We start from the raw sequence: 57671 nt of genomic DNA on the forward strand, positions 1-57671 counted from the left end.
CTGCGGGTCGAGCAATTGCAGCGCCCGGAACTGCTGGCGTTCAGTCGCACCCTGACGCTGCACTGGCAGAACATGGCCTACGGGCACCGCGTGCCGGCGGCACATCTGCAACAGGAACTGTGTGACGGCTGGCGTGCCTTGTTCGAGCATGGAGCGCGCGCTTGAACCGGCGCAACGCGTGGCTGCTCGGCGGGCTGATGGTCGCCCTGCTCGCGGCGTTGAGCGTTTATCTGTACCTCAAGGCGCGGCCCTATCAGGAAGTGATCGATCACGGCCCCTCGCCCCAGGCGCAGGCCAATCCTTATCTGGCGGCAGAACTGTTTTTGCGCGAGCGCGGCCTCAACGTCAGCCACGCCGAAACGCTGGCGGTGCTGCCCGACATCGATCCGCGTCGGCACACCCTGCTGTTGTTCGGCGAACGTTCGCGCATGACCCCGCGGCAGGTCGATCAGGTGTTGAAATGGGCCCGCGCCGGTGGGCGCCTGGTGTTCGTGGCCGAAGCGCTGTGGGACAAGCAGGCCAGACAAAGCGATGATCTGTTGCTGGATCGGGTGCAGTTGCACCAGTCCCTGAGCAAGGACCTCAAGGAGCCGCCGGCGGAGCTGGCCGATGATCCGTACCCGAATCTGACCAAGCTCTACCTGGAAGATGAGGACGCGCCGGCCTACGCCGGTTTCGACACCGCGTTCCATCTGGACGATCCGAAAAATCTCGCCCAGGCCTGGGCCAACAGCGCCAAGGCCACGCACATGATGCAACTGCCGTACGGCCTCGGCTCGATCACCGTGGTCACCGATGCCGAACTGTGGAAAACCCCGGCCATCAGCAAGCACGACAACGCCTGGCTGCTCTGGTACCTGAGCGCCGACACCGACGTCACGCTGATTTTCAACACCGCACACGACGGTCTGCTGACCTTGCTCTGGCGTTACTTCCCGCAAGCCATCGTCGCTCTGCTGGCACTGATCGGCCTCGGCCTGTGGCACGTTGCTGTGCGCCATGGACCACTGCAGGCACCCGCCCCGAGTGGCCGCCGGCAGTTGCAGGAACACCTGCGCGCCAGTGCCGATTTCATCCTGCGCCACAACGGTCAGCACACGCTGTTGCAAGCTTTGCAACAGGACGTGCTGCGCCGCGCCCGCCGCCGCTATCCCGGCTTCGACCAATTGAACGTGGCCGAGCAATGGCTGGTGCTGTCGCGCCTGACCCGTCAGCCGACCCGCGCCATCAGTCAGGCCCTGAGCCCGGTGCCGAAACAGCGCATGAGCAGCGCTGATTTCAGCCGCCAGGTGGCCCACCTGCAAACCTTGAGGAACACGCTATGAGTGAACAGATCGAGCCCGGCAGCGCCAGCCACGCCGCCCAGCAACGCCAGCGTGCCAGCCAGTTGGCGCAAGCGCTGCGCGGTGAATTGCAGAAGGCCCTGATCGGCCAGAACAGCGTGATCGACGATGTGCTGACCGCGTTGATCGCCGGCGGCCACGTGCTGCTCGAGGGCGTTCCGGGGTTGGGCAAGACCTTGCTGGTGCGGGCGCTGGCGCGTTGTTTCGGCGGCGAATTCGCGCGCATCCAGTTCACTCCGGATCTGATGCCCAGCGATGTGACCGGCCATGCGGTGTACGACTTGCACACCGAACAGTTCAAGCTGCGCAAGGGGCCGTTGTTCACCAACCTGTTGCTGGCCGACGAGATCAATCGGGCACCGGCGAAAACCCAGGCGGCGTTACTCGAAGCGATGCAGGAACGGCAAGTCACTCTCGAAGGCCGGGCGCTGCCGATCGCCCAGCCGTTCATGGTGCTCGCCACCCAGAATCCGATCGAGCAGGAAGGCACTTATCCACTGCCGGAGGCCGAACTTGACCGCTTCATGCTCAAAGTGCGCATGGATTACCCGGAGGCCGAGCAAGAGCTGAACATGGTGCGTCAGGTCAGCCGCTCGACCCGCGCCGACATGCTCGACGTGCAGCCGTTGCGCACGGTCCTGCAAGCCAAGGACGTGCAGGCCTTGCAACGCATCGCCAGCGACTTGCCGATTGACGATCAAGTGCTGGATTACGCGGTGCGGCTGGCGCGCAGCACCCGCTCCTGGCCCGGCCTGACCCTCGGCGCCGGACCGCGTGCCTCGATTGCGCTGGTGCGTTGCGCTCGCGCCCGCGCGTTGCTGCGCGGCGGCGAGTTCGTGATTCCCGATGACATCAAGGGTTGCGCGCTCTCGGTGCTGCGCCATCGGGTGCGAGTGGCGCCGGAGCTGGACATCGAAGGTCTGCAGGTCGATCAGGTGCTGCAGCAACTGCTCGACCAAGTGCCGGCGCCGCGCTTGTGAAACCGTCACGCCTGCTGCTGATCTGGCTCGCGATTCTGCTGGCCGTCGGCACGCTGCTGGGCACGCTACAAGCCCTCGACATCGACGTACCCGCCACGCTGTTGTCGATCAACTGGGGCTTGCTCCTGGCCCTGCTGGTGCTGGCGATCATCGATGCGCTGCGCCTGAACAACCTGCCCTCGCCGCGCATCCAGCGGCAGATGCCCGGCAGCCTGGCACTCGGCCGTTGGAGCGAGGTGCGGCTGCAGCTCAGCCATGACTTCATCGAGCCGGTCGCGGTGGAGATTTTCGACCACGTGCCACAGGGCCTGAGCTTCGAAAACCTGCCGCTGGCGATTGAACTGCAACCCGGGCAATTCAGCGCGGTCGGCTACCGTCTGCGCCCGCTCAAGCGCGGGCACTTCAGCTTCGAGCATTGCGAAATCAACCTGCCCAGCCCGTTCGGTCTGTGGACAGGCAAACGCCTGCTCGCCGTGAGCGGCGAGATCCGCGTCTACCCGGACTTCGCAAAGCTCTACGGTGGGCAGTTGTTGGCGGTGGACAACTGGCTCAGCCAGCTCGGTGTGCGCCAGCGCCAGCGTCGCGGGCAGGGTCAGGAATTTCATCAGTTGCGCGAATTTCGCGAAGGCGACAGCCTGCGCCAGATCGACTGGAAAGCCACAGCCCGCCAGCGCACGCCGATTGCCCGCGAGTATGAAGACGAGCGTGATCAACAGATCATGTTCATGCTCGATTGCGGGCGGCAAATGCGCAGCCAGGATGGCGAGCTGTCGCATTTCGACCATGCGCTGAATGCGTGTCTGCTGCTGAGCCATGTCGCGCTGCGTCAGGGCGATGCCGTGGGGCTGAGCACCTTCGCCGTCGCGCAACCGCGTTTTCTCGCGCCGATCAAGGGTTCCAGTCAGCTCAAGGTCCTGCTCAACGCCGTTTATGATCTGGACAGCAGTCAGCGTCCTGCCGACTATTCAACCGCGACCAGCCAGCTGTTGGCCCGGCAGAAACGCCGGGCGCTGATCGTGCTGCTGACCAACCTGCGTGACGAGGACACCGAAGACCTGCTCGCCAGCGTCAAACGTCTGAGCCTGCAACATCAAGTGCTGGTGGTCAGCCTGCGCGAGGAAGCACTCGACCGCCTGCGCAATGCCCCGGTACAAACGCTGCCCGAAGCACTGGCCTATTGCGGCACGGTGGATTACCTCAATGCCCGGGCCGAGCTGCATGAGCAGTTGAATGCTCATGCAGTTCAGGTGCTGGATGTGCGCCCTGACGAATTGAGCATAAGGCTGGTCAATCGTTACCTGGAATGGAAGCGCGCAGGGGTTATTTAGGGTTGCCGGATTACCAGTACAGATGCAGAGGCCTTTTCAGGTTGACCAACGGGGTTTCGAACTTCCACTTTAAAGCTGACCACACCCGGCTCATGAGCCCAGTACTCCGCGATGATCTCTCCGTTGGCTCTTGTGTAGCTTAGCTTGAAGGCTTCGCCGTTCATGCTGAAATAGAACTCTCGCCCGGACAATGGCTGGCCGGAAACACTTGAAACCACGGTGCCTCTGAACTGCGCAACCGAGCCCGCGTCAATCGGATTTTTCAATTCGCGCAAATCCCTGATCGTGGCATGGTCAGGATGCGAAGCAGGATCCAACACTTTGATGTTCAGATTCAGGCTGCTTTCGACTTCCGCCAGGATGCTGGCCGTAAGCGTTATGTCACCGATTACCATGGGTACAGCCATCAGATACGCTTTGCCATCCACCTGCGTCACGGAAGGTGCAATGATCTGTGAACCAAGGCTCCAGGAAACGGACGCTTGCTCAAACGCCCCCCCGGAATGTCGACCTTTGACAAGGGCCCATATTGGTAAGGTTTCTCCCTGATAGACGCTCAATGCATCCGAGTGTAACTCCACCAGTACCGGCTCATCTTCCATGACTTCGACCCACGACTGAGCAGAATCCCAGCCGCCCAAACCACCACGCACCATGACCTCCAGAACACCACTACGCGATGGCAATTTAAACGTTGTCCGTGCTCTGCCTTGGGCGTCGCTCTGAGCACTGGCAATCGTTGCTCCCGGCAGATTCCACATGACTTCAATGCCTGCGAGAGGCAGGCCGGTCAATGCCGAAATCACTGTAGCCATCGCCTCGACTTCCTCAGTGGGGTATCCCTGCGCAGGCACCACCACGACGTCGACAATTTCGCGGGGGACACTCAGCGAATACGAGATCGAGATGGACTCCGAATAAACCGCATCCCCCACCGTAGCCGTCAATACCGCCACGCCCGGCGTCTGCGGTTTGAAGCGCACAATGGCGACACCATAAAAGTCGGTCAGACTGGTGACCGTCCCCAGATCCTCGTTGCGCCAGGTCACCAATACCCCGGCGATACCTTGACCGGAAACGGACGACACCACTTTTACCTGCTCGACCAGTTCCTGCTCCCATTCCACCACTTGCTGAACGCTACTACTGGTGAGGAGTTTCCACACCTGTGCCCCCGCCCCCAGCGACATCGCATTGGCCGGTGACAGGCTGGCGAGGCGCTCCGCTCCCAGGCGCAGCGCGAAGCCACCGTCCTTGAGGTCGGCGCAACGCAGGGAATAACGCAAACCGATTGCCGAGGGCAGGCGTGATGCGCCGAGCGCAGGTTCGAAACTCAGACCCAGTTCCGCAGGGCCGGTGCCGGTCAAGCCCAAGGTCAGTTCCTGGTCGAACAACGGGCTGCCATCCGGAAGCAGTACTTCGATGGCATGTGAGCCATTGCGGCGCGGAAAGTACGTGTGACTGCCCCATGGATGTTCATCATGCCCATCGAAACGCACCCGTACATCCTCCCAAGGGTTACGGGCAAGCGCCGTAAAGGACAGGGCACGTTGCTCTTCATAGCCATCGAACGGGCTGTGCACATTGGCCACGACGTTCTGCTGACCGTGACTGCTCGGCACCAGGCCAAACCCGGACCAGCCCAGTTCGTCGCTGACGACGCTGTCTGAACTGTCAGCGGATTTCCACTGCACCGCCACCTGCGCCACCGCTTGCCCGGTGAATGCCGAAACCACCCTGACCCAGCTCCAGGCTTTATCCTTGCCGATGACGGCGTCAACCGCTGACTCACGCCAGTCTTCGATTCGCAGCTTGTTGTGAGCGAGCTGCATCGGATTGGTGCTCATGGAGCGATCCAGGGCAGACAAGAAAAGCCCCACACTAAAGGCGCCGGAGACCTTGCTCGAGGTGAAATCCAGACTCCAGCCAACACCACCGTCACTGATTTTTTGAGCTTGATCGAGTGGCGGTTCAATGCTCGCTTCCAGGTCATCAGCCGGGGTGCCTTGCCACACCAGCGTTGCCTGCAAACCCACCAGCGGGCTCAAGGCATTGGGCAGATAGCGCAAGGTGTGCGTGGCCCCGATGCAAGGAAACATTCTCTGACTGGCGTTTGTCGCAGTCACCTGATCCAGCATCAACGTCAGTTCATCCATAAGCTCTGTGGAGATCAGCCGACCGAACAACTCCCGGGGCGCGGTAAGTCCGGGGCTGCTCAAGGTCAGGCTGAACAGGCTGCTGGTACTCGACGCGACCTGCGAACTGAAGCGCCATTCCAGCCCCAATGGCCCAAGCCTCAACGGCTTGTCGATATCCGAGACGATCAAGCCGTTCCCCGGCGGCTCACCACGCCATTGCAGCGTGACCATCTCTCCATTCAGCGGACTGCCGGGCGTGATTTCTATCCGCAAGGTGTGCGGCTCACCGCGCCAGCACAGCAAGCCCAATTCGGTCAGGTCAACCTCATTGCCGTCAAACAGGATCTTGATCTTGCCTTTCCAGGGGCTGCTCTGCAGCGCCTTCACTGCAAACGGTCGCTCCACCGGCACCGCTTCGTCATGCGCCCGCACGCGAGCGGTCACCACCAGCTCACCGTCGCGGCTCGGTTGATACAACACGCTGGCCCAGCCACCGATCCCCGATCGGGTGGCAATCGTGCCTTCGGGAGTCTGCCAGTCCACCCGTGCATTGTTGACCGGATCGCCGTTGCCGCCGGTGACCACATGCACCACCTGCACCCGCAACAGAACACTTTCGCCTTCGTCCACCACGGGAAATTTGTTGGCCTCCTGAACGTCGCCAATGCGCACCAGATTGCGGGCCAGTGACATCGGTTTTCTGTTGGAAGGCAACAGCAGCTTCGAACACAGCAACTGCAAGTGGAAGCGACCGTCGAGTTTGTCCTGGCAGATCAACTCCCAGTTCAGGTCTGTTGTGCCTACAGGTATCGAGGCTTCCAGCTCCGGGCGCAGTTGCACGCCCAACTGTGCGGCGCTGTCGCCATCCCAACGCAGTGCCATCGTGGAACCACGTAACACTTCAGGCACCCGAACGCTCAGTTGATAGGTCGAGCCACGGTTGGGATAGCCGGTCTTCTGCGCCCAGGGCAAGGCGTTGCTGTCTACCACCGCCAGAACGTCCTTCCATGGATCGGTCGCCAGCACCTGAACGTCCAGCGTCGCGGTTTCCACCCCACTGGCATAGTAGGGGCTTGCCACCGAAGCCTGGATAGCACGTTTTCCAGCAGCCGTTGGCAGATACTCGAAATACGCCCAGCCCTCGGCGTCGGTCGGTGTCGTGCTCAGCACCCCCAGCCCTTCGGTGGTCCAGGTCACCGTGCGCCCGGCCAGAAACTGACCGGTGTACCAGGAGGCCACTCGTACCCCCAGACGCACCGATTGCGTCAACTCCAGCACCGGGAAATACGCGGCCTCCAGCACCTCACGGAACACCAGCCGGTGATGCCCCAGCGAGACCTGCATCGAATACGGCTCGGCGGTGTACTGGTTCACCAGTTGCACCGTGAACAGGTAAGGATCCTGAGCACCGATCAGCGGGCACTGCAGCATCCACGGTGAGTCCAGCGGTTGATCGACGCCCCAGTCAGGCGTTGCGAAAACCGCGCCTTGTGGATTGTCATCGCTCACCAATGCAGCTTTGGTGTGCAGCCAGGGGCTGTCGGGGTCGGGTACGAACGCAAGCTGGTGCTGGAAGCTGCCGTCCGCGCCCAGGCAGAGGTGAACCAGCTTGCCAGATGACGATTGCTCCGCGTCCACCTTCACCGTCTGCATCCGCGCGGGCTCAAGTTCCACGCCCAGGCGAATGCGGGTAACCAAAACCAGAGAGTTATAGTCCTCGGGATCAGCATTACCCGGAGCGACCACTGTGACGCGAATCTTGTCCTGGCGCTGCAACGGCAGATCGAGCTCGGCGTTGTACTTGAGCGGTCTGAATTCCAGCGGCAACCCTTGAGTGATCCGTGCCTGGTCCTCTTCAAGGTTACGAGGGCTGCCGGGCGGCAACGGGATTTCTCTAAGGGTGGCTCCACTGTCATCAGTGAATATCATGCGGCCCGCTTCGGTATGCCGCGTTTCATACAGGAAACTCAGCACATACCTGGCTCCGGCGCTCGGCGTTACAGGTACGGTCATTTCCTGAAAGGCAGAGGCAAGGTTTGCTACTGAAAGCATCCTGATCTGTGTGCCTTCGTACGGCTCGCCCACGACCGTAACCCAGCGGCTGTTAACCGGCCCCTTTTCCCAATGGCTCAAGGCCTCACGGAAATCACCATTGAGCACCAGACTGTCATTAGCCTGAATGACGGGTTCAACCATGATGGCCTGCTCCTTTGATATTGCCTGACTGGCGGGACGTGATCGCCCGGGTGACCAGATCTTTGACAGCGAGGGTAAACGTCGGCTCACCGGCCTTGGCCGTGTAGCGGACGCGCAGAATGATGTCGGTGAGTGATTTGAGCATCGGCGCCTGCCGCTCGCTCTGCGGCCAGGGAAAGTGCAATTGCCAGCGCGAGATCGCGCCGGTGTTCTCGAAAGGGTTGAGCAAGCCTTCGTCCGGTTTGCCGGCGTTCATGCCGGTGTCGGCGATCCCCACGGACAAACCGATCTGCTGGCCACTGCGCAGATTGAACAGCACCTCGACCGGCGCCACCTTGCCCGCCGGCTGATGCAGGTACTCGACCGAGCGCGCCGAGCCCTGGGTAGCGGTCATGCTGCCGACCTGCAGCAGCGTCGCCTGTACATCCTGATAAGGTCCGAGCAGTACGGGCAGGTCGACCTCGACCAGATTGAGCAGCCGGCAATACTCGCCCGGGTGATCGCGATCGAATGACAACTGCGTCAGCTGGAACTCCAGCACGCCCTTTTTGATCAACTCGGCCAGCGCCTGGGTCCAGTCGGAGAATCCCGTCTGCGGATCCACCTTGTCATCGAACAGTCGTCGCAGCGAAATGGTCTTGACCCGCTCCAGACGGCGCTCATGGCTTTGCAGGTACAGACGATCCATGCGCAACAGGTACTCGCGCAAGTGTTCACCGGCAGTCAGTCCATGACGGTTGTCCAGCCAGACCTGCGGCAAGGCCTCAGCGGTTTCGTAATCGCCGGTTTCCGCACTCAATGACGACCGGGCACTCAGGCACAGACTGACCACCGCATCGTAAGCCTGATAGTGCAAGGCCTTGAGCTGGCCCAGCAGCCAGCCGAACAATTCTGCGTTGGTCGCGCGTTTCTTCAGGTAGTTGTAGAGCGCCAGTGCCTGACCGTTGGCCCGCAGGGTTTGCTCCAGACTCGTTCTGGCGGCATCGAGGGCGAATGTCTGCGCAGTGATCTGCTCGGCGATTGCCCCGACCTCGGCCAGTGCCTGATCTCGTTGCAACTCCCACTCTCTGCGGCGCAGGCGGTAGCTTTCGGTGATGGCTTGTTTATCCGCGTCGATCTGCAACAGCATCGCGCTGATTTCCAGACCAAAGACCACAGCATCCGCAGCTTTTTCCAAACGATGCCCACCGACAGCCGTGCCGCCAATGTTCGGCGGAGCCGCCAATGCCGCGCCTACAGACTTGATCGCGTGCAGCCCGGTGTTGATCCCTTTGACCATCGCCAGTTTGTCCATGATCTGGTATTCGGCATCGCTGATGTGTTCGTCGTACCAGGCTTTGTATCGATCGGCCCGTTGCTGGGCCATGGCCTGACTCTGACCGAGGGCCGTGAGGCTGGCTTCAAGCTGGGCAATGGATTGCTCTTGAACCGCGCGGGCGTAGTCGCCCAGTTCCTTGAGGTGTTCTTGCTGCAGTTCTTCCTGTTCCGCCCGATCGCGCTGTTCCAGCAGACGCAATACCTGGCTGCCGTACTCCTGCAGTGTCTGCACGGCGCGCAGCGCCGCCTCGTAGCTGACGCGCCAGCGAAAGGCCCCCACCACCAGACGTCCGCCCATCGGCCGTGGCATGCCCACCCCGCCAGCGGCCAGATCGCGCAACAATTGATTGGGATCGGTGGGCGGGCTGAACAGCGGAACGTCCAGTGGCTTGCCGTCCAGGGTCAGGTTGTTGCGCAAGTTGCTCAGGCGCTGCCCCGGCAAGTCGAACAGCTCAAGCAACTGCTCATTGATCGGCAGTTTGAACGACTCGTTCGCCAGCAGGCCCATCAACGGTGACGCTTCGGCGGCTGGAGGAATGTCAGCCAGGGAAAACTGCAGCTCCTGCTCGAACTGCTCAAGCGCCGGGCGGCTCGTGCTCTGGTTAAGCAAGGCCTCTACCGTCTGCGCTTGCCAACGGGTTACTGCCCGGGCGGAAGGCGGCTTGCCCATCAGAAACTGCGCCTGCACGTAACACAGTTTCGCCGCCACCAAGGCATCCCGAGTGAGCTGGCGGTAGTACCAGTCGCCCCACGCCACAAGGTTCTTCACATACTCGGTGAACACCAGAATCTGGTAGTGCTGGGGTGCGGCATAGGCAATCGCGTCCGGATCGGTCGGCAGCAAGGCTTCGACGCCCACATTCCCCACAGCGGCCAAAGGCCGGCAACGCCAGTATTCAGGCCTCGGTGGCGCATTCCCTGGTTTTTCCGGGTCTCGCGAATCTTGCGGATCGAACACGTAATGGGACCAGCTTTGCGCTTCCAGGTAGCGATCCTCGGCCCGCAGTCGAGCCGCCACCAGATGCGGCAGATGAAAAAACAGCTCCCAGAAATACAGACCGTTGGCCCCGTCGAACGCCCCGTTCGGCTCGGCGATCGGGCCCGCGGCTGGAGGCGGCTCCGTCAGGAACTGGGTCTCCCAGTCGAGTACGGCATCCACGGAAATATTGCTCAGTTGCACCAGCTCCGGGCCGAACAGCGAGTTCAAGCGCGCGCGCTGCAACATTCCGGGCTGCCTGAAACCGATGAACTGCGCCGCATCCAACGCGTTCTTTTCCAGAGTCGGTGGTACGAAACGGGTGATCTTGGTGAGTGAGACTGTAAAGGTCTTGCTGCCTTGGCCTGTGCCGCTCAAGGTAAATTCGGCCAGCCCGGTAAATCCGCCTTTCGCGCGTTGCAGTTTCATCCACTCAGTAGCCCAACCACCCGCGACGGGCTGCTGGGCTTTGGTTTCTGTCGGGTCATCCCCGGCCGGATTGTTCAGCTTCAAGGTAAAATCGACCTTCTCATCTCCAACCGGAGACCGCGCCCGGCACAGGCCTCTAACCCACAGAAAGTCGTCTGTTCCTACCTCCGAAAACACCGCCTGCAGCCCGTAATAAGCCGTCAGATCCCCCGATGTCTCACTCTTGATCTCGACCACCGGCTGATTTTTCGGCGTCAGTGCATGCTGCAAGGTCAGGACATCTGTGAAGCGATGACTGGCCAGATATACAAGCCAGCTGCCGTCGTCTTCAGGCAACGGACGAAAGAACACATCACGGGTGGTGCTCACCCTCAGACCCGCCGGGCTGATAAGCAATACGGCCAGGCGACCCTTGGGGTGAATTGCATCGGAAAACGTTGTTGCAATCAGCCGGGAATCAAGGCTCCTGTCGCTGTTGTTGGTGTCCTGATCAGCGCTATACAAGCTCAGCGGTGCCGACCATTCTGCGTTCTGGCTCATGAACGCCAGGTTGATATCCAGTCTGGGGGCCAAGTAGCCCTCGCTCCCCTTGATACCCACCGGGTCGCGCCACTCAGCCCACACCAGACACAAGCGCCCGCCCCAAAACAGCGGCCGCATATCCAGAACCCTGTTCCCCACCGGAATGTCGGCAGGTTGCCATTCACTCCATGCCGCCGGGTTGACCGGATTGCCGGAAGCGGTGAGCTCGATGTCGGCCTTGCGCCAGAAATACTGAAACGGCTGCACCCGCTGCCGGCCGACGAAATAGTAAGTGGCATCGCTTGCCGAGTCGCCATCCAGACAGGCGCTGATGACATCCAGGTTGCAGGTCTGCTCGAATGCCTTGAGGTATTGCTGCGAGGCACGCTGCACCGAATCGCCGGTCAGCCGCGCCTGATTCAAGTCATTTTCCAGTTCCTTGAACAGGCGGGTCTTGCGCTGCCGCACAAAGGGGTTGATGAAGTTTTCCGGGTAGACCGAAATCAAGGACAGCGCCGCCCAGTCGGGGTAATTGCTGTACAGCTCCCAGAGTTTCAGGTCCTGCGCCGGAAAAGCCTTGTTTTTGTAGCCCGGCTCAAGCTTGCGATACGCTGCATGAATGAATTGCTGCGCGCAACTGGTCGCCTCGGCGACCCACGAACTTTGCACCGGGTAGTTGTCCAGCGGGTCCATGCGCAACAGCTCGAACAGATCCTGCGGCGTTTTCACGAAGGCGTAGCGGGTCCTGGCAGCCTGACCGATGCAGTAATCGACCAGTGCTGCGCGGCGTTTTTCCAACAATGGAGCCAGATTGCGTTGAGTCATGGTCTTGTCCTGCATCCTGAGGTGAACGCTGCGTCAACCAACACGGTCATTGGTGAGTCAGTGCTTCGGTGAAGGTGATAGGGTCAAAAAATGTTTCTCTTTCGCTGGCATCGCAATGCGCGCTGAAAATGAACTTGCCGCCGGAGGAACTCGACACGTAAACCCGTGTAACACCCTCGAAGTCGGCGTAATTCTGCCCGGGGCGAATCACCACCGAGCCGCTACTGCCGCTCGCAGGTTCGGCGGACCAGCGCACCAGACGGTTGCGCCCGGGGTTTTGATAGGCGTCGCGCAGCGTGGCGTACAGCTCGACTTCCTGCCCCGCCGGAATCGGCTGCTGCGGCACCTGGGCAGTTAATGGTGCGGGGAAGGACAGCGTCACGGCGTCATCGGAGATATTGATAGTCGGAGCCTGTTGCGCGTCGATCAGGTCAAGCCAGAACAGTGGCGTTTCCTGCCCCATGACCTCGCCCGGCAGATACTCGACCGTCACCGTTCCATTGACTTCAGTGGGCTTGGCCACAATCGTGCCGAGGCTCACTTGCCAGTACACATTGACGCCACTCAGTGGCTTGTCATCGGCGTCCGTCAACGTCACGGTCAACAGGACTTTCTCGCCGGGTTTACCGGCCACCACCTCGGTCTTGTCCACAACACAGGTCATGGTGACCAGTGGTTGCGCCACCTCATCGGCAAAGGCAACCACCGACTCGCGGTTATCTGAAAGGCTCAGCAGCGCGCGCTCTGCGGCAATTCGATAAGCGTCCTTGTCTACGTCCTCCGGCAGATTTCCCACGAGAAAAATCGTCAGGGCGTCCATGCCGCTGTGCCGGGCCAACACGCGGATGCGCATCAGCAAATCGAGCTGGGGCAAAGTCTTGAGGATCTTCAGCGCAGGGTCGATGCGGCTGACGCACTCACGCACTTCTTGCACGCTCCAGTCGAAAAACGCCGCCAGCCGCAACGCTGCCGCTTCCTGTGCCAGCCGCAGCGCATGGCCTGTCAGGGGCGTGGGCAATGCGTTGACCTGACGCAGGTAGTCGAGCAGTTTGCCGGCCGGTTGCTCGCTCAACTCGAAGGCCCGTCCCAGCGCGGTCAGGTAATACAGGGTGCGGATCGACAGCTGGTACCGATCGTCCTGAGCCATCCAGGCCTTGTGGCCGTATTGCAGAAAGTCTTCGAGCAACACCGCAGACAGTTCCAGCTTGCTCGCCACAGCACTGCGACGTCGCACATCCGCCAGCAAGCTCAGCAGCGGGTCGGGTTGCTCTGCGGTGCGTGCAGCGGGACTGAGTGCCTCAGTTGCATCGGCACGCGCGCTGACCTGCGACAACAACTGATAAACCGTGGACTGCGCCCAGGTCAGCATCAGCAACCCGCGTTCGGTATCAAGGCCGGTGTACACCGCCAGACACTCCCGGGCGACCGAGACCTGCGCCTCCCGCGCCTTCAACAGCACGCCGAGCATTCGCTCGACGAGAATGCCCCGCACACTGGCGTCGTTTTCGCCCAGCCCCTCCCTGATTGCCTGGTCGAACTTTAGCCGGGCAAGGCTCAGGTAGTCGGTCTCGGGTATTTGCAGGTCGATGACCAGACCCGTCGGGTCGACCAGTTCGGTCAACAACCGCAGCCAGTCCAGCCCCTCCAGCGAGGGAACGCCAGCCATCGACAGCCCGGCATTGTTGAACAGCGCGGCAGGCAGCAGGTTGCGGATCTGCTCGAACAACTGCTGCTCGGCCTGTGTGGCAACCGCCAGGGCCTGCAGCGGTGCCACTTGCTGCAGCATCCACAGCACAGGGAGTTCGCGATCCTTGCACCAGGACACGCAGGAGTGCAGGGCATACATCAGATTGAGTACGTCCGGTGTGGTTTCGCTATTGAGCCGTGCGTGCACCCGCGGCAAACCTGCCAGCCCGTCGACCCAGCTCTCGCCGCCCAACAGCGTCAGCATCAGCACGCCTTCGACCGGGGTGATCCCCAGCAACCGTGGCAACTTCACCAACCGGTAGAAACTCGATATGACTGCCGTGGTGCGCCTCAGCGTGCCGCTGAACCCGTGCGCCCGTTCGATCGCTACTGCCAGGTAGGCATAAGTCTGCAGATCGATGCCCAATCCGCTGCACAACTGGCTGATTGTCAGCTCCGCGACACCCTGCGCCGGCAGCGTCGCAAACGTTGCGCCGTCCAGCACCAGGGGCTGGCGATAATTGCCCTGGCCGTTGAAGGTGCGATCGAACAGTGACAGGGCATTGGCACGCCCGTAAATCGAGATTTCATCGATAAATGCCGCGAAATCCTCTGCCGAACAGCCATAGCGTTCACGCAGCGACTGAAACAGGCCCAGCGCATGCACCTGATGGGTAGAAATCCACCACGGATTTGCCGGTGTCGCATGACGGGCCTCTGCCCTGATCGCCGCCGTCAACAACGCATCCACCTGCTCGCTGGGCAGCTCCAGCCATCGATCCAGGCGCAACTTGCGATTCATTCGTTCGTAGCGGTCAATGATGGTCGGGTCTTGTGTCAAACGATGCAGAAAGGCTTCGCTGTCTTCCCTGTAATCAATGTCGAGCGCCGGAATGGTCGCGGCGTTTAGATAGACCGAGCCGGATCGCTGGCTCTCGTCAGCACCCGGTTGCTCGCTGTCATACACGCTGACGTTGGCCGAACGCGTCGGGGCGAATTCGCGAATCGACAGCAACGCCTCGATATCCCGGGTGTCCAGCCCCGTCCGCTCGCCAAAGAATTTCACCTGATTGAGATTTAGCCAATCGGTCCCAGGTGCTCCAAAGTTGTATTGGTAATAATCGTCCCTTGCGTCGGTATCGCCAGTTTTTATCGGAGCCTCTGTCAGCAATTCACGCTGATAAGGCCCCAGCCGCGACGCATGGGTAAAGGCGCGCCCGGCATCGTTGTCCCATGCCTCAGGCTGCAGGAAATAGGGATAGGCCAGATCCACCATGTGGGCGATATTACCCACCGACAGGCCATGTTCACGGGCGACAAAATCAAGCGTGACCCAATGCTGGTAGTACGGCAGGCCGTTGGGGTAACGGGTCTGGATCAGTGCCTCTTCGAGGTCTTGCTCACTATCGTTTTCTTCGATAAACGTTTCGAGCACCGGGACGATGATGTCCAGCGCCGACACTGCCTGATGCACGGCATTGAAGTCGACCAGCAGCTTTTTCAGATCCCGACGGCGCTCATGCAAATCGAGTTTTTCGTCGCCGCCAATGGCGTGGATTTTGTCCTGGATCCAGCGCAACAACTCGATCAGGTAAGCCACCGGAGATGCGATTGACTCCAGGGCCTGCGGTGGGCACAACCCATCGAAATTGGTCGAGAACAAACTCTCGTAGCTCGGCCCCGCGACCATCGACAACAGACCGCTGTCGGGGTGCGTGACCGGGGCCTGCGGACCGCGCAACGAATGTTCGATGAACTGGCGCCGGACAAACACCGCCAGACTGTTGGCCCTGCGTAAAAAGGCCCGCGCGTCGTCGGGATTCATCCGGTAGTGGCTGACCAGTCCCCGAACGCCTTGCTCAACCAGCGGAAAAATCGAACCACCATTTTCGAGGTAATTGCAAAAATCGGTATAGGTTTCGCGCTGTTCATCGCTGAACACTTGTCTCAGCAACTGCTGCACTGGACGGATCACAGGCTCGGTCATGGTCTTGCTCCCGGTGGAATCGAAATCACCTCGAAACGCTTGCTTTCGACCCAGTCGGACTTGGTCGAGCCATCCGCAGCGTCGGTGATGGTCTGTTGGAATCGGCACCAGTGGCCGCCTGGACGCAAGGCGTGCGATGCCTCGCCGCGCCAGCCTTGATCGGTGACGGCAATGTCTTCGCTCAAGACTTGATCAGGGTCGTACCAGGTCACCACGCGCCCCACGCCCGTGCGGCCTTTACCGAGGAAGCGAAGCGGATTTTCTTTCCAGCTTCCCGGCGTCGGCTCATCGATAGCGGGCAGGTAAGTGCCGAGCTCCACTGGATGTGCAGCCGAGGGGGCAGACTCGAAGCCATCACACGACGACACCGCCACCAGTTGCGCAGTGCCGTCGGACTGCTCCGTTTCAAGCGTCAGCGACCAGGTACGATCCTCGAGCACCGGAGCGCTTACGCGTACCGAACCCTTGCTGCCCGTCAGCGTCACCAGCACTGTGTCACCGGGGTAGCCGAAGCCGGACACAACAACCCGACGACCGACGTGCACACCTCGCCCGGGGCTTTCGATAACCGGCGCGGCGGGCACCACCTTGAAACTGCGCGCAAGGCTTTCCTTCGACTCATGATCGTCGAAGAATTGCCGGGCCTTCACCTTGTAGTTGCCGACCGGCAACGTTACGTCGGCAAACCAATCGCCCTTGGCGCCTATCGAGATTTTATCGAGCAGGATTTCGCTCGGACTTTCACGCCAGATCGTCACGTGGCCAAGGGGTTCGCCGGTGCCACGAAGCGTCGAGGTGCGCGCCAGCGATTGATGCTCCTGCGGCACCGTGATGACCGGCGGCACCAGCACGACAAAAAAACTGCGCACAGCGCTGGGCAGAGAGGGTCTGCCGGCGATGGTTTGCACGGCATCGATCTGGTATTTGCGGAACTCGAGTTTTTTCAGCTCGATGAACCAGTCGCCATGAGCGGTCAGCCGTTTCGGCTCACCCAGATTCCGCCCGAATTGCGCGTCCCGCAGTTGCAATATGGCATCGTTATAACCGTCGATGCCGTGCACGGTCATGTCGTAGTGGGTGTCTGCGTTTTGCTCCGGCGCGGTGATGACCGGTTTCTCCGGGCTGACCGAGAACGTTTGCGAGGCTGGCGGCGACGGACGCCCGGCGACGGTCTGGATCACCGTCACGGTGTGCTGCTCGTCCGGAGCAAACCCGGCGTCGCGCTTGAAGGTCCATGTGCCACTGCTTCCATCAGGTTTGTGCTCGGTCGCACTGTCGCTGTACTTCAGGCTCAGTGTCGCGCCGGGCCAGCAGGTGCCGGAGATTTTCGGCGAGAGTCCATCGTCTTCGACGGCAGTGATGATGGGTGCCAGCAGCGGCACAGAGATGGTTATTTCCACCGGATCGGAGGCGAAAGCGTCTCTGGACTGCACCACCAGGACGATTCTGCTGGTATTCGGCTGCCAGGGTGTCGATGCCTCTGCCGTCCAGCCCTGGCCCGTCACGGGCGCGGGTGGTGCAATGGCGGCGCCGCTCTGCTTGTCCGTCACTTGCACTGTGGCGCCGGCTATCCCTCTGCCAGTGATACGCGGCTTGTAGTCGACAACGGTAAAAGCCAGCTCGGTCGGCGGTGGGAAACGGTCTATATTGATGACCAGCTCAACAGCGTCCGACACCGCCGCACCGAGCTTCTGCACCACACGCACGGTGCGGGTCGAACCCGGTGCCCACGCCTCGAAGGCACGGGTCAACCAGCCCTGATTCGTGACCTGCGTCGATGGAGCGAGCGCAGCGCCGGTCGCCTTGTCGGTGACCTCGACAGATGCCCCTGCAATACCTTCGCCGATGAATGTCGGAGTGTAGAGGTCATTGGTGTATCTCACAGCAGAGGGCGGTGGAAGTTTCGATGAAGCCTTGAAATGGTATTCCTGCGAGGGAATCGAGCCACCAGCAATGTCGTCAACCTTCTGCACGACCTTCAGATCGTAGTCGCCGATGGGCCAGTACTGTGAAGTCGTTCTCCAACTGCCTGCGGTCACGACAACGGCAGGTGGCGGCGTAGCTCCTGTCGGACCTCGGACAATCGTGATCTCGACCGTGGCGCCGGTAAAACCTGCGCCGGAAAACTCGATGGTGGTGAGGGTTGGATAGGTGACGCTGACGGACGTCAATGTTGGAGGGCGGATTTTGAACGTTCGCGCCAGGCTGCGTCCGGATGGCCGACCTTGAAACGTTTGTTCCGCGGCGATCGTACAACTGCCCGGGAGCAACTGCCGCGACGCGTACGTGAGCCACTTTCGATTAGTACCTACCGTTGCCCTGCCAACGACTTCCGTTGTCCTGTCCAGATAAACGACCACGGCAGCCCCAGCTGTCCCGTCTCCTTCGAATAAAGGTGTACGTGTCTCATAATCGCCTGTAGCAGGAGCCAGAATTATCGGAATACCAAACTCTACAACGGTGATCGGCACCTCATTCGACCATTGCAATGGTTGATTGTAAGCCCTTGACTCGGCTACCAGAACAATTCTGCGAAGCGGAAGTTCTACGTTCAGTTTCACATTGAATCGATTGTTTTCAACAGTGGTGCTGCCGTATAGAATCACCCCGCTGCCGGCTTCGTAAATCCGTATTTCCGTGCCACTGTGCCCCTCTCCAGAAATAATCGGCAGACGTTCATTGACCAGCACATCATCGCTGGCTGGCGAAGTGATTTTCACGGTTTTTGCTACGGTGACGGGTACCAGCGCCGACTCATCCGACCGCAATAAATTGACAATCTGCAGAGCGCCAAACTGATGTAACCCTTCCTCAAGATGATCGACTTGAACCGACCAACTACCGTCCCCCGAAGCAGTTCCTCTCCAGGTTCTATTGTTAGGTACCCGGTATACTTCGATGCTGGCGTCAGAATAGGCACCCCACCCGGAAATAACGGGGTTGGGGCCCACCAGTGCCGGAGGGGCATTGACAGTTATGGGCTTGATAACGCGAAACTTCCCGGAAAAACCCCAATCAGACCACACACCCTGTGCATCGAATTGGGTATGTATTTCGCAGTCCGGCCCTTGTTCGAAATCATCAAGGGTGAACTCATAGTAGTAACCGTTGTGCGTACCCGTGATTTCCCGTTTATAGCCCGGGTTGTAAATATGGACTTTCCATTTGCCATTGCGATTGAATCCGAAATCGCAACGAACTCGTAATGGCATTTTTTGCATGGTTCCAGATAGCGGGACGGAAAACGTTGGGGCAGCCCATCCGGTTACAACGGGATCATCTGGTTCGTCGCTCATGACATGTGAACTCCTGGACTGTTTGACGGGCTGGTCTTGCTCCGTTTTGTATCCCCATTGAGGAGTAAGCCACACCTGTAAAATCTGACAGTCCCGACGAACGGTAGCCTTCCACCACCGTGTATTTCTTGGTGTGTCTCCTGCGTGTCGAGAGGCTACAACGCCTTGCGCCTTTGCCTACAGATCCGCCAGAATCCGCCGGCTTGTGCGCTTTGCCGATGCCCCGTAACGTGGTCCGTGCCGCTGCCAATCAGTGGTCGGGTTTAGTCGCCCGGGGGTTTCACCAATGTGCATAAGCGTCATCAAGTCGGGTATTCCCTATCCCCGCACTCGATGGTGGCTGTTCGCAGGGCGCCTTCGGGCGCGCCGGTTTTTGGTGATGGTTTCCCCCGGTCGACTAACCTGCGTTCAGCCGCCACCCTCTCGTTTAGTCGCGAGATCGTGCTGGCATCACTTAAGGGAAAATCACCATGTTCAAAGCAACCCCTAATCCGCCCGAAACAAATCCTGCCGATACCTCGCCCTACGAATCCCCCGATTCACGAAAGCTCCACGAAGCCGCCGAGCGCGCCCTCGACCACTACCTCAAACCCGAACCGCCCTCGCGCAATTCAGTGGATCGTGGCATGCAGATGTTCCGGGTCGCGCCTGACATCAACCCCGAAGCCATCGCCATCCAGACCTACGAAACCTTCTCGTCGGTGAGCATTCTGCTGCTGGATCTGGCGGACAGCCTGGAAGACAAACCACGGCATCTGGCGATGGCGATCTATCAGTTGAGCGAGATGGGGTTATTGCTGGCGGAGAAGACGCTGGACAGTGAGCGGGCGATTGCTGTGGGTTAGCCTTTGGAGAAGCGTTGTCCGGGCTGATGCCTTCGCGGGCAAGCCCGCTCCCACAGGGATTTGTGGTGTGCACAAATGCTTTGATCAACCCCGGACACTGTGGGAGCGGGCTTGCCCGCGATAGCAATTATGCGAGCGTCGCCGAAGTCAGGCTGAGGCCGGCAATGGCTGGAAGCTGAAGTACTGACGCAGCGCCTCGACCAGTTGCGCATATTCCGGGGGCGGGCGCTGCAGGCTGAACCCGGCGTCGTAATGCAGGGGCGTCGCGTCTTCGTGGCACCACAGGCAGCACGCCGTGAGGTCGATGACCTGCTGGCAGCCGTCGCTGAATGGCAGTTTGAGACGCAGACTGAAATCGACGCCGATCATCATCGGCAACTGGCTGATGAGCATCAGCCCGTCCTCGGACACGTTGCCCAGAAAACCGATGGGTTTGTCGGTGACGCTGTTGTACACCCGCAGGAAGTACGGCAACTGGTGCCGTTCAATTCGACGATCGGTAAACATGCGCAGTACGCCATGCAAGGCTCCATCACAGAGCCGCACCTTTGCTTCGGAACGTGCCTGCCCTGCAGACGCGCTCTCCCCGCTTCCGGTGTGACGGTCGCCAATACGCCATCACCTCAACCTCTACCAGTCGCAGGTGTTGCCCCGGCCCAAAATCAGGCTCTGAACCGGATCACTGGACTATAGCTCAGCTTGTACAGTCGGCCAGCGTTTGTATGACAACCAGCATCAGAAACGTTGCGGACTTGGTACTGCCGCTGCGCTGCGAGTCGGGTAATGTCCCAGGCTCTGCAGGGTTTCCAGGCGGGCGCGCGCGCGGAAGGCGTATTCGCTGTTGGGGTACGAGGCGATGATGAACTGGTAGGTCTGCGCCGCGTCGATGTACATTTTTTGCCGTTCCAGGCACTGGCCGCGCATCATCGACACTTCCGGCCACACATACGGACGGGCCCGGCTGGCGCGTTCGACCTTGGACAGTTCGAGCATCACCTGCTCGCAATTGCCCCGGTCGTAGGCGCTGTAGGCGTTGTTCAAATGATGGTTCATCGACCAACGGGTGCAGCCCGTGACGGCGAGGACGCTGAGGGCAAGGGCGGCAATGGGCAACAATCGCATGGGGAGGTTCTCCTGTCTTGAGGTCTGTATCGACCTTGCGCGAAAAATCTTCAATGCCGCCCTCGACAGCGTGGTATCAGTGCGGGGCGTCCTCGGGAGAGTTGGCATCGCCCTTCGGTGCAGATGGGGTTGACTCCAGATGGATGGTCACTACCGGTGACCTTGGCGAAACCGTGCCGTCCGGGCTTCTTTCAACGACATAAAAACCGAATTTGCTCAGATCCAGGAACGTATTCCATCTCCCGTTGCTACTGATCAATTGGCCAAACAGCGGATTCAAGGGATCCCTGGTGCTGTAGGCGATCGAGAAATTTCCGGGTGTTCCTGTTCCCTCCACTCGAAAACGGACACCTGGCTTGTCGCCATCTTTTGGGCTTTCAATCACTGGCGGTTCCAGCGCCTGGTGTGTTTCTTTTTCAGCTGTCATGTCGTTAGCCTCGCAGCCCCGCCACCATTGGCGGGATTCAATCTGTATATCGATCGAAAAACCGCGTGCCACCTGTTAGAAATACCAGTACCGACCAGCGGTAGCGGTTGCCGGTCACAGTCGTTGAAAAAAAACCACGTTCAATAAAGAAAACAATAAGTAGTGCAAACGAACAATGACTACACCCCAAGAGCATAGTAGCCTCTGCTAGCGCTTGAACTCAGGAGTCTTTGCATGTCCGTCCGTCGTACCAAAATCGTCGCTACCCTTGGCCCGGCCAGTAACTCGCCGGAAGTTCTCGAACAGCTGATTCTGGCTGGTCTGGACGTCGCCCGTCTGAACTTCTCCCACGGCACCCCCGACGAGCACAAGGCTCGCGCGAAGCTGGTGCGTGACCTCGCCGCCAAGCACGGCCGTTTCGTCGCCCTGCTGGGTGACCTGCAAGGCCCGAAAATCCGTATCGCCAAATTCGCCAACAAGCGCATTGAGCTGAAGATCGGTGACAAGTTCACCTTTTCCACCAGCCATCCGCTGACCGAAGGCAACCAGCAAGTGGTCGGCATCGACTACCCGGATCTGGTGAAAGACTGCGGCGTGGGCGACGAGCTGCTGCTCGACGACGGCCGCGTGGTGATGCGCGTCGAAACCGCCACCGCTACCGAGCTGCACTGCGTGGTGACCATCGGCGGTCCGCTGTCCGACCACAAAGGCATCAACCGTCGCGGTGGCGGCCTGACCGCGCCGGCCCTGACCGAAAAAGACAAGGCCGACATCAAGCTCGCCGCCGAAATGGAAGTCGACTACCTCGCCGTGTCCTTCCCGCGTGACGCCGCCGACATGAACTACGCCCGTCAACTGCGTGACGAAGCCGGCGGCACTGCCTGGCTGGTGGCGAAGATCGAACGCGCCGAAGCCGTGGCCGACGATGAAACCCTCGACGGCCTGATCAAGGCTTCCGACGCAGTGATGGTTGCTCGTGGTGACCTCGGTGTGGAAATCGGCGACGCCGAGCTGGTGGGCATTCAGAAGAAGATCATTCTGCACGCACGCCGCCACAACAAAGCGGTGATCGTTGCGACCCAGATGATGGAGTCGATGATCCAGAACCCGATGCCGACCCGCGCCGAAGTGTCCGACGTGGCCAACGCCGTGCTCGACTACACCGACGCCGTGATGCTCTCGGCCGAATCCGCTGCCGGCCTCTACCCGCTGGAAGCCGTTCAGGCGATGGCGCGCATCTGCGTCGGCGCTGAAAAGCACCCGACCAGCAAGACTTCCAGCCACCGTATCGGCAAGGAATTCGAGCGCTGCGACGAAAGTATCGCCCTGGCAACCATGTACACCGCCAACCACTTCCCGGGCGTGAAAGCGATCATCGCACTGACTGAAAGCGGCTACACCCCGCTGATCATGTCGCGTATCCGTTCCTCGGTGCCGATCTACGCGTTCACCCCGCACCGCGAAGCCCAGGCCCGCGCGGCGATGTTCCGTGGCGTGTACACCGTTCCGTTCGACCCGGCTTCGCTGGCCCCGAACGAAGTCAGCCAGAAAGCGATCGACGAGCTGGTCAAGCGCGGCGTTGTGGAAAAAGGCGACTGGGTCATCCTGACCAAGGGCGACAGCTACCACACCACCGGTGGCACCAACGGCATGAAGATCCTGCACGTTGGCGACCCGCAGGTCTGAGTGATTCGCTGAAAACCAAAAGCCCCGGCATGCGAATGCCGGGGCTTTTTTATTACCGTTAACACCTGTCGGGCGAATCTACAACTGTCAGACCTGACAGTTGTGCCACTGACGCTGGAAGCTTTTAATCGAAACTCGTCCGATCATTAATCTTCAGAGTTTTTACGCTTTTCTATCGTGCAATGAACTGACGACCTGTTTTTCCGCAATTGCACGAGGTCGAAAAAATGACGAGTCAAAAAACTTACGGCGGGATGCTCGATACCAATTTCGGCGACAAAGGAATTGTGACGATAGTCAACGGAAATCCGGACTACGGAACTATCCATATCAAACAACTGCTGGTAAAGGATTCCTGGATCTATTTCGGCGGGCATTCCTCCAAAGGCAATTTCAGCTACTTCACCCTGGGCCGCCTGGATCTAAATGGCGATCCTGATCTTGATTATGGCGAGAACGGTTTATTCCAACACCCGCTTCCCGAGTTTTCCGGCCTTTCCTCGTTTGCTTTGCAAGATGGCAGGATTATCGTTAACGCCGAATCCAAATCGTCTATTTCTACCAACTTTTCGTATTTTTACCGATTGGAAGCAAATGGATCACTGGATAAAACCTTTGGCGAAGATGGCCAGGTTTGTCTGGAACTCGGTTCGCTATCCACGCAACCAATTGAAGTTCTGAAAAACTCCGCCGCTGACCAGACGGGTATGGTGATCTTGCGTGACGGCAAGATTCTCACTATTCATTACTATGGATGGATCATACGCCTGACGCCGCAGGGAGCTCCGGACACAACTTTCTCCCTTACAGGCTTCATCCATATCAAAAACCCTCATAATCCAACGAGTCTGTTGCAGAGCTTGCTGGTTGACGATACGCAAGAGAAATATGTGGTTGGAGGCTTGACGCTCGCCGCATCAAGTCACCATGCCATGCTTGCATGCTTGCCTGCTTGCATGATAATGGTAAGCCCGATGAATCGTTTGGCTGGATGAAAAATGGTTTCGTGGTGTTCGATATACGTGCATCAGAATTCAAACAACTTGTGCGACAGCACAATGGAGGGATTCTTGGGGTTGGTGAAGCGGGAACATCTTCAGATATCAAAGCGTTGCTGATCAGCTCCGAGCCCAATGGTGAACCGAACATTCAATTCAATCAGGGTCGACCGTTGCTGACGGCCCTGGCCAAGGAAACACAGTGGGAGGCCGGTGCATTTCAAGAGGACGGCCGGTCTGTTGTCGTGGGGTCGACAGGCACTTTCACGCCCATGACTCACCAGCTTGTCGTGGCCCGCTTTAACAGCAACGGGACACTGGATGCCAACTTTGGTAATGGAGAGGGTTACGTCAAACAAACTCTGCCAACCGATGGAAAAGGAACGTATATGGCCAGCATTGCCTTTCAGTCCGATGAAAAAATCCTCGTGAGCGCCATTCCCTTTGTGTTGAGAGACGAGGAGCCTGGATATCCAATGATCTTGCGGTACTTGCCTAACTGAAGGGCAATGCCCTGAGTAATTCCGGTAAACATTGTTGCTCCTCATCTCAAGGAAATGGCCATGACTTCCCAACAGTCGAGTTCCTCACTTATGTCCGGCAAGCTTGATCCTGAATTTGGTAAAGACGGATTTAAGTATCTGACTTCACCGCTTCCTGACTATCCGAAATACCATTCAACCGTGGTCGCGGTAGGGCCTGATGACATGATTTACGTCGCTGGCGAGGCGTACGGCGACCATGGCGCGTTCCACACGGTCACCCGTCTTGATCAGCGTGGCGCTATCGACGAGAGCTTCGGCAACAACGGGTTTTTCTATAGCGAAACTATTGGCACTCATCGAGCCGACTTTCCCGCTGAGCAAATTGTTTTCTCAGAAGGAAAAATCCTGGTGAGCGGAGAAATGGGTTACTACAACGAAGGTCCAAGATACGACAAAGCCATAATCCGTTTTAATTTGAACGGCACAATTGATGAGACATTTGGCGACAAAGGAGCGTTCATTTTCTATACCCCTGACGTAAGTGAGGCTTCATCAAACAAAGACGCTTACAATGAAAAACGTCAGAAAATCGCCGACTCGAGACTACTCAAACATTCCAAATCGAATACAACTACACCTTCCACTTCCAATTTAATGATGCTTGCCGATGGACGTCTTTTGTTACTCCATGAGTCTGGCTCTTTCTTTGAAAGTTGCAGCTTTATAATCCGTGTTACCCAAGATGGAAAACTTGACACAACATTTAATAAAACCGGCTTCATCAAAGTCGCTCATGACAAGTTTAATTTTACTCTGCTTAGAAGCCTCACGGTCACCAGTACAGGCGACTACATTAGTGCCGGCATCGTCAGGCACGAGTACGGGGGCATCCCTGAAGCCGTTGTTCTGGTAAAACATGATGAAGAGGGGCAACTGATCACTGACTTTCAAACGGACGGATTCAAGTTAATAAAACCCAGTAATACAAACAGCTACTTCACTCTTTCAAGCACGAAAAATCAAACTAACAATCGCATCCTCTGCCTGGGTGCGAAAGTTGAAAGAGGCTCGACCAGCCATGAGGGCTTATTAATCAGCCTCGAAGAAAATGGCCACACCAATATTCAATTCAACGGCGGAGAGCCCGTTTTTTTCCGGCTCAATTCAAAAGACACTTACTTCTCCAAAGCGGACTTTCTTTCTAGTGGAAAGTTTCTGGTTACGGGAATTACAAGAAAAGGCGACCTGAACCATTATGCGGTTACTCGTTTTTTAGCCAACGGCGCTCACGATGAAGAATATGGCAATGGGGGCTGGTTTGAATACAGACAAACAATAGTTCCTTCCTACTACAGCTCAGTTATTGCTCATGAAAAAATCATAATGTCGTCATTCCCCGATGATGGTGATTTAGGCAGACGTCCTATTGCACGCGGATTAATGTCTTGACTCATCAAAGCCCCGGCATGTGAATGCCGGGTCTTTTTGCATTCTGAGCTAAAAGATGCGGCGTCTATTCTGCCCTCATCGCTGACAAGCCAGCTCCCACAAGGCTCGGCGGCGATCACGGATTTTGCATCCACCACAAAAACTGTGAGAGCTGGCTTGCCAGCGATGAGGCCGTCCAGATCAGCGAAGATCTCAGTGCCGCTTGATAAACCCGGTCAACGCCGCTAATGCCTCCGGTGAGCGCAAGCGCTGGGTGAACAGTGCGCCCTCCTCCTCGATCACCTTACGGATCAATTCGCGATCCGGCGCTCGCATCAATTGCTTGCTGATACGCACCGCTTCGGCCGGTAGCTCGTCGAAACGCAACGCCATCTCCCGCGCCTTGTTCAGTGCCGCTTCGCCGCTGCCCAACGCCTCGCTGGCAATGCCCCACTGCGCCGCCTGTTCACCGCTGAATCCTTCGCCGAGCAGCAACAGCTCCGCCGCTTTCGCGTGTCCGAGCAAACGCGGCAGGATCAGGCTGGAACCGAACTCCGGGCACAGCCCGAGGTTGACGAATGGCATGCGCAACCGCGCATCGCGGCTGACGTAGACCAGATCGCAATGCAGCAACAACGTGGTACCGATGCCCACCGCCGCGCCGGCCACGGCGGCGATCACCGGTTTGCGGCATTCAAGCAGGTTGAGCATGAAGTGGAACACCGGGCTGTCGAGGTCGCTCGGCGGTTGCTGGATGAAGTCGGCGATGTCGTTGCCGGCGGTGAAGCACTCGGCACCGCCGGTGATCAGCACGGCGTTGATTTCAGGATCGTTGTCGGCCTGCTTCAGGGCCTCGGCGAGGCGACTGTACATCGCGCGGGTCAGGGCGTTTTTCTTGTCCGGACGGTTGAGCCGCAGGGTGAGCAAACCGCGTTCGCGTTCCAGCAGGATGGCTTCGGTCATGGCGTGTCTCAACATGGCTGGTTTAAGAGGTTCTCTGTGGCGAGGGGATTCATCCCCGATTGAGTGCGCAGCGCTCACAATTTTTTGGGGCCGCTACGCAGCCCATCGGGGATAAATCCCCTCGCCACAGAAGTTCACCTTCACACGAGATTCAGCGCTCAACCGCGGGACAAAAACACATCGGCCAGCAGTTGATTGCGCGGCAGTCCGGCCAGGTACAGACGCTTGGCAAACGCATCGACGCTGGCAGTCGAGCCGCAGACTAAGGCCAGGGTTTGCCGGGAAACAAGGCGCAGTTGCGCCAAAGCGGCGGCTGAGTCGGCCGCCGTCCACAGCTCGACGCTGAGGTTTTCGCGCTGCGCAGCAAGCGCCGCCAGGGGTTTGGCCAGATAGTGCTCGCGCTCGTCATGGGCCAGGTGAATGACGCGGATGGCGCCCTGATGATCCTGGCGCAAGGCTTCGCGCAGCACGCCGAACAATGGCCCCAGCCCGGTACCGGCCGCCAGCAGCCACAGCGGGCGCGAGTGCCAGTCCGGGTCGTAATGCAGCGCGCCGCCACGCAGTTCGCCGAGGCGGATCGGGTCGCCGATCTGCAGGCGCCGCGCCGCATCGCTGAATTCGCCGGGCTGGCGACAGTCGAGGTGAAATTCGAGAAAACGGTCTTCCTGCGGCAGGCTCGCCAGCGAATACGGCCGGGCGATATGGTTGATCCACAGCACCAGATGCTGCCCGGCGCTGTAGCGCAGTGGTCGCTGCGGGGTCAGGCGCAAACGCAGGACGTTATCGCTGAGCCAGTCCAGCGCCTCGACCACCGCCGGGCGCCCGTCGGTGACGGGGTCGAAGGTGTGTACCTGCAAATCTTCCGTGACCTGACACTGACAAGCCAGCCGCCAGCCTTGCTGGCGCTGTTCGGCGCTCAAGGCATCCGGGCGACTGTCGGCGGGCAAGCCGCTCACGCACTGCACCAGACAGGCATGGCAACTGCCGGCGCGGCAGCTGTAAGGCACCGCGACGCCGTGCTGATTCAGCGCGTCGAGCAAATTGCTGCCCGCCGCCACCGGCCATTGCCGATCACCGACGCGAAGTTCAGGCATCCACATTCTCCCATGCCGCTGCACAACGATTGCGCCCGTCGCGCTTGGCCCGGTACAGCGCCTGATCGGCACGCTGCAAGGCGTCGTCCAGATCATCGCCCAGCCCCAGCAAGGTCATGCCTGCCGACAGACTCAGGCTGCGCACATTCAGGCCCACCAGTTCGACGTCGGTGAAGGCGATGCGCAGACGTTCACAACAGGCCGTCAGGCGTTCGGCATCGCAGTCGGGCAGCAACACCACGAACTCCTCGCCACCGTAACGCGCCAGCACGTCGCCGTCACGCAGGCAGGCACCCGCCACGCCAGCGAACGCCTGCAACACCTGATCGCCCGCGGCATGGCCGTGCAGGTCGTTGATGCGTTTGAAGTGATCGAGGTCGATCAGCGCCAGACCATGCACCACGCCTGGCTCCATCTCCGCCAGTTCCCGTGAGGCCAGGCGCAGAAAATGCCGGCGATTGAACAGCCCGGTCAGCTCATCGGTGGCCACCAGATCTTCGAGCTGGCGCATCATCCCGCGCAGGGTGTCCTGATGCGCCTGCAAGGCAAACCGGCGCTGGCGCATGCGTTGCCGTGAAACCTGGACGAAGCGTGCATAAATCACCAGCCACGCCAGCACCATCGCCAGAATGCACACCTGCAACGCCGCCAGCGCCGGATCCGGCAGACGGAAGTGGTAGCCGTCCCAGAGGGTGATCGCACAGAAACTGAAGAACACCAGCAGCGCGCAACGAATGAAGGCGCGCCGGGTTAAATGAAACAGGCCGAACAGCAGGATCAGCACGTAGAACACCAGAAACGCGCCGCGTGCTTCATCCAGATGGGCGATCAGCCAGGTCTGCCAGCCGAGCCCGAGCAGCACTTGCGCTTCGGTCAGGCTGGGGTCGGCAAAGCGCTGGTTGCGCCCGGACCAGAACAGCGTAAACAACGTCGCCTGGCAGATCACCACCAGCGCGCTGCCGATGGCCACGCTGTTCAATGATTGCGGGTAATGCCCGGTGAAAAACGCCAGCCACAGCAGCAGCAAAGCCAATCCATAGGTGGCTGCGGCGAGGGCAAAGCGCTTGAGCAAAAGACGTTGAATGGCGTTATGGGTCAATCGTTGACTCACCGTGCGATAGGAGGCTGACCGAGTGTCCTACTCTACAGACCGGATGCCACTTTAGAGGGGCGGTCGATAAATGACCACCGATTTTCGGGCTCGAAAATTGACGTCAAAAGTGTGGCCTCAAAAGCCCCTCACCCTAGCCCTCTCCCCGAGGGAGAGGGAACTGACCGCATTGTTTATTTGAGATACGCCGACCTGATACATCATGCCGAACTCAGGTTTTGAATTCGCCACAAATCGGCTCCCTTCCCCCCTCGCCCCCTTGGGGGAGAGGGCTGGGGTGAGGGGGTGGGTATTGAAGTGCAAACCCGATGTTCGATATTCGCCCAACCATGCGACCAACGAATGACTGCCGACGCGTGTATGCCCGGAAGAGGCGCGGTATACTGCCGCGCCTTTTTAGCGTCGCGCCAGCAGCCCCGGCGTGCCTTGAAAGGTGCTTGCGACCGACCGATGCACCCAAGCTGCAAGCACCTTATTGAATGTTCCCGTCTTTTAGAGGAGCGCGACTCATGACCGTGATCAAGCAAGATGACCTGATTCAGAGCGTTGCCGACGCCCTGCAATTCATTTCCTACTACCACCCCGTGGACTTCATCCAGGCGATGCACGAAGCCTACCTGCGCGAAGAATCGCCAGCGGCCCGTGATTCGATCGCGCAGATCCTGATCAACTCGCGCATGTGCGCCACCGGCCACCGGCCGATCTGCCAGGACACCGGCATCGTCACCGTGTTCGTGCGTGTGGGCATGGACGTACGTTGGGATGGCGCGACCATGAGCCTGGACGACATGATCAACGAAGGCGTGCGCCGCGCCTACAACCTGCCGGAAAACGTCCTGCGTGCCTCGATCCTCGCCGACCCGGCGGGCGCTCGCAAAAACACCAAGGACAACACCCCGGCAGTCATCCACTACTCCATCGTCCCGGGCAACACCGTGGAAGTGGACGTGGCGGCCAAGGGCGGCGGTTCCGAGAACAAGTCGAAAATGGCCATGCTCAATCCGTCCGACTCGATCGTTGACTGGGTGCTCAAGACCGTTCCGACCATGGGCGCTGGCTGGTGCCCACCGGGCATGCTGGGCATCGGCATCGGCGGCACCGCCGAGAAAGCCGCAGTGATGGCCAAGGAAGTGTTGATGGAATCCATCGACATTCACGAACTGAAAGCCCGTGGCCCACAGAACCGTATCGAAGAGATCCGTCTGGAGCTGTTCGAGAAGGTCAACCAACTGGGCATCGGCGCCCAGGGCCTCGGTGGCCTGACCACCGTGCTCGACGTGAAGATCATGGACTACCCGACCCACGCCGCCTCGCTGCCGGTGTGCATGATCCCGAACTGCGCCGCCACCCGTCACGCGCACTTCGTGCTCGACGGTTCCGGCCCGGCCTCGCTGGAAGCGCCATCGCTGGACGCCTACCCGGAAATCGTCTGGGAAGCCGGCCCGTCGGCCCGTCGCGTCAACCTCGACACCCTGACCCCGGAAGAAGTGCAGAGCTGGAAGCCGGGCGAAACCGTCCTGCTCAACGGCAAGATGCTCACCGGTCGCGACGCGGCGCACAAGCGCATGGTCGAGATGCTGAACAAGGGTGAAACCCTGCCGGTGGATCTGAAAGGCCGCTTTATCTACTACGTCGGCCCGGTTGATCCGGTCGGTGACGAAGTGGTTGGCCCGGCTGGCCCGACCACCGCGACGCGGATGGACAAGTTCACCCGTCAGATCCTTGAGCAGACCGGCCTGCTGGGCATGATCGGCAAGTCCGAACGTGGCCCGACCGCGATCGAAGCGATCAAGGACAACAAGGCCGTGTACCTGATGGCCGTGGGCGGCGCCGCTTATCTGGTGGCCCAGGCCATCAAGAAGTCCAAGGTGCTGGCCTTCGCCGAGCTGGGCATGGAAGCGATCTACGAGTTCGAGGTCAAGGACATGCCGGTCACCGTCGCGGTGGACAGCAACGGTGAGTCGGTACACATCACCGGCCCGGCGATCTGGCAACAGAAGATCGCCGAAAGCCTGGCGGTAGAAGTGCAGTAAGCGTTTCGCAGCTGTAAAAAGGCCGGCCCGTCATATGACGGGCCGGCTTTTTTTGTGCCCGCCTGTCCGTGCGGGGCACCCTGCACATTAATGGCTCTTTGGCACCTGTCAGATCTGACAGGTTACGAGATCTCCACTTGTTGGTAGCGTCTGTCCACGCACGTGCTTCGCGTGTGAAATGGATCCGACCATGGCTGATCAAGAGCTGAGCATCATCACCCCGTCCATCGCCAGCAGCGCCTCGATCACCACGATCGGCAAAAGCTGGGGGGCGGTTGGCGCCACTGGCGCGGCTTCATTTGAACTGCCACTGCCCCTGTCCGCCGGACGTGGCTGGGATCCGCAACTGTCGCTGACCTACAGCAGTCAGGCCGGCAACGGGCCGTTTGGCGTCGGCTGGAACCTGGGTATTGGACAGATCAGCCGTCGTACCCAAAAAGGCGTGCCGCGGTATAGCGATCTCGATGAAATCATCGGTGATGACGGTGAAGTGTGGCATCCCGAACTGAACAGTGATGGCACACCGAAGTCGCGTCCCGAAGACAGCTACAACGCAATTTCCGTCGGCGCTCATCACGTGGTGCGCTTCTGGCCCCGGGTAGAGAGCGACTTTACCCTGCGCGAACGCTGGCAGCCCGTCACTGCAGACGGTAAACCTGAGGGGCCGCCCTTCTGGCTGATCCACGGCGCAGACGGCTCCTTGCAGGTATACGGCAAGACCAGCGCCTCGCGCCGCGCCGATCCGGACAATCCACTGCGCGTCGGCAGCTGGCTGCTGTGCGAAAGCATGAACCCGCAGGGCGAGCACATCGGCTTCGACTATCTGGCCGATGATCAGGACCCCGACCCGACTCACGACTACCGCGCCCAGCGCTACGTGCACGCGGTGTTCTACGGCAACGTCACAGCCAGCCAGCATTTGTATAGCTGGACCGTGGAGGATCCGGCCGAACTGGATTGGCATTTCCATCTGCTGTTCGATTACGGCGAGCGCACCCGTTCACTGACAGAGGCCCCGGTGTACGGCGGCGACAGCCTGGCAGTCTGGGATAAACGCCGGGATCCGTTTTCCACCTTCGGTCAGGGTTTCGAACTGGGCACGCGGCGGCTGTGCCGGCAAATCCTGATGTTCCATAACTTCTCGCGGCCTGCCGGTGAGGATCCGCTGCTGGTGCGGCGGCTGCTGCTGGAATACCCGTCGCCCTCTGATCCGTGGACTTACAACCGGATCACCGCCGCCCACTATCAGGCCTTTGATGCCAGCGGCGCGCTGGAGACGACGCCGCCGGTGGAGTTTGATTACTCACCCTTCGAGATCAATAAAACCTCGTCACGGATGTTCGCCGAAGACACCATGCCGGGCCTTGAGGATGGACAGTTTTACCAGTGCGTCGATCTGTACGGCGAAGGTGTACCGGGATTTCTCTGCCGCTACGATCAGTGTTGGTATTACCGCGAACCGCTGCGCGCAACGTCGGGGTCAGACGCCATCACCTACGCTTCCTGGACCGAGCTTGAGCAGATCCCGGTGGCCAGGCACGACGCCGCCCAGCAGTTCTTACTCGACCTGACCGGTAACGGGCGGCTGGACTGGATCGCGGCCTTACCGGGCAGCAGCGGGTATCGCACGTTGAATGCTGACCGCAGCTGGGCGCCGTTCATCGCGTTTACCGGCATGCCGCTGGAGTTTTTTCACACCCTTTCGCAGCTCGGCGACCTGGGAGGCAACGGCCTCAACTCGCTGGCAATGATCGGTCCGCGCGCGGTGCGCTTGTATGCCAACCAACGGGAACAGGGTTTTTCCGGCGCCGAAGACGTGCCTCGCAAAGACGATGAGGACAGTTTGCCGCTGTTCGGCAACGCCCCCACAGAACTCGTATTTCTGGGCAACATGCTCGGCAGTGACATGAGCGAGCTGTGCCGGATCCGGTACAACGAAATCAAATGCTGGCCCAATCTGGGGCATGGCAAATTCGGCGAAGGCCGGGTCATCAGTGCCCTGCCCTTCCGGTATGACCAATTCAACGCAGAGCACATCCGGATCGCCGATATCGACGGCTCCGGCGCGCCGGCCTTGCTGTGCCTGAAACCTTCAGGCTTCGAGATCTACCTCAATCGTGGGGGCAATGGCCTGGAACAGACGCCTGTCTTCGTGCCGTGGCCGGAAGGCGTGAGCTACGACCGCCTGTGCCAGGTCAGTTTCGCCGACCTGCAAGGCCTGGGTTGTGCCAGCCTGATCCTGACGGTACCGCACATGACCCCCGAGCACTGGCGCTACGACTTTGTCGCGGCCAAGCCTTACTTGCTGACCGCTACCAATAACAACATGGGCTGCGCCACGCAGGTGGTCTATCGTAGCTCTGCACAGGAATGGCTGGATGAAAAACAGCAGTGGCTTACCGATCATCCCGACGAAACGCCGGTGTGCCATCTACCGTTCGCGGTTCAAGTCGTCGCCCGGCAACGTCAGCTGGATGAAATAACCGGCAATTGCCTGACGCAATCATGCTTCTATCGCGAAGGCGTCTACGACAGCATCGATCGTGAGTTTCGGGGTTTCGGTTACCGGGAACAGACCGACAGCGAACGGGCCACAGGCGATGAAGAACTCGGGTTCACAGCACCGGTGCGCATCTGTACCTGGTACCTGACCGGGCAGGCGATGGATCGGCCAAGACATGGCTACTTCGACGGTGACAGTGAGGCCGTTGACTTGCGACCAACCGTCTTCAGCCGCTATCACGACAGTGATGAATGCGATGAACCGGTCACGCCAGACAACGAAGACGTACGCTATAAAATCGCACGCGCGCTGGTCGGCGCCGTCGCCCGCATCGAAACCTGGACCGGCACTGACGAGCCAGCCAATGCACGGCTCTACGCCGTAGAAGAATTTCGTTACCTGGTGCGTGATGTCCGGCCCGCCAACTTGCGAGAGCCGGCGAGCGTGCTGCTGGTACAGACCCTGGAAAAAATCAGCTATCAGTACGATGGTTTCATTGACGACCCGTTGTGCCGTCATGAAGTCTTGCTCGCCAGCAGCGAATACGGCCACGCCACTCACAGCCTGACCATCAGTTACGCGCGACGGCGCCTGCCCGGCGACCCTCCGCCTTTCAGCGACCCCGACGAACAACAGTGGTGGCGGGACGCGCATGACATGGCGCAGCGGTTTTTTTATCTCAACGAAACGCGCGCGCGCTCGATTGATCTGGACGAGAAGCTCTATGAATGGCGACTGGGCCTGCCTTGGCAGCAACGCAGCAATGCCCTGGTACTGCCCAAAGGTGATCTGCCATCGGGCCTCAACCCGCAACAGCTGACATGGGAATTACTTAACGAGCATGTAAGCTCGCCCGAGTGGAATGCCCTGCGGGTGCTGACCGGGCAAACCATGCAGCGCTATATCAACAAAGAGGACGGCAGTCTGCTGCCCGACGGCTCGGCGCAATTCGAAGCACTGAAAGGGCCGCTGGAAATGGCAAGCTTCGACAAGACGGCCCTCGCCGCCTACGACATTCTGCCGCCACCGTTCGATATCCTTCAGGAGCTGGCGAAAATCGGTTACACACTGATGCCGCTACTGTTCGATGACACGGCGGTAAACGCGGACGCAGAAAGCCTCTGGTCCGCGCATTACACCTACGCGAAGTACGCCGATGCCAAGGATTTCTTCCGGGTACTTGAATACCGCGAAACCCTGAGCCACGGCTGGACCAAGGCGCGGTACGACGAGTATTGGCTGCTGGTCATCAGCGTCGAACTGCCGGATGGCTGCATCACCCGCTGCGAATACGATTACCACGCCCTGCAACCGGTGCGCATCATCGATGCCAACGAGAATATTCAGGAAGCGCTTTACGAGCCTTCCGGCCAACCCTTGGCGACCAGTTTTCACGGCACCGAAAACGCTGTCGCCGCCGGTTTCCGCCCGCTCAGCGAATACGTGCGCCCGGTAGATCCAAGTCCGGACGCTGCCATTGCCGACCCGCAAGCGGCCGTGCAAAAAGCCGCCAGCACCTTGCGCAAGGATTTGTTCAGTTGGATGGGACAGTTGCCTGCGGCGGTCGATGCAACGCCGCAGCTGCTTGAGCAATGGCTGGCCAGCGGTGATGTGTTGCCGAGCCTGCACATTCGCGCCAGCGCGCGACGGCGGCTGGCGCAATTGACGTCGCCGACTCCCGCCGAACAGGCCCTGCGCGAACTCATCAGCACGGTTGCACGCAAACCGGTGCACAGCGTGGCGCTGAGTGCCGACCGTTACCCGACTGATCCGATTGCGGCATTGGTGCAGATCATCATCAGCTACGTGGACGGCTTTGGCCGCGCGTTGCAAACCCTGCAACGGGTCGAGCCCGGAATCGCCTGTGCGGTCGCTGCCGATGGGTCGCTGATCGTCGATCGCGGGCAGCTGCGCGAGGAGCACGCCGATCCACGCTGGCGGGTCAGCGCGCGGGTCGAGTACAACAACAAAGGGCTCGCGGTGCGACAATTCCGGCCGTTTTTTGCCGACACCCATGGCTACGTCAATGATCAATCCCTGCGGCGGTACGGCTACTTCGATCAACTGTTCTATGACCCGCTCGGGCGTCTGGTCAAGCTGATCAACGCCAAGGGCTATTTTTCCCGCGAGACCTATCATCCGTGGTATCAGGCCAGCGAAGACTTCAACGACACCGATGAATCCGCTGTGCCGGAATCGACATCACCATGGACGCTGCACTGATGAGCGCCAACCTCCATCGGCGTACACCGTCGCTCGTCGTGATCGACAGTCGCGGCTTGCCACTGCGTCAGATTGCCTATCTGCGCGTATTGGCCGAAGACCCTGCCGAAGCCTTGGTGACTCGCCAACAGCACGACATTGCCGGGCGTCTGGTGGCGCAGTTCGATCCACGCCTGAGCGCTCCGAGCGTTACCAGCATTCATGATCTCAACGGCCAGCCACTCAAGATCAACAGCGTCGATGCCGGCTGGCGCCTGAGCCTGCCCGGGCTGGCCGGACAAGCCTTGCAGCGCTGGGACGCGGGCGGCGTGCACTGGAGCAGCCGCTACGATGAGTTGCTGCGCCTGCTGGCGATCAGCAACAGCGTCGACCCGCTCAGCGACACCTTCACCTATGCCGATGCCAGTGCCCCGGCCGATCACAACCAGCGCGGCCGATTACTGGAACAGTTCGACCCGTCCGGCAGCCTGCACCTGGACAGCTACAGCCTGGCCGGACAGCCACTGCGCGAAAGCCGCACCTTTGCCGACGCCCGGGTGTTTGTCAGCCAGCGCATTTTCAACCCGTTGGGCGCGATGCTGGAGCAGACTGACGCCGGCGGCCACCGCCAGCAATCGCGCTACGACGTCGCCGGTCAGCTCAAGCAGTTGCAACTGCTGCTGGCCGGCGACCACGACTGGCAGGACGTGTTGCTCGACTCGCACTTCAACGCCGTCGGACAAATCATCGAACAACTGACCGGCAATGGCATTGCCTGCTACTGGGACTACGAACCAACCACTGGGCGCCTGCAGCGGCAATGGGCGCAAAAGGGTGCGCAGCCGCCCCTGCAGGACATGAGCTATGAGTACGATCCGGTCGGCAACCCGACACGCATCCTCGACCACGTGTTCACGCCCAGCCACTTCGCCAACCAGCGGGTCGACGGCGAACGTGCGTTCCGTTACGACTCGCTGTATCGGCTGACCAGCGCCAGCGGTTACGACGACGCGGCCCCCAGCGACCTCCCCGGCCGACCGCAACCGAGCGACCCCAACGACCGGCGCAATTACCTGCAGACCTACCGCTACGATAACGGCGGCAACCTGACGCAACTGTGCCATGTGCGCGACGGTGCCTGTCAGACCCGTCAGATGTGTATCGACCCTGCAAGCAATCGCGGTGTGCGCTGGAAACAAGGTGATCCCGCACCGGATTTCGATCAGCTATTCGACCGCCACGGCAACCTGATGGCCCTGCAACCGGGACAGGCACTGCGCTGGGACGCCCGCGATCAACTGGCCTCGGTGACTCTGGTTCAACGCGAAAACGGCCTGGATGACGCCGAGTTCTATCACTACAGCCAGGGCGCGCGCGTCTACAAACGCCATGACACCTACAGCGGTTCCAACCGGCATTTTCACGAAGTGCGCTACCTGCCCGGACTGGAGATCCGCAGCAAGGACAACGGTGAGGAGCTGCACGTCATCAGCCTCGCCGCCGGCGCAGGCCATGTCAGTTGCCTGCATTGGCTGAGCGGCAAACCGCCGGGCATTGCCGACAACCAGCTGCGTTACACCCTCGATGATCACCTGGGCTCATGCGTGATGGAACTGGACCAGCAGGCACGCCTGATCAGTCACGAAGGCTATTACCCATTCGGCGCGACCGCGTGGATGAGCGCCGACTCGGCTGTCGAGGTTGACTACAAGACACTGCGTTATTCAGGCAAGGAAATGGATGTCAGCGGTTTGTATTACTACGGTGCGCGGTATTACGCGCCGTGGTTGCAACGCTGGGTCAGTGCGGATCCGGCGGGAGATGTGGACGGGCTGAACCGGTATGCGTACGTCGGCAACAATCCGCTGCGCTATGTGGATCCTGACGGAAACAACAGAGCGGAAAGTGTGATCATGCTGTATTCAGCATTTCTTTCGAGCGTCCAGGGCCACTCCACGCAGGTTGTGGGGCAAATTCACAACATTCTCCATGAGGAAGGTGTGGCAATGAATCTGGCACTGAACATGGTAGGCGAAGTCGTGAGAGGGGTCGTCGGCTATGAGGGCGGTGCCGCAGGCGGCGATCTGCTTGACCTGGTCATTCCCAATATGCCTGACACCACACCCTACACCACGACCGGAGGGGTGATCGGCGGCAATATTGGCGGCGACTCCGCCACGGCCATGATTGATCCGATAGCCAACAGCGCCGGCATCGGAATGGGTCCACTGATTCCGCAGACCTCGCGGATCTCGGTCAACGCGATTGATCATGGGCTGGGCATCAGAGATGCCGTCAAGGAAATCAGCTCCTGGCGAGACGTGAAGGATGAGCTGATTCATCCAGGCCTTGATGCGGTACTCAACCCCTCCTTCATGATGGGCCGGCTCATGGCTTCGTGGATATCGATCATTCCCGCAGCACTGAATATGTTTGCCCGGGCAATAGAGGCAGAAGACATCAAAAACCGCCTTGATCCGGTAAAGATCCAGAAAATAGACAAAATGCTCGAGGACTGGAAATCGGCGGTAGAACAACGTGCCGGCTGGGCTGAAAATGCATTCGATGCACTGGGCACGGACATTGTGTACCCGGCCGACTCGCTGCCAAATATCAACCATATGACATCGGCAGAGACCCTGGCCCCCATCTCTCGCTCAGACTTGCGCCGGTTGACCAATTTTACTCTTTCCAACATCAAGCGCTCTCAAGACATGATGACGTCGTACAAAGAGATGGGGACTACCGACAATCAGTTCTTGCTGGCGCAGCGCCGAACCCGGAAAAAGGCAGCCTGAATGATCCGCTTCACGGAAGTGCGGGCATGAATCCTTCAGTGCATTGGCGTACTCCTGCTCTGTCGGCTCACGATCCCAGAGGGCTGCCGGTCAGAAACGTGGCTTATCTGCGGGCGGTGGTAGGCGCCGAAGTCGAATGCCAGATCAACCGTCAACGCCACGACTCCAACGGCCGCCTGATCGAACAATGGGACCCGCGCCTCCCCGTGCCCTGCCTGACCACGGCTTACCGTCTGGACGGCGACCCACTGAAAATCGACAGCGTCGATTCCGGCTGGCGCGTAAACCTGCCCGGTCTGGCCGGTGAGGTGTTGCAACGCCACGACCAGCGCGGCAAGCAATGGCGCAATCGCTACGATCCGATGATGCGGTTGATCGCCGTCGATGAAAATGCGCAAGTCGATGTCGAGCGCTACACCTATGCCGACCACAATGCCGACCCCGGGCATAACCTGCGCGGTGAACTGAGCGAAAGCGCCGACCCGGGCGCCACAGTGGTGGTCGACGGCTACAGCCTGCAGGGCAAGGCAGTGAGTGAAACCCGTACGCTGTCTGGCGAGACGGCGGCTTTCATCACTCGTACGGATTTCGACGCGCACGGCAATGTGGTGCAAGTCACCGACGCCGGTGGTCACCGGCAACGCTCGAGCTACGATGTCGCCGGCCAGTTACATCAGGTATCGCTGTGGATAGCCGGGGCTGACGCGGCACAACCGGTGGTCGACGCTGCCACGTACAACGCCTCCGGCCAACTGCTCGAACAACGGGCCGGCAATGGTGTGCGCAGCCGCCGCGTGTACGATCCCGCTGACGGTCGCCTGCTGAATCAGCTGGCCTGCAAGGATCAGGAAAAACCGCTGCAGGACTTGCACTACACCTATGACCCGGTCGGCAATGTCCTGCGTATCGAGGATCGCACCCTGGCCACGGTGTATTTCGCCAATCAGCGCGTCGATGGTGATCGTCATTTTGTCTACGACTCGCTGTATCGGCTGAGCGAAAGTCGCGGCTTCGAAGGCCAGATCCCGCAACAGTCGCCAGGTTTGCCGCAACCGATTGAGCCCATCGACCCGGGGCGGCGTTTCAACTACAGCGAGCAATATCACTACGACGCGGGAAATAACCTGGTTGAACTGGTGCATGTGCGCAAGGGCCACAACTTCACGCAACAGATGAAAATCGCCGCCAACAGCAATCGGGGGCTGCGCTGCCAACCCGCTGATCCCGAACCGGTGTTCGGCGACTACTTTGACCGCCACGGCAACCAGCTGAAACTGCAGCACGGCGGCCTGCCACTGGAGTGGGACAGCTACGATCAACTGGCCCGCGTCACCCTGCTGCAACACAGCAACGGCCCGCCCGACGACGATGAAATCTATCGCTACAGCCAGGGTCAGCGCGTTTACAAATGCACGCTGAGGCATACGCCGTCGATCACCGATCGCCGCGAGGTACGTTACCTGCCAGGGCTGGAAATCCACAGCCGCAGCGACGGCCAGCAACTGCATGTCATCGTGCTGCCCGGCGCGCGTTGCCTGCATTGGCTCAGCGGTCAACCGGCGGATATCGAAGCCGATCAACTGCGCTTCAGCCTCGACGATCACCTCGGATCCTGCTCGCTGGAACTGGACCGCCACGCTGGCGTGATCAGCCTGGAGCATTATTACGCCTTCGGCGGCACGGCCTGGTGGGCAGCCCGCTCAGCCGTGGAAGCGGATTACAAAACGATCCGTTACTCGGGCAAGGAAATGGATGCCAGCGGTTTGTACTACTACGGCGCGCGGTATTACGCGCCATGGCTGCAACGCTGGATCAGTGCTGATCCGGCCCGGGACGTGGACGGACTGAACCTGTACGCTTTTGTCGGCAACAACCCGGCGATCCATGTCGACCGGACGGGCACCTACAAGGTTATTTTCGATCTGGCCAAACGAGCGGTCGGCCTGCTCGACAAAGCCGAAACAGCGGCCGATCAATTACACAACCTGAGTCGCGAGTTCGACGACTTGATCCCCGAAGGCGCAGACATCGAAGACCTGCGCAAAACCATGACGTTCGGCAAATTTCTCAAGTCCCGGCAGGGCATCAAATCGGTTCTTTACGGTGCGGGGAAAGGGCTCGCCATCGGTGGACTTATAGGCACGGCACTACCAGGAGTTGGCAATGCCATCGGCAGTGGTGTGGGGACGCTGGCGGGCATGGTCGTTTTCCCGTTGCTGCGCTATTACTTTTTCAAGAAAGGCTTGAAACTCGCGCAAACGCTGCGCACCCAGGAACTCAAGAATGGCCTGCAAACCCTCGGTGATACCGTCACCCGCGTGGTTGATGGCACCACTGATCTGCTCAATGGCGGCACGGAGGTGCTGGAACGCATCAAAAACATGACCAATACCCTCAACGCATATCCCGAGCGGACTCAGGCGCTGTTCCACGACCAGTTGCAGACCCTTGCCGGTGACAAACAACGCGAGGTCATCAAGCTCCTGAGAAGCGGACTCGACCCGTTCGACGCCATCGGCAAGGTGCTGGAGACGGCCCAAACGGTCATGGATGACGCCCCCGACATCGGCGCAGACGTGAACAATCGCCTGCAACAACTGCAGAGCAAAGTCACTGAGAATTCAAGGCTTAAACCCATCCCCAAGCCGCGGACGAAATACATCCAGCGGGTCTCTGCCGGCGAAACGTACGTGTGACGTCGAAGGCCGTTCGAACAGTGCGCCGAGCCACTTCGGCCCATGCTATCGTGCCCGCCCGTCCCTTTATCCATTAGCCCAGCATGCTGCCGACTTCCCGTACTTTGCGCCTGTCGTTGTATACCCTGCTGATCATCGCCGGTGCCGTGCTTGCGGCCACCCTTGCCATCCGCCACGCCGAACGCCAGGCGATGGAGGAAGACGCGACCCGTGCCAGCCAGCAATTGGCGCTGTATGCCAACTCGTTGCACACCCTGATCGACCGCTATCGCGCCCTGCCCGCCGTGCTGGCGCTGGACCCGCAATTGCGCAGCGCGCTGGCCGGGCCGGTGGGTGCGGAACAACAGAATGTGCTGAATCTGAAGCTGGAGCAGATCAACGGCGCGGCGCAGTCCTCGACCCTCGAGCTGCTTGATCACAGCGGCCTCGCGGTGGCGGCCAGCAACTGGCGCCTGCCGAGCAGTTACGTCGGCCACAACTACGGTTTTCGTCCGTACTTCAGCCAGACCCGCACTCAGGGCAGCGGGCGCTTTTATGCGGTGGGCGTGACCAGCGGCATCCCCGGCTATTTTCTGTCCAGCGCGGTGCTCGGCGACAATGCCGAGTTCCTTGGCGCGATGGTGGTCAAGCTGGAGTTCCCCGAGCTTGAGCGTGAATGGAGCCAAGGCAGCGACACGCTGCTGGTCAGCGATGCACGCGGGATCATCTTCATCGCCAACCAGCCCGGCTGGCGCTATCGCTCGTTGCGGCCGCTGGACAGCCGCGACATGGACGAGATCAAGCGCACGCGGCAGTACGACAAACAATCGCTGATCCCGCTGACGCATTTGTCGCTGCGTCACTTCGACGACAACAGTGACCTGCGCCGGGTCGAAGGCCCGGACGGAACGGCGGACTACTTGTGGGAATCGCTGCCGCTGGCCACCGAAGGCTGGACCCTGCACTTGCTGCGCCGCCCGCAAGTGGCTTTCGAAGACTTACGCAACGCCGGGCTGGCCGCCGCAGGTGTATGGCTGGCGCTGGTGTTTTTGCTGCTGTTCCTCAATCAGCGCTGGCGCCTGTCGAAAGTCCGTCAACGCAACCGCGAAGAACTCGAACAACTGGTCGAAGAACGCACCCGCGATCTGCGCACCGCGCAGGACGGTCTGGTGCAATCGGCCAAGCTCGCGGCGCTGGGGCAGATGTCCGCCGCACTGGCCCACGAAATCAATCAACCGCTGACCGCGCAACGGATGCAATTGGCGACGCTGCGCCTGCTGCTCGAACATGGCCGCGTCGATGATGCGTACAAGGCGCTCAAACCGGTGGACGACATGCTCACGCGCATGGCATCGCTCACCGGCCATCTGAAAACCTTCGCCCGCAAGAGCCCCAGCGGCCTGCGCGAACGGCTGGATCTGGCGACCGTGGTCGATCAGTCGCTGCAACTGCTCGATGCGCGCCTACGCGACGAACAGGTCAGTCTGGTGCTGCACCTGACGCGTCCGGCCTGGGTGCGTGGTGATGCAATACGCCTCGAACAGGTGCTGATCAATCTGCTGCGCAATGCCCTCGATGCAATGCAGGGCAAACCGTGCAAGCGCTTGGAAATTCGCCTGGAAGTGGACGAACAACTGTGGCGCCTGAGCGTGATCGACAATGGCGGCGGGATTGCCGAACAGCACCTGAATCAGGTGTTCGACCCGTTCTTCACCACCAAACCGGTGGGTGACGGACTCGGCCTCGGGCTGGCGGTATCCTTTGCCATCGTGCATGAATCCGGCGGGCGTCTGAGCGTAGAAAATGGCGAGGCCGGCGCTGTGTTCAGCCTGACCCTGCCGATCGATCTGGAGGCACACATCTGATGCTCAACTCGGTGATGGTGGTCGATGACGAAAGCAGCATTCGCAGCGCTGTCGAGCAATGGCTGAGCCTGTCGGGGTTCGCGGTACAGCTGTTCAGCCGCGCCGAAGATTGCCTCGCCGCGCTGCCGGCGCACTTTCCCGGGGTGATCCTCAGCGATGTGCGCATGCCCGGGCTCAGTGGTCTGCAGTTGCTCGCCGAAGTGCAGAAACGTGATGCCGATCTGCCGGTGATTCTACTGACCGGTCACGGCGATGTGCCGATGGCGGTCGAAGCCATGCGTGACGGCGCCTACGATTTTCTGGAAAAACCGTTCAGCCCGGAAACCCTGCTCGGCAGCCTGCGCCGGGCACTCGACAAGCGGCGACTGGTATTGGAAAACCGCGCCCTGCACGAGCAGGCCGACCACCGCGCCAGACTCGATGCGACGCTGCTCGGCGTGTCCCGTGGCATGCAGACTTTGCGTCGACAGGTGCTGGATCTGGCGGCGCTGCCGGTCAACGTGTTGATCCGTGGCGAAACCGGCAGCGGCAAGGAACTGATCGCCCGCTGCCTGCATGATTTCGGCCCGCGCGCCGCCAAGCCCTTCGTGGCGCTGAACTGCGCGGCGATCCCCGAGCAGTTGTTCGAAGCCGAGTTGTTCGGCCATGAAAGTGGCGCGTTCACCGGCGCGTCCGGCAAGCGCATCGGCAAACTGGAATATGCCGATGGCGGCACGTTGTTCCTCGATGAAATCGAAAGCATGCCGCTGGCTCAGCAAGTGAAATTGCTGCGGGTGTTGCAGGAGCAGAAGCTGGAGCGCCTCGGCTCGAACCAGAGCATTCGTGTCGATCTGCGGATCGTCGCCGCGACCAAGCCTGATCTGCTGGATGAGGCCCGGGCCGGACGTTTTCGCGAAGACCTGGCGTATCGCCTGAACGTCGCCGAGCTGCGCCTGCCGCCGTTGCGCGATCGTCGCGAAGACATTCCGCTGCTGTTCGAGTCGTTCGCCTTCAGCGCCGCCCAGCGTCTGGGCCGCACTTTCCCGCCGTTGAGCGGGGCGCAATTGAGTCACCTGCTCAGCCACGACTGGCCGGGCAACGTGCGGGAACTGGCGAATGTCGCCGAGCGCCAGGTGCTGGGGCTGGATGAGCCGGTGCAGGGCATCGATCCGGGCCAGTCTCTCGCCGCGCAGCAGGAAGCCTTTGAAGCGCAATGCCTGCGCGCGGCGCTGACCCGGCACAAGGGCGATGTGAAAGCGGTGCTGGAAGAGTTGCAACTGCCGCGCCGGACCTTCAATGAAAAGCTGCAGCGGCATGGGTTGAGCCGGGAGATGTTTGTTCCGGGCAGCTGAGTTTTGCAGTGTCTGATCGGGCCTCTTCGCGAGCAAGCCCGCTCCCACAGGGTTTTGTGCTGAACACAGAATGTGTGAACACCACCGACCACTGTGGGAGCGGGCTAGCCCGCGAAGAGGCCCGCAAAGGCAACATTTATCCATCCGCCTGAATGAGCAATTTTCCGCTCACCACAATCCAGCCATAAGCGGATTTCCGCTCATAAAATCCTGCCGCCCCCTCTAAACCGGCCCTCCCCCCGTTGGCACAGCTCCTGCTATAGCCCAGACAGGCTGCGTTCCAACGCGCTCCACAAAAACAATTAAACGAAGGATCCTTCAATGGATAACTCCAACGCCCTGCCCCTTGGGTCGGCTGCCGCGCCCGCCAAACAAAGAACCACCGCCAGCCGGATCAAATCGATCTTCAGCGGCTCGGTCGGCAACATGGTCGAGTGGTACGACTGGTACGTCTACGCCGCTTTCTCGCTGTACTTCGCCAAGACCTTCTTCCCCGCCGGTTCCACCACCGCGCAACTGATGAACACCGCCGCGATCTTCGCCGTGGGCTTCCTGATGCGTCCGATTGGTGGCTGGCTGATGGGCCTGTACGCCGACAAGGTCGGTCGCAAGAAAGCCTTGATGGCCTCGGTCTACCTGATGTGCTTCGGCTCCTTGCTGATCGCCCTCAGCCCGAACTACGAAACTATCGGCATCGGCGCGCCGATCCTGCTGGTCTTCGCGCGCTTGCTGCAAGGCCTGTCAGTCGGCGGCGAGTACGGCACCTCGGCCACTTACCTGTCAGAGATGGCGACCAAGGAACGTCGCGGCTTCTTCTCCAGCTTCCAGTACGTGACCCTGATCTCCGGCCAGCTCATCGCGCTGGGCGTGCTGATCGTGCTGCAGAACATGCTGACCACTGAACAGCTGTACGCGTGGGGCTGGCGTATTCCGTTCGCCATCGGCGCACTGTGCGCGATCGTCGCGCTGTACCTGCGTCGCGGCATGGAAGAGACCGAGTCGTTCACCAAGAAAGAGAAGTCCAAGGAAAGCGCGATGCGCACCTTGATGCGTCACCCGAAAGAATTGCTGACCGTGGTCGGCCTGACCATGGGCGGCACGCTGGCGTTCTACACCTACACCACCTACATGCAGAAATACCTGGTGAATACCGTCGGCATGAGCATCTCCGACTCGACCACCATTTCCGCCGCCACGCTGTTCCTGTTCATGTGCCTGCAACCGATCATCGGTGGCCTGTCGGACAAGATCGGTCGGCGCCCGATCCTGATCGCCTTCGGCGTACTCGGGACGATCTTCACCGTGCCGATCCTGATGACCCTGCACACCATCCAGACCTGGTGGGGCGCGTTCTTCCTGATCATGGCGGCACTGATCATTGTCAGCGGCTACACCTCGATCAACGCCGTGGTGAAAGCCGAACTGTTCCCGACCGAAATCCGCGCGCTGGGCGTCGGCCTGCCGTACGCACTGACCGTTTCGATCTTCGGCGGTACCGCCGAATACATCGCGCTGTGGTTCAAGAGCATCGGCATGGAAACCGGTTACTACTGGTACGTGACTGCGTGCATCGCGGTGTCGCTGCTGGTGTACATCACCATGAAAGACACGCAGAAACACTCGCGGATCGTGACTGACTGAGGAATGAGTCAGTTCAGCCATTGTGATGGTGGCTGTTATGGCCTCATCGCGAGCAGGCTCACTCCTACATTGATTGGTGTACGCCGCCCTTTGTAGGAGTGAGCCTGCTCGCGATTGGGGCGACTCGGTATCAGGACAATTCAGCAACTACCGTTGGCTTGCCATAACGCTTCTGCGCATACGACGCGCCGACAATCATCACCAGCAGAATCCCCGCCAGCACCGCCGACGAGCCGATGGTGCCGAAGTCCAGGCCGCCCTTTTCATGGGACTTGGTCATCAGGTCACCCAGGGTCGCACCGAACGGCCGGGTCAGCACGAACGCCACCCAGAACAACAGCACCGACGAAATCTTCGTGAAGTATTTGAGCGCCACGACCACGGCAATGGTCGAGCCGATCAGCAGCGCGCCACCGGCAAAACCCAGGCCCGAATCATCGGCCAGGTAATCGCCGAGCGCAGTGCCCAGGGTGTTGGAAAACAGAATCGCCATCCAGTAGAACATCTCGCCACGGAAGGTCTGCACCTTGCTGACGTTCAACGAGTCGCCGCTCAGGCGCCAGGCCGTGAAGATCGCCAACAGAATCGCAATCAGGATCATCGACCCGGTGGCGTAGCCCAGTTCAAGGGTGCGGTCCATGAAGTCGGACATGGTGGTGCCGGCGGTGCTGGTCGACAGAATCACGATCCAGTACAGCAGCGGCTTGTAGGTCTTGGCCATCAGTTGGCTGATCAGCGTCAGCACGAACACGCTGATCAGGATCAGCGAGCTGAGGGCGTACCCGACGTTGAGGGTCATCGACAGCAAGTCCCCCGCGGTTTCCCCCAGGGTCGTCGCGCAGATTTTCATGACCCAGAACGCCAGGGTGATTTGAGGCAGTTTGTTCATCGCAAGCAAAGCTCCAGTGTGGGACGGCCGGTTCTTGGTTTTCTGGCCGTGGGCAGACTGGCGTCGCACCGGTGAAAAACCGGTCGGCAACAGATGAAAAATCCGTCATATCGCGAAAAACAGCGATTAATCCCCCATTAATGCTGCCCCGGCATCCTGCCACTACCTGATCGATGACCCGCGCGGCGTTCGCTCCCGACAGTGGAAGCCCATTCAATGCGTCGTCCTTAATATCAAGTTAATCGATTGTTTTTAGCATTTATTTGCGCTTTTTTATCAATTTAGTTGGCGTAGCATTAAACCCATGCAAGACACACCCGCCAACGAATCTGGAGTCACTCACATGAAAACCAAACTGATCCTCGCTTTCGCCTTGTCCGTAATGGCCGCCAACACCTTTGCTGCCGACGGTTTTGATCGCACTGGCTCGGCCGTCGCTGCCGATGGTTACGACCGCACTGGCTCGGCCGTCGCTGCCGATGGTTACGACCGCACTGGCTCGGCCGTCGCTGCCGATGGTTACGACCGCACTGGCTCGGCTGTCGCTGCCGATGGTTATGACCGCACTGGCTCGGCCGTCGCTGCCGATGGTTACGACCGCACTGGCTCGGCTGTCGCTGCCGATGGTTATGACCGCACTGGCTCGGCCGTCGCTGCCGATGGTTACGACCGCACTGGCTCGGCAACTGTCGCCGAGGATGGCTACGACCGCACCGGTTCGGCGACCTTTGCTGAAGACGGTTACGACCGCACCCAATCCGCTTCGATCAGCTGATTGCAGTCGTAAAGCGCACAGCCCGGCTTCGGCCGGGCTTAGTCATTTCTGGGGCACGGCAAATATCCCCTGTGGGAGCGGGCTTGCTCGCGAAAGCGCCGGGTCAGTCAACCACTGTGGCAACTGAAAGATTGCATTCGCGAGCAACCCCGCTGCCACAAAGGGGATTGCATCAACTGGAATATCTTTGTGTGACTGGAAAATGCTGTTTCAGACTTGCACTATTGCCTTCTACAAACGCCCTCCAGGAACCTCCAGCCATGTCCGATGACATCCACTTCTACGAACCCGCCAACGGCCACGGCCTGCCTCACGATCCGTTCAACGCCATCGTCGGCCCGCGCCCCATCGGCTGGATTTCTTCGCAGGATGCCCACGGCCGGCTGAACCTTGCGCCTTACAGCTTCTTCAACGCGTTCAACTACATTCCGCCGATCATTGGTTTTTCCAGCGTCGGACGCAAAGACAGCCTGAACAACATCGAGCAGACCGGCGAGTTCGTCTGGAACCTCGCCACCCGGCCGCTGGCCGAGCAGATGAACCAGAGCTGCGCAATGGTCGCGCCTGAAGTCAACGAGTTTGAACTGGCGGGGCTGACGCCCGTGGCGTCGAAGGTGATTGCGGTACCACGGGTGGCCGAAAGCCCGGTGTCCTTCGAGTGCAAGGTCACGCAGATCATTCAGTTGCAGCGCGCCGATGGCGAAACCGTGCCGAGCTGGCTGATTCTCGGCGAAGTGGTCGCTGTGCATATCGCCAAGTGGCTGTTGAAGGACGGGATCTACGACACCGCCGCGGCAGAACCGATTCTGCGCGGCGGCGGGCCGGCGGATTATTTCCAGTTGGGGCCAGAGGCCTTGTTCAAGATGTGGCGCCCGGGTGCGGGCAAGTAAGCACAGTTACCAGATCAGCTCGGCGTCATCAGTGACGCCCTGCAGACGTTCCAGCTCCTGGGTCGCCGCGTCGTCGGCCGCGATGGCGCCGGGGAAAACCTGATCACCCAGCAGTTTGTGGAAGCGTGGCGCACCGCCATCGACCAGGGCCTTGACCGCGATTGCCGCGTGGTAACCCTTGTTGCCGCCCAACTCGACGGGGACGACTGCGGAGACTGCTTCGAAGTGTTCAAACTCTTTACGTGCCATGGCACACATCCTGGCTCAGATGAATAAGCCGGACATTAAACCCTCAACCGGCGAGTTTGTGTATCGGTGCCGGGCATTGTCCGAGCGCCTGCGCCGCCGACACCTCTTTGAAGGTGTGGAAATCCAGGCTGTTGACCACCAGATCCTGAACCAACTCGGCAAAGATCTGCATCGACGGGCTGTTGAAATACGCGGTCATTGCCTGTTGATGGCTCCAGAAACCGGAGACCAGCCACAGGTCCGGATCGCATTGCGAATGCTGCAAGGCGAAGTTCAGGCAACCGGGGGCGTTGCGTGACGGTTCGATCAAGGCACTGAGGCGTACACCCAGTTCGGCGGAGCGTCCGGCGCGCGCTCGAACGAAGGCCATATGACTGACGGGAATCTGCTTGGACATGTTCAACCCTCCCAGGGAGTCGCGTGGCAGCCGGGGACGGGCTGCGACAGGATCAAAGGTTAAGGGCCGGGCGCAAGATGCCGTTAGTCGATTCCTGCCGCTGCGTTGCACAATCCTGCGAGACTGCACAAACGCCCCGCATCGATGGGTAGAAACCTGTCACACCGCTGTCACAACGCTTTTGTGTAGGAGCTGCCGAAGGCTGCGATCTTTTGACTTTTGTTTTTAAAATCAAAAGATCGCAGCCTTCGGCAGCTCCTACAGGGGTCTTCGACCCAAGGGGTAAGGTGGCGGTCGCAGGCTGATGGCCGGCACGCAAAAGCAGCCCATGCAGAATCAGGCAAGCATTTGACAGGATGTGTCTACCGCTGACGCTTGCACAAACATATGCTCTGCCCCATTCCAGATTCCTTGCCGAGGATGCCGTGCATGACGTCATTCGATCGTTTCCAGTCTCCGCCCGATGCCGACATGGAAAAACAGCGTGCAGAACTCGCGGCGATCATCCGCCGCAACACCACGGACGACGGCAGTTACCAGACCGCCATCGGCTCGCTGTTCATGTCGCGCCATACCCAGTCCCATGACTTCGCCCCGGTACTTGCGCAACCGGCGCTGTGCATCATGGCCCAGGGCCGCAAAGAGGTGCGCCTGGCGGATGAGTTCTTCAATTACGACCCGCTGAATTATCTGGTGGTCTCGGTCTCGATGCCGCTCAGCGGACGGGTGGTGAATGTCTCGCCGGAGGATCCGATTCTCGCCGTGCGCCTGGACATCGACCCCGCGGAAATCACTGCACTGATCGCCGACGCTGGGCCGATGGGCGTGCCGACCCGACCGACCGGGCGCGGCCTGTATGTGGAAAAGATCGACAGCGCGATGCTCGACGCGGTGTTGCGTCTGGCGCGACTGCTGGATGCGCCGAAAGACATCGCCATGCTCGCGCCGCTGATTCGCCGGGAGATTCTTTATCGCCTGCTGCGCAGTCCGCAGGGCCATCGCTTGTATGAAATCGCGATTGCCAACAGCCAGAGCCACCGCATCAGCCAGGCGATCAAATGGCTCAACGGCAACTTCGAACAGCCGCTGCGCATCGATGATCTGGCGAAAGAAGTCAACCTCAGCGTTTCAACCCTGCATCACCGCTTCAAGGCAATGACCGCGATGAGTCCGTTGCAGTACCAGAAGCAATTGCGCCTGCAGGAAGCGCGGCGCCTGATGCTGGCCGAAGGGCTGGAAGCGTCGGCGGCGGGCTATCGCGTGGGCTATGAAAGCCCGTCGCAGTTCAGCCGCGAGTACAGCCGCTTGTTTGGTGCACCGCCGTTAAGGGATCTGGCGCGGTTGCGGCAGTCGGTCTGATCCGGCATCTGCGGTGAGGCTTATGGCCCTATCGCGAGCAGGCTCACTCCTACAGTTGGAATGCGTTCCCCTGTAGGAGTGAGCCTGCTCGCGATGGCATCGGCAAGATCACCATCAAATCCTGATCAAGCCCCCAACACTCGACACGCCTCGCTCGGCAACGTCACCGACACCGGATGCCCGATCCCCAAACCGATCCCCTGACACGGCGTACTCAACGCGGTGAACGTCACCCCGGAACACTCCACCGTGGTCTCGATGGTCGCGCCGATATCGCGCACGAACGTCACCTTGCCGAGCAAGCGATTACCCGCCGTGGCTTGTGGCGCGGACAGTTGCAGATCCTCCGGACGAATCAGCATCTTCACCTTCTGCCCCACTTCGATGCTGCTGCAGATCGGCACTTGCAGCGCATCACCGCCCGGCAAACTGACCTTGCCGTCACCCAGCGCCGTGGCCGGAAAAATGTTGCCCGAACCGATGAAGTCGGCAACGAACTCGTTGGCCGGATGCCGATAGATTTCGATCGGTGTGCCCACCTGCTGCACCTTGTGCTCGCCCAGCACCACGACGATGTCGGCCATGGTCATGGCTTCGCGCTGATCGTGGGTGACCATGATCGTGGTGATGTTCAAACGCTGCTGCAACTGGCGGATTTCCACCTGCATCGACTCGCGCAGCTTGGCGTCCAGCGCCGACAACGGTTCGTCGAGCAGGAGGATTTTCGGCCGCGAGGCGATGGCCCGGGCAATCGCCACCCGCTGCCGTTGCCCGCCGGAGAGTTTCGCCACCGGCCGGTCGATCATCGCCTGCAACTGGATCAACTCCAGCAATTCCACCACCCGCGCCTGCTGCTCGGCCTTGCTCACGCCGCGCAGTTTCAGCGGGTAGGCGATGTTCTCGCCGACGGTCATGTGCGGGAACAGCGCCAGCGACTGGAACACCATGCCGAAGTTGCGCAGGTGCGCGGGGGTGTGGCCGATGTTCTCGCCATCCAGGCGAATCTCGCCGCCGGTGAGGGTTTCCAGCCCGGCGATCATCCGCAGCAAGGTGGTTTTGCCGCAGCCCGAGGGGCCGAGAAAACACACCAGTTGGCCTTCCGGCAAATGCAGATTGACGTCCTGTACCGCGCAAGCCGAGCCGTAGAATTTCTCGACGTTTTCCAGAATCAGACCAGTCATGTTGCACCTCAAATCAAAAGGAAACGCCGCCCTCGCCCACCAGTTTCTCCAGCGCCCAGATCAGGACGAAGTCGATCAGCACGATCAGCACGGCAAACGAGAACACGGTAGGGTCGAGCGATGACACGGTGCGGCTGTACATCCAGATCGGCACGGTCATGACGTCGATGGTGTAGAGGAAATAGGTGACGGTGAATTCGTTGAACGAGACGATGAACGCCAGCAGCATCCCCGCCAGAATCCCCGACTTCATCAACGGCACCACCACGTCGACAATCGCCCGCAGCGGTGAGGCGCCGAGCATCCGCGCGGCTTCCTCGACTTCACTGCCGATGGAGAGCATGGCGGCGGTGCAGTTTTTCACCACGAACGGCAGCGCCAGAATCACGTGGGCAATCACCAGTCGCGAGGTGGTCAGGTGAAACGGCAGGCTGTCGAACACCAGCAGCAACGCCAGTCCCAACACCACCATCGGAAACACCAGCGGCAGCGACATCAGTTGCAGCGCCACGGCTTTGCCACGGAACTCGCAACGGGTCAGCGCATAGGCGGCAGGCACCGCGATCAGCGTGGCGAAAACCATGGTCAGGCACGACACCAGCAGGCTGGTAGCCATGGCCTGACCGAGACTCAGCACGTCGCTGGCGTCTGGCGAGACGAAGGTGTGCCAGGCCGCCTTGTACCATTGCAGGCTGTAGCTGCTCGGCGGGAAGTCGAGGTTCGACGCACCGCTGAACGACATGACGATCATGGTCAGGATCGGCAACACCGCCAGCAGCAGAATGAACCCGGAGAGGATTCCGGCGAGCTTGCCGGTGTCGCCGGGCAGCAGCGCCATGCGCTTGTTGGTCAGGGTACTCATTGCGAAGCCTCCAGCAGACGCCGACGACGGCCGGTGATGTATTCAGACAGGGTCATGATCGCCAGCGTGGTGACGATCAGCACCACCCCGGCCGCCGATGCCGCGGGCCAGTTCATCAGCGGCGCGATCTGGTCATGCACCATCACCGCGAGCATCGGCACACGGCGGCCACCGAGCAGCAACGGCACGACAAAACTGCTGGCGTTGTAGGCGAACACCAGCGTCGCCCCGGTGATGATCCCCGGCAGACTCATCGGCAACACCACCTGACGGAACACCTGAAAACGACTGGCGCCCAGTGTCGCCGCCGCCTCTTCGTAGGTACGCGCAACACCACGCATGGCGCTGGCAATCGGCAGCACGGCCAATGGGAACGCGGTCTGCACCAGGCCCATCAGCACGCCGTTCTGGTTGTACAGCAGCATGATCGGGCGCTTGATCAGGCCCAGGCCCATCAGCGTCTGGTTGAGCATCCCGCCCGGGCCGAGAATCACCAGCCAGCCGTAGCTTTGCAGCAGCAGGTTGACCAGCAGCGGCAGCAACACTGCGGCAAGGAAGATCCGCCGCACGAACGGCGAGGTCAGCCGTGACATGGTGTACGCCACCGGGATCGCCAGCAGCACCGCGATCACTGCACTGATCAGCGCCAGACGCAGGGTCAGCAGCAGGGATTTCAGATAGTAGGGTTCGAGCAATTGCGCGTAGCTGGCGAGGCTGAACCCGCTCCATTCCGCGCCTTTAGTGCCGACGCTCATGCGCAGCACCAGCAGGCTGGCCGCGATCAGCACACCGAGAAACAGCATCGACGGCGTGAGGAAAAACCACGCCCGGGCGGTCGGCGAAATACCGCGCGCCGGGCGCACGTCAGCGGCGCCAACCGGTTGGGTCAGGGATTGATGTTCCATAGCAATGATCTCGTCAATGGAAAGCTAATCTCGCAAACACCTCAATCTCCTGTGGAGTCATTTTTTGTGGTGAGGGGATTTATCCCCGACCGGCTGCGAAGCAGTCGCAAAACCATCGTGCGCGGTACATTTGATGCACCGTATTTGCTGATCTTGGGGCAGCTACGCTGCCCATCGGGGATAAATCCCCTCACCACAGGACTCGCTCCCACAGGGGGCCCGTGGTGTTCGGGAGGCCGGCGTCAGGAAGAAAAAATTTCCGTATAGCGACGAATCCATTGGTCATGCACGGTCGCCAGGAAGGCGTTGTCGTGCATGATCGCCTTCTCGGCAATCTGCTCCGGCGTGAGGATGTACGGGCTCTTGCGCGCTTCCGCGGAGATGATCGCCTTGGCGTTGACCGGGCCGTTGAAGATGTCTTCGGCCATCTTGCCCTGCACCAGCGGGTCGAGAGAGTGGTCGATGAAGGCGTAGGCCAGGTCGATGTCGCCCGGCCGGTTCTTCGGCATCACCGAGAGCATCAGGTCGGTGTAGAAACCTTCCTTCATGCCGAATGTGGCACCGAGGCCGTAGTTCGGATCGCGGATCTGCTTGGGGAAGAATGCCGGGGCGTACAGCCCACCCATGTCCAACGACCCGGTGCGGAACAGTTCGGCGATCTGGTTCGGGTTCTCGCCGAGGGTGACCACGCGATCTTTCAGCTCTGCGAGTTTCTTGAAGCCCGGCTCGATGTTGTGTTCGTCACCGCCGGCCAGTTTCGCGGCGATGATGATCAGGTCCATCGCCTCGGTCCAGTTCGGCGGCGGCAGGAAAATGTTCGGCGCCAGATCGGCATCCCACAGCGCGGCATAACTGTCCGGTGCCTGTTTGAGGGTGCGAGTGCTGTAGACCAGACTGTTGCACCACAGCAGGTAACCGATGCCGTGCCCGTTGGCGCCGGTGCGGTATTTTTCCGGTACGTCGATCAGGTTGGGAATCCGGTTGAGGTCGGGTTTCTCCAGCAGCCCCGCAGCGGCCAGACCTTCGGCGCCGACCCCAGCCAGGGTGATGATGTCGTACTGCGGACGATCACCGCCGGCCTTGAGTTTGGCGACCATTTCCGAGGTGCTGCCGGTGCGGTCGGCGATGACCTTGGCGCCGGTCTTGGCCTCGAAGGTGGCGGCAATGTTGCGCAGTGCGGCGAGGCCGGTGTCATCCGACCAGGTCAGCAAACGCAAGGTCTTGCCGGCGAACCGCGTGTCGCTGGCGCTGGCGCTGGCCCGGATGAAGGGCATGCTCAGGGCCGCCGCCGCTACCGAGGCGACGCCCACGGTTTTAATGAATTGACGCCTGTTCAGATCGTGCTCGCCCATGACGGACTCCCTTTGTTCTTTTAAGTATGAGGTTGGTCGCAACCGTTGCATCCGCGCGGCCGGATCCGCTGCAGGCCTTGTATTAAAAGGCCTGCAGCGCTGCCGACGGGTTCATCCTGAGGTCGTGCAATACACCTGACTATCGATAAAAACTCATCGAAGCCATGACACCGACGCATGCCTCGTTGCGAGGCATGCACTCACCGTTTTCGGGCGTTCAGAGCGCCCGGATCACGTGTTTGATTTCCTGAAACGCGGCCAGGCCCCACGGCCCCAATTCACGGCCGATGCTGCTCTGCTTGTAGCCGCCCCACGCCGTCTGCGGGAAGATCACTTGCGGCGCGTTGAGCCATACAAGCCCCGCCTGCAGGGCGTTGGCGACGCGGTCGGCAGTCTCGGCGTTACGCGTCACCACACTGGCGACCAGCCCGAACTGGCTGTCGTTGGCCAGGGCAATCGCCTCGGCTTCGCTGCTGAAACTGCGCACGCAGAGCACCGGGCCGAAAATCTCTTCACACCACAACGCACTGTCGAGGGGCACATCGGTGAACACCGTCGGCTGCAAAAAATAGCCGCGCGGCAGATGCGCCGGACGATTGCCGCCGCACACCAGCTTCGCCCCGGCACTCAAACCGCGGTCGATGTGGCCGAGCACGCGCTGGTATTGCGCCTGATTGACCAGCGCGCCCATCTCCACGTCCGGGTCGAACGGATCGGCCACGCGAATCGCTTGTGCGCGCTTTTGCAGACGCTCAAGAAACTCATCGGCCAGCTCATCGGCGACCAGCACCCGGCTGGTGGCCGAACACATTTGCCCGGCGTTGAAGAAACCGCCGCCGCAGGCCAGTTCCACCGCCAGTTCCAAATCGGCATCTTCAAGCACCAGCAGCGAAGATTTGCCGCCCAGTTCCAGGCTCACGCCCTTCACCGTTTCGGCGGCGCGCTGCATCACCTGCACGCCGACGGCATTGCTGCCGGTGAAGGAAATCTTGGCGATGCGCGGGTCCGCCGACAGCGGTGCACCGACCGCCAGACCGGTGCCGCAAACCAGGTTGAACACACCGTCGGGCAAGCCGGACTCGGCAATGATCGCCGCCAGTTCCAGCTCCGGCAGCGGCGTGACTTCCGACGGTTTGAGCACCACGCAGCAACCGGCGGCCAAGGCCGGGGCGAGCTTCCACGCGGTGGTGACCATCGGGAAATTCCACGGCACGATCAGCCCGACCACACCGCACGGTTCACGACGCAGACGCGCGCTGAAGTCATCGCTGGGCAGCGCCACGTTGCTGTCGAGTTGTGCGTCGAGGCCTTCGGCCAATTCGGCGTAATACTCGAACGTGGCGATCACATCATCGACGTCGATCGCCGCTTCGAATTGCGGTTTGCCGTTGTTGCTCGACTGCAACTTCATCAGGTGGTCGCGACCGTTGCGCACGCCGTTGGCGATGTTGCGCAGGATCGCACCGCGCTCGGCACCGCTGGTTTTCGACCAGTGCTTGAACGCTTCAGTGGCCGCGCTGACGGCCAGATCGACCGCGCTTTCATCGCCGCCATTGACCGTGGTCAGCAGCGCTTCGGTCGCCGGATTGATCACCCGCAAATGCTCGCGACCGGCCGACCATTGGCCATTGATGTACAGGCCATCGAGTGTGGTTGGGAAATTGATCATCGGGCCACCGCCTGCATCCATTGGTTCTGGTCGATTTCGATCAGGGTCGGGCCCTGACGATCAGTGGCGGCACGCAGCGCGCCGCGCAGTTGTTCGACCGAGCTGATCGCTTCGGCGGCGCACCCCAACGCGTTGGCAACGCCGATGAAGTCCGGGGTGTAGATGTCGACGCCGACCGGTTCGATGGCGCGGTTGACCATGTATTTTTTGATCTCTTCGTAGCCCTGGTTATTCCACAGCAGGATGATCACCGGCGTGCGCGCTTCAACCGCGCTGGCCAGTTCCGGCAGGGTGAACTGCAAGCCACCGTCGCCGATCAGGCACACCACGGGTGGACGAGCGCCGCCCTCGACGCTGCCGCCAAGCCACGCGCCAATCGCCGCCGGCAAGGCGTAACCGAGGGTGCCGTAACCGGTGGACGAGTTGAACCAGCGCCGTGGTCGCTCCGGGTTGAAGGTGAGGTTACCGGTGTACACCGGTTGTGTGGAGTCGCCGACGAATACTGCGTCCGGCAATTCGTGCAGCACGGTTTCCAGAAAACGGGTCTGGGCCAGGGTTGGCGCATCCCAGGTCGCGGCCAGTTCATCGCGCAGACGCGCTGCCCGCACCTGACCCCAATCATTGCGCCGCTCGGCCAGCGCCTGCTGCGACAGTGCGCCGAGCAGCGCTTGTGCAGCGTTGCGCGAGTCGGCGACCAAGGCCACGTGCGGCGGATAGTTGCGCACGGTCTGATCGGCGTCGATGTCGATGCGCAGCAACTTGCCGGGGATTTCAAAGCCGCCGGCGAAGGTCACGTCGTAATCGGTTTCGGCCAGTTCGGTACCGATCGCCAGCACCACGTCGGCATCGGCCACCAGTGCGCGAGTGGCGACCAGGCTTTGTGTCGAGCCGATCAGCAGCGGATGGCTGGAGG

At 60.4% G+C, this 57671-nt stretch carries 38 protein-coding genes (2 of these 38 running past the window's edge); 19 read left to right on the plus strand and 19 right to left on the minus strand.

What is annotated here, in order from left to right; all coding sequences use genetic code 11:
* The 4 genes in view from E4T63_RS21690 to E4T63_RS21705 are tightly spaced (each overlapping or abutting the next) and all read left to right on the plus strand, a layout consistent with a single transcriptional unit that may run on beyond the window.
* Positions 1–165: the final stretch of a DUF4129 domain-containing protein gene (locus E4T63_RS21690; protein WP_098965288.1), read on the plus strand. It extends 1383 nt beyond the left edge of the window; only the last 165 of its 1548 coding nucleotides appear in the window; the start codon falls outside the window, past its left edge; it ends in the stop codon at positions 163–165.
* Positions 162–1325, plus strand: a complete 1164-nt coding sequence (locus tag E4T63_RS21695) for a DUF4350 domain-containing protein (RefSeq protein ID WP_098965290.1) — start codon at positions 162–164, stop codon at positions 1323–1325. Before E4T63_RS21690 ends, E4T63_RS21695 begins: the two co-directional genes overlap by 4 nt.
* The gene (locus E4T63_RS21700) at positions 1322–2323 is read left to right on the plus strand and encodes an AAA family ATPase (protein WP_007965902.1); all 1002 of its coding nucleotides are present in this window, start codon (positions 1322–1324) and stop codon (positions 2321–2323) included. The genes E4T63_RS21695 and E4T63_RS21700 overlap by 4 nt, the downstream gene beginning before the upstream one ends.
* Positions 2320–3651, plus strand: a complete 1332-nt coding sequence (locus E4T63_RS21705; RefSeq protein ID WP_098965292.1) for a DUF58 domain-containing protein — start codon at positions 2320–2322, stop codon at positions 3649–3651. The genes E4T63_RS21700 and E4T63_RS21705 overlap by 4 nt, the downstream gene beginning before the upstream one ends.
* On the opposite strand, the gene E4T63_RS21710 is transcribed toward E4T63_RS21705, so the two are convergent.
* Genes E4T63_RS21710 through E4T63_RS21725 form a run of 4 tightly spaced genes read right to left on the minus strand, consistent with a single transcriptional unit; the run spans position 3648 to position 19023 of the window.
* Positions 3648–7985 (minus strand): hypothetical protein, encoded by a 4338-nt coding sequence (locus tag E4T63_RS21710; protein WP_135296432.1) that lies wholly within the window; start codon positions 7983–7985, stop codon positions 3648–3650. The two genes, E4T63_RS21705 and E4T63_RS21710, sit on opposite strands and share 4 nt — an antisense overlap.
* A complete protein-coding gene (locus tag E4T63_RS21715; RefSeq protein ID WP_135296433.1) occupies positions 7978–12054 on the minus strand; it encodes a neuraminidase-like domain-containing protein in 4077 nt (1358 codons plus the stop codon). The genes E4T63_RS21710 and E4T63_RS21715 overlap by 8 nt, the downstream gene beginning before the upstream one ends.
* Positions 12055–12100: 46 nt before the next feature.
* The gene (locus E4T63_RS21720) at positions 12101–15727 is read right to left on the minus strand and encodes a Tc toxin subunit A (protein ID WP_135296434.1); all 3627 of its coding nucleotides are present in this window, start codon (positions 15725–15727) and stop codon (positions 12101–12103) included.
* The gene (locus E4T63_RS21725) at positions 15724–19023 is read right to left on the minus strand and encodes a hypothetical protein (RefSeq protein ID WP_135296435.1); all 3300 of its coding nucleotides are present in this window, start codon (positions 19021–19023) and stop codon (positions 15724–15726) included. The genes E4T63_RS21720 and E4T63_RS21725 overlap by 4 nt, the downstream gene beginning before the upstream one ends.
* 470 nt (positions 19024–19493) lie before the next feature.
* On the opposite strand from E4T63_RS21725, the gene E4T63_RS21730 reads away from it, so the two are divergent.
* Entirely contained in the window at positions 19494–19868 is a 375-nt protein-coding gene (locus E4T63_RS21730) for a DUF6124 family protein (RefSeq protein WP_098965299.1), read from the plus strand.
* Between the two features lie 147 nt (positions 19869–20015).
* Here the strand turns inward: E4T63_RS21730 and E4T63_RS21735 are convergent, their stop codons facing one another.
* From E4T63_RS21735 to E4T63_RS21745, 3 genes are all read right to left on the minus strand, one after another.
* Complete coding sequence (locus tag E4T63_RS21735; protein WP_095137007.1) at positions 20016–20375, minus strand: PilZ domain-containing protein; 360 nt, start codon at positions 20373–20375, stop codon at positions 20016–20018.
* A gap of 228 nt (positions 20376–20603) precedes the next feature.
* A complete protein-coding gene (locus E4T63_RS21740; protein WP_095137006.1) occupies positions 20604–20990 on the minus strand; it encodes a tetratricopeptide repeat protein in 387 nt (128 codons plus the stop codon).
* Positions 20991–21066: 76 nt separating this feature from the next.
* Positions 21067–21417 carry a hypothetical protein gene (locus E4T63_RS21745; protein WP_135296436.1) on the minus strand — a complete coding sequence of 117 codons (351 nt, stop codon included), beginning with the start codon at positions 21415–21417 and terminating at the stop codon, positions 21067–21069.
* A 234-nt stretch (positions 21418–21651) separates the two neighbouring features.
* Here E4T63_RS21745 and pyk point away from each other — a divergent pair, with 234 nt between their 5' ends.
* The 4 genes from pyk (at position 21652) to E4T63_RS21765 (ending at position 26035) form a co-directional block, all read left to right on the plus strand.
* Positions 21652–23103 carry a pyruvate kinase gene (gene pyk / locus E4T63_RS21750; RefSeq protein ID WP_003227610.1) on the plus strand — a complete coding sequence of 484 codons (1452 nt, stop codon included), beginning with the start codon at positions 21652–21654 and terminating at the stop codon, positions 23101–23103.
* Positions 23104–23330: 227 nt separating this feature from the next.
* Entirely contained in the window at positions 23331–24098 is a 768-nt protein-coding gene (locus E4T63_RS21755; RefSeq protein ID WP_135296437.1) for a hypothetical protein, read from the plus strand.
* Entirely contained in the window at positions 24095–24604 is a 510-nt protein-coding gene (locus E4T63_RS21760) for a hypothetical protein (RefSeq protein WP_167797084.1), read from the plus strand. The genes E4T63_RS21755 and E4T63_RS21760 overlap by 4 nt, the downstream gene beginning before the upstream one ends.
* A gap of 60 nt (positions 24605–24664) precedes the next feature.
* A complete protein-coding gene (locus E4T63_RS21765) occupies positions 24665–26035 on the plus strand; it encodes a delta-60 repeat domain-containing protein (protein WP_167797085.1) in 1371 nt (456 codons plus the stop codon).
* Positions 26036–26227: 192 nt separating this feature from the next.
* Here the strand turns inward: E4T63_RS21765 and E4T63_RS21770 are convergent, their stop codons facing one another.
* The 3 genes from E4T63_RS21770 to E4T63_RS21780 form a co-directional block, all read right to left on the minus strand.
* Positions 26228–26977 carry an enoyl-CoA hydratase-related protein gene (locus E4T63_RS21770; RefSeq protein WP_135296440.1) on the minus strand — a complete coding sequence of 250 codons (750 nt, stop codon included), beginning with the start codon at positions 26975–26977 and terminating at the stop codon, positions 26228–26230.
* A gap of 158 nt (positions 26978–27135) precedes the next feature.
* Positions 27136–28071 (minus strand): iron-sulfur-binding ferredoxin reductase, encoded by a 936-nt coding sequence (locus E4T63_RS21775; RefSeq protein WP_135296441.1) that lies wholly within the window; start codon positions 28069–28071, stop codon positions 27136–27138.
* Positions 28064–29170: a GGDEF domain-containing protein gene (locus E4T63_RS21780; RefSeq protein WP_135296442.1), complete on the minus strand. Its 1107-nt coding sequence runs from the start codon at positions 29168–29170 to the stop codon at positions 28064–28066. The genes E4T63_RS21775 and E4T63_RS21780 overlap by 8 nt, the downstream gene beginning before the upstream one ends.
* Before the next feature lie 521 nt (positions 29171–29691).
* Between E4T63_RS21780 and E4T63_RS21785 the strand changes: the two genes are divergently transcribed.
* From E4T63_RS21785 to E4T63_RS21815, 7 genes are all read left to right on the plus strand, one after another.
* Complete coding sequence (locus E4T63_RS21785) at positions 29692–31215, plus strand: fumarate hydratase (RefSeq protein WP_027612504.1); 1524 nt, start codon at positions 29692–29694, stop codon at positions 31213–31215.
* Positions 31216–31405: 190 nt separating this feature from the next.
* The gene (locus tag E4T63_RS21790) at positions 31406–35941 is read left to right on the plus strand and encodes a SpvB/TcaC N-terminal domain-containing protein (protein WP_135296443.1); all 4536 of its coding nucleotides are present in this window, start codon (positions 31406–31408) and stop codon (positions 35939–35941) included.
* A complete protein-coding gene (locus E4T63_RS21795) occupies positions 35941–38718 on the plus strand; it encodes an RHS repeat-associated core domain-containing protein (protein ID WP_135296444.1) in 2778 nt (925 codons plus the stop codon). Before E4T63_RS21790 ends, E4T63_RS21795 begins: the two co-directional genes overlap by 1 nt.
* Before the next feature lie 26 nt (positions 38719–38744).
* The gene (locus tag E4T63_RS21800; RefSeq protein ID WP_135296445.1) at positions 38745–41414 is read left to right on the plus strand and encodes an RHS repeat-associated core domain-containing protein; all 2670 of its coding nucleotides are present in this window, start codon (positions 38745–38747) and stop codon (positions 41412–41414) included.
* A gap of 83 nt (positions 41415–41497) precedes the next feature.
* Positions 41498–43258, plus strand: coding sequence for an ATP-binding protein (locus E4T63_RS21805; RefSeq protein WP_103367403.1), 1761 nt, complete (start codon positions 41498–41500; stop codon positions 43256–43258).
* Positions 43258–44589 (plus strand): sigma-54-dependent transcriptional regulator, encoded by a 1332-nt coding sequence (locus tag E4T63_RS21810; RefSeq protein WP_135296446.1) that lies wholly within the window; start codon positions 43258–43260, stop codon positions 44587–44589. The genes E4T63_RS21805 and E4T63_RS21810 overlap by 1 nt, the downstream gene beginning before the upstream one ends.
* Before the next feature lie 321 nt (positions 44590–44910).
* Positions 44911–46230, plus strand: a complete 1320-nt coding sequence (locus E4T63_RS21815; protein ID WP_003227623.1) for an MFS transporter — start codon at positions 44911–44913, stop codon at positions 46228–46230.
* Between the two features lie 130 nt (positions 46231–46360).
* Here the strand turns inward: E4T63_RS21815 and E4T63_RS21820 are convergent, their stop codons facing one another.
* The gene (locus E4T63_RS21820) at positions 46361–47119 is read right to left on the minus strand and encodes a COG4705 family protein (protein WP_098965314.1); all 759 of its coding nucleotides are present in this window, start codon (positions 47117–47119) and stop codon (positions 46361–46363) included.
* A gap of 343 nt (positions 47120–47462) precedes the next feature.
* Between E4T63_RS21820 and E4T63_RS21825 the strand changes: the two genes are divergently transcribed.
* Positions 47463–47894, plus strand: coding sequence for a heme utilization protein (locus E4T63_RS21825; protein WP_098965315.1), 432 nt, complete (start codon positions 47463–47465; stop codon positions 47892–47894).
* A gap of 260 nt (positions 47895–48154) precedes the next feature.
* Complete coding sequence (locus tag E4T63_RS21830) at positions 48155–48784, plus strand: flavin reductase family protein (protein WP_095136994.1); 630 nt, start codon at positions 48155–48157, stop codon at positions 48782–48784.
* Positions 48785–48790: 6 nt separating this feature from the next.
* Here the strand turns inward: E4T63_RS21830 and E4T63_RS21835 are convergent, their stop codons facing one another.
* Together E4T63_RS21835 and E4T63_RS21840 are read right to left on the minus strand one after the other, a co-directional pair.
* Entirely contained in the window at positions 48791–49033 is a 243-nt protein-coding gene (locus tag E4T63_RS21835) for a hypothetical protein (protein WP_047296118.1), read from the minus strand.
* Positions 49034–49076: 43 nt separating this feature from the next.
* Positions 49077–49430, minus strand: coding sequence for an antibiotic biosynthesis monooxygenase family protein (locus tag E4T63_RS21840; protein ID WP_095136993.1), 354 nt, complete (start codon positions 49428–49430; stop codon positions 49077–49079).
* Positions 49431–49859: 429 nt separating this feature from the next.
* Between E4T63_RS21840 and E4T63_RS21845 the strand changes: the two genes are divergently transcribed.
* Entirely contained in the window at positions 49860–50789 is a 930-nt protein-coding gene (locus E4T63_RS21845; protein ID WP_027612494.1) for an AraC family transcriptional regulator, read from the plus strand.
* Positions 50790–50914: 125 nt separating this feature from the next.
* Here E4T63_RS21845 and E4T63_RS21850 read toward each other — a convergent pair whose 3' ends face one another.
* The 6 genes from E4T63_RS21850 to E4T63_RS21875 all read right to left on the minus strand — a co-directional run.
* Positions 50915–51970, minus strand: coding sequence for an ABC transporter ATP-binding protein (locus E4T63_RS21850; RefSeq protein ID WP_135296447.1), 1056 nt, complete (start codon positions 51968–51970; stop codon positions 50915–50917).
* Between the two features lie 13 nt (positions 51971–51983).
* Positions 51984–52832, minus strand: coding sequence for an ABC transporter permease (locus tag E4T63_RS21855; protein WP_027612492.1), 849 nt, complete (start codon positions 52830–52832; stop codon positions 51984–51986).
* Positions 52829–53737, minus strand: a complete 909-nt coding sequence (locus E4T63_RS21860) for an ABC transporter permease (RefSeq protein WP_025111659.1) — start codon at positions 53735–53737, stop codon at positions 52829–52831. The genes E4T63_RS21855 and E4T63_RS21860 overlap by 4 nt, the downstream gene beginning before the upstream one ends.
* A gap of 242 nt (positions 53738–53979) precedes the next feature.
* Positions 53980–55089, minus strand: a complete 1110-nt coding sequence (locus tag E4T63_RS21865) for an ABC transporter substrate-binding protein (protein ID WP_098965317.1) — start codon at positions 55087–55089, stop codon at positions 53980–53982.
* A gap of 217 nt (positions 55090–55306) precedes the next feature.
* A complete protein-coding gene (locus E4T63_RS21870) occupies positions 55307–56758 on the minus strand; it encodes an aldehyde dehydrogenase family protein (protein WP_135296448.1) in 1452 nt (483 codons plus the stop codon).
* Positions 56755–57671, minus strand: the 3' portion of a protein-coding gene (locus E4T63_RS21875; protein WP_135296449.1) for a 5-guanidino-2-oxopentanoate decarboxylase. It continues 721 nt past the right edge of the window; only the last 917 of its 1638 coding nucleotides appear in the window; the start codon falls outside the window, past its right edge — the gene reads right to left on this strand; its stop codon occupies positions 56755–56757. The genes E4T63_RS21870 and E4T63_RS21875 overlap by 4 nt, the downstream gene beginning before the upstream one ends.

The organism is Pseudomonas fluorescens, from assembly GCF_004683905.1.
Taxonomy (GTDB): Bacteria; Pseudomonadota; Gammaproteobacteria; order Pseudomonadales; family Pseudomonadaceae; genus Aquipseudomonas; species Aquipseudomonas putida_A.

Coding starts and splice junctions, on each gene's coding strand:
- E4T63_RS21865 (WP_098965317.1), bottom strand. CDS start 55,089: ATGGGCGAGCACGATCTGAACAGGCGTCAATTCATTAAAACCGTGGGC.
- E4T63_RS21710 (WP_135296432.1), bottom strand. CDS start 7,985: ATGGTTGAACCCGTCATTCAGGCTAATGACAGTCTGGTGCTCAATGGT.
- E4T63_RS21785 (WP_027612504.1), top strand. CDS start 29,692: ATGACCGTGATCAAGCAAGATGACCTGATTCAGAGCGTTGCCGACGCC.
- E4T63_RS21840 (WP_095136993.1), bottom strand. CDS start 49,430: ATGTCCAAGCAGATTCCCGTCAGTCATATGGCCTTCGTTCGAGCGCGC.
- E4T63_RS21860 (WP_025111659.1), bottom strand. CDS start 53,737: ATGGAACATCAATCCCTGACCCAACCGGTTGGCGCCGCTGACGTGCGC.
- E4T63_RS21735 (WP_095137007.1), bottom strand. CDS start 20,375: ATGTTTACCGATCGTCGAATTGAACGGCACCAGTTGCCGTACTTCCTG.
- E4T63_RS21720 (WP_135296434.1), bottom strand. CDS start 15,727: ATGACCGAGCCTGTGATCCGTCCAGTGCAGCAGTTGCTGAGACAAGTG.
- E4T63_RS21775 (WP_135296441.1), bottom strand. CDS start 28,071: ATGCCTGAACTTCGCGTCGGTGATCGGCAATGGCCGGTGGCGGCGGGC.
- E4T63_RS21825 (WP_098965315.1), top strand. CDS start 47,463: ATGAAAACCAAACTGATCCTCGCTTTCGCCTTGTCCGTAATGGCCGCC.
- E4T63_RS21740 (WP_095137006.1), bottom strand. CDS start 20,990: ATGCGATTGTTGCCCATTGCCGCCCTTGCCCTCAGCGTCCTCGCCGTC.
- E4T63_RS21700 (WP_007965902.1), top strand. CDS start 1,322: ATGAGTGAACAGATCGAGCCCGGCAGCGCCAGCCACGCCGCCCAGCAA.
- E4T63_RS21805 (WP_103367403.1), top strand. CDS start 41,498: ATGCTGCCGACTTCCCGTACTTTGCGCCTGTCGTTGTATACCCTGCTG.
- E4T63_RS21795 (WP_135296444.1), top strand. CDS start 35,941: ATGAGCGCCAACCTCCATCGGCGTACACCGTCGCTCGTCGTGATCGAC.
- pyk (WP_003227610.1), top strand. CDS start 21,652: ATGTCCGTCCGTCGTACCAAAATCGTCGCTACCCTTGGCCCGGCCAGT.
- E4T63_RS21855 (WP_027612492.1), bottom strand. CDS start 52,832: ATGAGTACCCTGACCAACAAGCGCATGGCGCTGCTGCCCGGCGACACC.
- E4T63_RS21745 (WP_135296436.1), bottom strand. CDS start 21,417: ATGACAGCTGAAAAAGAAACACACCAGGCGCTGGAACCGCCAGTGATT.
- E4T63_RS21850 (WP_135296447.1), bottom strand. CDS start 51,970: ATGACTGGTCTGATTCTGGAAAACGTCGAGAAATTCTACGGCTCGGCT.
- E4T63_RS21820 (WP_098965314.1), bottom strand. CDS start 47,119: ATGAACAAACTGCCTCAAATCACCCTGGCGTTCTGGGTCATGAAAATC.
- E4T63_RS21870 (WP_135296448.1), bottom strand. CDS start 56,758: ATGATCAATTTCCCAACCACACTCGATGGCCTGTACATCAATGGCCAA.
- E4T63_RS21715 (WP_135296433.1), bottom strand. CDS start 12,054: ATGACTCAACGCAATCTGGCTCCATTGTTGGAAAAACGCCGCGCAGCA.
- E4T63_RS21835 (WP_047296118.1), bottom strand. CDS start 49,033: ATGGCACGTAAAGAGTTTGAACACTTCGAAGCAGTCTCCGCAGTCGTC.
- E4T63_RS21810 (WP_135296446.1), top strand. CDS start 43,258: ATGCTCAACTCGGTGATGGTGGTCGATGACGAAAGCAGCATTCGCAGC.
- E4T63_RS21765 (WP_167797085.1), top strand. CDS start 24,665: ATGACTTCCCAACAGTCGAGTTCCTCACTTATGTCCGGCAAGCTTGAT.
- E4T63_RS21770 (WP_135296440.1), bottom strand. CDS start 26,977: ATGACCGAAGCCATCCTGCTGGAACGCGAACGCGGTTTGCTCACCCTG.
- E4T63_RS21815 (WP_003227623.1), top strand. CDS start 44,911: ATGGATAACTCCAACGCCCTGCCCCTTGGGTCGGCTGCCGCGCCCGCC.
- E4T63_RS21755 (WP_135296437.1), top strand. CDS start 23,331: ATGACGAGTCAAAAAACTTACGGCGGGATGCTCGATACCAATTTCGGC.
- E4T63_RS21730 (WP_098965299.1), top strand. CDS start 19,494: ATGTTCAAAGCAACCCCTAATCCGCCCGAAACAAATCCTGCCGATACC.
- E4T63_RS21845 (WP_027612494.1), top strand. CDS start 49,860: ATGACGTCATTCGATCGTTTCCAGTCTCCGCCCGATGCCGACATGGAA.
- E4T63_RS21800 (WP_135296445.1), top strand. CDS start 38,745: ATGAATCCTTCAGTGCATTGGCGTACTCCTGCTCTGTCGGCTCACGAT.
- E4T63_RS21760 (WP_167797084.1), top strand. CDS start 24,095: ATGAAAAATGGTTTCGTGGTGTTCGATATACGTGCATCAGAATTCAAA.
- E4T63_RS21830 (WP_095136994.1), top strand. CDS start 48,155: ATGTCCGATGACATCCACTTCTACGAACCCGCCAACGGCCACGGCCTG.
- E4T63_RS21790 (WP_135296443.1), top strand. CDS start 31,406: ATGGCTGATCAAGAGCTGAGCATCATCACCCCGTCCATCGCCAGCAGC.
- E4T63_RS21725 (WP_135296435.1), bottom strand. CDS start 19,023: ATGAGCGACGAACCAGATGATCCCGTTGTAACCGGATGGGCTGCCCCA.